Source organism: Afipia sp. GW822-FHT03D08 (assembly GCF_058801645.1).
The window spans coordinates 2468407-2524212 of record NZ_JBXANK010000001.1 but is presented as its reverse complement, the minus strand read 5'-3'; the positions used below and the strand labels follow the sequence as shown (position 1 = coordinate 2524212).

Annotated in this window: 54 protein-coding genes and 1 tRNA gene (1 of these 55 only partly in view); 29 read left to right on the top strand and 26 right to left on the bottom strand. The window is 62.0% G+C overall.

Annotation, left to right across the window (positions count from 1 at the left end; translation table 11 throughout):
• Window positions 1-1190: the 5' portion of a phosphoenolpyruvate--protein phosphotransferase gene (ptsP, locus tag AC1RM7_RS12485; RefSeq protein WP_024921412.1), read on the bottom strand. It extends 1078 nt beyond the left edge of the window; the window shows 1190 of its 2268 coding nt (coding positions 1-1190); its start codon is at window positions 1188-1190; the stop codon falls past the left edge of the window.
• 283 nt (window positions 1191-1473) lie between these two features.
• Window positions 1474-2727, bottom strand: a complete 1254-nt coding sequence (locus AC1RM7_RS12480; protein WP_024921413.1) for an aspartate kinase — start codon at window positions 2725-2727, stop codon at window positions 1474-1476.
• A 128-nt stretch (window positions 2728-2855) separates the two neighbouring features.
• Here AC1RM7_RS12480 and AC1RM7_RS12475 point away from each other — a divergent pair, with 128 nt between their 5' ends.
• The 3 genes from AC1RM7_RS12475 to AC1RM7_RS12465 all read left to right on the top strand — a co-directional run bounded on the left by AC1RM7_RS12475 (window position 2856) and on the right by AC1RM7_RS12465 (window position 5104).
• Window positions 2856-3311, top strand: coding sequence for a PH domain-containing protein (locus tag AC1RM7_RS12475; RefSeq protein WP_024921414.1), 456 nt, complete (start codon window positions 2856-2858; stop codon window positions 3309-3311).
• Window positions 3312-3352: 41 nt separating this feature from the next.
• Complete coding sequence (gene ubiG, locus AC1RM7_RS12470; RefSeq protein ID WP_006022448.1) at window positions 3353-4102, top strand: bifunctional 2-polyprenyl-6-hydroxyphenol methylase/3-demethylubiquinol 3-O-methyltransferase UbiG; 750 nt, start codon at window positions 3353-3355, stop codon at window positions 4100-4102.
• 102 nt (window positions 4103-4204) lie between these two features.
• The gene (locus tag AC1RM7_RS12465; protein WP_492837694.1) at window positions 4205-5104 is read left to right on the top strand and encodes a DMT family transporter; all 900 of its coding nucleotides are present in this window, start codon (window positions 4205-4207) and stop codon (window positions 5102-5104) included.
• Window position 5105: 1 nt separating this feature from the next.
• Here the strand turns inward: AC1RM7_RS12465 and AC1RM7_RS12460 are convergent, their stop codons facing one another.
• Together AC1RM7_RS12460 and AC1RM7_RS12455 are read right to left on the bottom strand one after the other, a co-directional pair.
• Complete coding sequence (locus tag AC1RM7_RS12460) at window positions 5106-5555, bottom strand: EamA family transporter (RefSeq protein ID WP_006022446.1); 450 nt, start codon at window positions 5553-5555, stop codon at window positions 5106-5108.
• A gap of 135 nt (window positions 5556-5690) precedes the next feature.
• Window positions 5691-6665 (bottom strand): AraC-like ligand-binding domain-containing protein, encoded by a 975-nt coding sequence (locus AC1RM7_RS12455; RefSeq protein ID WP_034461104.1) that lies wholly within the window; start codon window positions 6663-6665, stop codon window positions 5691-5693.
• Between the two features lie 603 nt (window positions 6666-7268).
• Between AC1RM7_RS12455 and AC1RM7_RS12450 the strand changes: the two genes are divergently transcribed.
• The gene (locus AC1RM7_RS12450) at window positions 7269-7835 is read left to right on the top strand and encodes a TetR-like C-terminal domain-containing protein (protein WP_024921757.1); all 567 of its coding nucleotides are present in this window, start codon (window positions 7269-7271) and stop codon (window positions 7833-7835) included.
• Window positions 7836-7860: 25 nt separating this feature from the next.
• Here the strand turns inward: AC1RM7_RS12450 and AC1RM7_RS12445 are convergent, their stop codons facing one another.
• Genes AC1RM7_RS12445 through AC1RM7_RS12430 form a run of 4 tightly spaced genes read right to left on the bottom strand, consistent with a single transcriptional unit; the run spans window position 7861 to window position 10332 of the window.
• Window positions 7861-8328: a DUF1178 family protein gene (locus tag AC1RM7_RS12445; RefSeq protein WP_024921758.1), complete on the bottom strand. Its 468-nt coding sequence runs from the start codon at window positions 8326-8328 to the stop codon at window positions 7861-7863.
• The gene (locus tag AC1RM7_RS12440) at window positions 8325-9215 is read right to left on the bottom strand and encodes a carbon-nitrogen hydrolase family protein (protein ID WP_024921759.1); all 891 of its coding nucleotides are present in this window, start codon (window positions 9213-9215) and stop codon (window positions 8325-8327) included. Before AC1RM7_RS12440 ends, AC1RM7_RS12445 begins: the two co-directional genes overlap by 4 nt.
• On the bottom strand, window positions 9212-9487 hold the full coding sequence (grxC, locus tag AC1RM7_RS12435; RefSeq protein ID WP_024921760.1) for a glutaredoxin 3: 276 nt from the start codon (window positions 9485-9487) through the stop codon (window positions 9212-9214). Before grxC ends, AC1RM7_RS12440 begins: the two co-directional genes overlap by 4 nt.
• 32 nt (window positions 9488-9519) lie before the next feature.
• The gene (locus AC1RM7_RS12430; protein ID WP_024921761.1) at window positions 9520-10332 is read right to left on the bottom strand and encodes a ComF family protein; all 813 of its coding nucleotides are present in this window, start codon (window positions 10330-10332) and stop codon (window positions 9520-9522) included.
• A 135-nt stretch (window positions 10333-10467) separates the two neighbouring features.
• On the opposite strand from AC1RM7_RS12430, the gene AC1RM7_RS12425 reads away from it, so the two are divergent.
• Window positions 10468-11328, top strand: coding sequence for a methyltransferase domain-containing protein (locus AC1RM7_RS12425; RefSeq protein ID WP_024921762.1), 861 nt, complete (start codon window positions 10468-10470; stop codon window positions 11326-11328).
• Window positions 11329-12214: 886 nt separating this feature from the next.
• Here the strand turns inward: AC1RM7_RS12425 and AC1RM7_RS12420 are convergent.
• The 3 genes from AC1RM7_RS12420 to AC1RM7_RS12410 all read right to left on the bottom strand — a co-directional run bounded on the left by AC1RM7_RS12420 (window position 12215) and on the right by AC1RM7_RS12410 (window position 14973).
• Window positions 12215-12619 carry a (deoxy)nucleoside triphosphate pyrophosphohydrolase gene (locus AC1RM7_RS12420; protein WP_006022438.1) on the bottom strand — a complete coding sequence of 135 codons (405 nt, stop codon included), beginning with the start codon at window positions 12617-12619 and terminating at the stop codon, window positions 12215-12217.
• Entirely contained in the window at window positions 12616-13857 is a 1242-nt protein-coding gene (argJ, locus tag AC1RM7_RS12415) for a bifunctional glutamate N-acetyltransferase/amino-acid acetyltransferase ArgJ (protein ID WP_024922055.1), read from the bottom strand. The genes AC1RM7_RS12420 and argJ overlap by 4 nt, the downstream gene beginning before the upstream one ends.
• A 186-nt stretch (window positions 13858-14043) precedes the next feature.
• Window positions 14044-14973 (bottom strand): peptidylprolyl isomerase, encoded by a 930-nt coding sequence (locus tag AC1RM7_RS12410; protein WP_024922056.1) that lies wholly within the window; start codon window positions 14971-14973, stop codon window positions 14044-14046.
• Window positions 14974-15371: 398 nt separating this feature from the next.
• On the opposite strand from AC1RM7_RS12410, the gene secA reads away from it, so the two are divergent.
• The gene (gene secA / locus AC1RM7_RS12405; protein ID WP_006022435.1) at window positions 15372-18206 is read left to right on the top strand and encodes a preprotein translocase subunit SecA; all 2835 of its coding nucleotides are present in this window, start codon (window positions 15372-15374) and stop codon (window positions 18204-18206) included.
• A 74-nt stretch (window positions 18207-18280) separates the two neighbouring features.
• Here secA and AC1RM7_RS12400 read toward each other — a convergent pair whose 3' ends face one another.
• The 4 genes from AC1RM7_RS12400 to AC1RM7_RS12385 form a co-directional block, all read right to left on the bottom strand.
• Window positions 18281-19768 (bottom strand): L,D-transpeptidase family protein, encoded by a 1488-nt coding sequence (locus AC1RM7_RS12400; protein WP_024922057.1) that lies wholly within the window; start codon window positions 19766-19768, stop codon window positions 18281-18283.
• Between the two features lie 389 nt (window positions 19769-20157).
• The gene (locus tag AC1RM7_RS12395) at window positions 20158-21120 is read right to left on the bottom strand and encodes an acetyl-CoA carboxylase carboxyltransferase subunit alpha (protein ID WP_024922058.1); all 963 of its coding nucleotides are present in this window, start codon (window positions 21118-21120) and stop codon (window positions 20158-20160) included.
• 168 nt (window positions 21121-21288) lie between these two features.
• On the bottom strand, window positions 21289-22248 hold the full coding sequence (gene xerD / locus AC1RM7_RS12390) for a site-specific tyrosine recombinase XerD (RefSeq protein ID WP_006022432.1): 960 nt from the start codon (window positions 22246-22248) through the stop codon (window positions 21289-21291).
• 17 nt (window positions 22249-22265) lie between these two features.
• A complete protein-coding gene (locus tag AC1RM7_RS12385; RefSeq protein ID WP_006022431.1) occupies window positions 22266-22412 on the bottom strand; it encodes a hypothetical protein in 147 nt (48 codons plus the stop codon).
• Between the two features lie 193 nt (window positions 22413-22605).
• Between AC1RM7_RS12385 and AC1RM7_RS12380 the strand changes: the two genes are divergently transcribed.
• From AC1RM7_RS12380 to AC1RM7_RS12365, 4 genes are all read left to right on the top strand, one after another.
• On the top strand, window positions 22606-23229 hold the full coding sequence (locus AC1RM7_RS12380) for a shikimate kinase (protein WP_006022430.1): 624 nt from the start codon (window positions 22606-22608) through the stop codon (window positions 23227-23229).
• The gene (aroB, locus tag AC1RM7_RS12375; protein ID WP_024922059.1) at window positions 23226-24368 is read left to right on the top strand and encodes a 3-dehydroquinate synthase; all 1143 of its coding nucleotides are present in this window, start codon (window positions 23226-23228) and stop codon (window positions 24366-24368) included. Before AC1RM7_RS12380 ends, aroB begins: the two co-directional genes overlap by 4 nt.
• A 78-nt stretch (window positions 24369-24446) precedes the next feature.
• Window positions 24447-25796: an HlyC/CorC family transporter gene (locus AC1RM7_RS12370; RefSeq protein ID WP_024922060.1), complete on the top strand. Its 1350-nt coding sequence runs from the start codon at window positions 24447-24449 to the stop codon at window positions 25794-25796.
• Between the two features lie 58 nt (window positions 25797-25854).
• Window positions 25855-26124: an endonuclease domain-containing protein gene (locus tag AC1RM7_RS12365; RefSeq protein ID WP_244434432.1), complete on the top strand. Its 270-nt coding sequence runs from the start codon at window positions 25855-25857 to the stop codon at window positions 26122-26124.
• 115 nt (window positions 26125-26239) lie between these two features.
• Here AC1RM7_RS12365 and AC1RM7_RS12360 read toward each other — a convergent pair whose 3' ends face one another.
• The gene (locus tag AC1RM7_RS12360; RefSeq protein WP_024920566.1) at window positions 26240-26545 is read right to left on the bottom strand and encodes a BolA family protein; all 306 of its coding nucleotides are present in this window, start codon (window positions 26543-26545) and stop codon (window positions 26240-26242) included.
• Between the two features lie 128 nt (window positions 26546-26673).
• Between AC1RM7_RS12360 and AC1RM7_RS12355 the strand changes: the two genes are divergently transcribed.
• Entirely contained in the window at window positions 26674-27324 is a 651-nt protein-coding gene (locus AC1RM7_RS12355; protein WP_006022425.1) for a J domain-containing protein, read from the top strand.
• Here the strand turns inward: AC1RM7_RS12355 and AC1RM7_RS12350 are convergent.
• Both AC1RM7_RS12350 and AC1RM7_RS12345 read right to left on the bottom strand, forming a co-directional pair.
• Complete coding sequence (locus AC1RM7_RS12350; RefSeq protein WP_024920565.1) at window positions 27299-27868, bottom strand: DUF1801 domain-containing protein; 570 nt, start codon at window positions 27866-27868, stop codon at window positions 27299-27301. The genes AC1RM7_RS12355 and AC1RM7_RS12350 overlap by 26 nt on opposite strands.
• A 7-nt stretch (window positions 27869-27875) precedes the next feature.
• A complete protein-coding gene (locus AC1RM7_RS12345; protein ID WP_024920564.1) occupies window positions 27876-28526 on the bottom strand; it encodes a DedA family protein in 651 nt (216 codons plus the stop codon).
• Between the two features lie 294 nt (window positions 28527-28820).
• Between AC1RM7_RS12345 and cobS the strand changes: the two genes are divergently transcribed.
• The 3 genes from cobS to AC1RM7_RS12330 all read left to right on the top strand — a co-directional run bounded on the left by cobS (window position 28821) and on the right by AC1RM7_RS12330 (window position 32952).
• Complete coding sequence (gene cobS, locus AC1RM7_RS12340) at window positions 28821-29816, top strand: cobaltochelatase subunit CobS (RefSeq protein WP_006022422.1); 996 nt, start codon at window positions 28821-28823, stop codon at window positions 29814-29816.
• 210 nt (window positions 29817-30026) lie between these two features.
• Entirely contained in the window at window positions 30027-31922 is a 1896-nt protein-coding gene (cobT, locus tag AC1RM7_RS12335) for a cobaltochelatase subunit CobT (RefSeq protein ID WP_006022421.1), read from the top strand.
• A gap of 4 nt (window positions 31923-31926) precedes the next feature.
• Window positions 31927-32952 (top strand): esterase-like activity of phytase family protein, encoded by a 1026-nt coding sequence (locus AC1RM7_RS12330; RefSeq protein WP_024920563.1) that lies wholly within the window; start codon window positions 31927-31929, stop codon window positions 32950-32952.
• Window positions 32953-33144: 192 nt separating this feature from the next.
• Here the strand turns inward: AC1RM7_RS12330 and rpmB are convergent, their stop codons facing one another.
• Window positions 33145-33438, bottom strand: a complete 294-nt coding sequence (gene rpmB / locus AC1RM7_RS12325) for a 50S ribosomal protein L28 (RefSeq protein ID WP_006022419.1) — start codon at window positions 33436-33438, stop codon at window positions 33145-33147.
• A gap of 382 nt (window positions 33439-33820) precedes the next feature.
• Between rpmB and AC1RM7_RS12320 the strand changes: the two genes are divergently transcribed.
• The 5 genes from AC1RM7_RS12320 to AC1RM7_RS12300 all read left to right on the top strand — a co-directional run bounded on the left by AC1RM7_RS12320 (window position 33821) and on the right by AC1RM7_RS12300 (window position 40241).
• On the top strand, window positions 33821-34657 hold the full coding sequence (locus AC1RM7_RS12320) for a DUF3108 domain-containing protein (protein WP_081758586.1): 837 nt from the start codon (window positions 33821-33823) through the stop codon (window positions 34655-34657).
• 347 nt (window positions 34658-35004) lie between these two features.
• On the top strand, window positions 35005-38367 hold the full coding sequence (locus AC1RM7_RS12315; protein WP_024920561.1) for a helicase-related protein: 3363 nt from the start codon (window positions 35005-35007) through the stop codon (window positions 38365-38367).
• Window position 38368: 1 nt separating this feature from the next.
• Window positions 38369-38638, top strand: a complete 270-nt coding sequence (locus tag AC1RM7_RS12310) for an RNA-binding S4 domain-containing protein (RefSeq protein ID WP_024920560.1) — start codon at window positions 38369-38371, stop codon at window positions 38636-38638.
• A gap of 93 nt (window positions 38639-38731) precedes the next feature.
• On the top strand, window positions 38732-39070 hold the full coding sequence (gene fdxA, locus AC1RM7_RS12305) for a ferredoxin FdxA (protein WP_006022415.1): 339 nt from the start codon (window positions 38732-38734) through the stop codon (window positions 39068-39070).
• A 385-nt stretch (window positions 39071-39455) separates the two neighbouring features.
• Window positions 39456-40241, top strand: a complete 786-nt coding sequence (locus AC1RM7_RS12300) for a CarD family transcriptional regulator (RefSeq protein ID WP_425989027.1) — start codon at window positions 39456-39458, stop codon at window positions 40239-40241.
• A gap of 117 nt (window positions 40242-40358) precedes the next feature.
• Here AC1RM7_RS12300 and AC1RM7_RS12295 read toward each other — a convergent pair whose 3' ends face one another.
• Both AC1RM7_RS12295 and AC1RM7_RS12290 read right to left on the bottom strand, forming a co-directional pair.
• Complete coding sequence (locus AC1RM7_RS12295) at window positions 40359-41846, bottom strand: M48 family metalloprotease (protein ID WP_006022413.1); 1488 nt, start codon at window positions 41844-41846, stop codon at window positions 40359-40361.
• A 4-nt stretch (window positions 41847-41850) separates the two neighbouring features.
• Entirely contained in the window at window positions 41851-42660 is an 810-nt protein-coding gene (locus tag AC1RM7_RS12290) for a thermonuclease family protein (RefSeq protein ID WP_244434433.1), read from the bottom strand.
• 284 nt (window positions 42661-42944) lie between these two features.
• On the opposite strand from AC1RM7_RS12290, the gene AC1RM7_RS12285 reads away from it, so the two are divergent.
• The 4 genes from AC1RM7_RS12285 (at window position 42945) to AC1RM7_RS12270 (ending at window position 46673) form a co-directional block, all read left to right on the top strand.
• Window positions 42945-44090: an ABC transporter substrate-binding protein gene (locus AC1RM7_RS12285; protein WP_425990014.1), complete on the top strand. Its 1146-nt coding sequence runs from the start codon at window positions 42945-42947 to the stop codon at window positions 44088-44090.
• Window positions 44091-44148: 58 nt separating this feature from the next.
• Window positions 44149-44937, top strand: a complete 789-nt coding sequence (locus tag AC1RM7_RS12280; RefSeq protein WP_492837709.1) for an enoyl-CoA hydratase — start codon at window positions 44149-44151, stop codon at window positions 44935-44937.
• Between the two features lie 65 nt (window positions 44938-45002).
• Complete coding sequence (locus AC1RM7_RS12275; protein ID WP_492837711.1) at window positions 45003-45752, top strand: VOC family protein; 750 nt, start codon at window positions 45003-45005, stop codon at window positions 45750-45752.
• Window positions 45753-45869: 117 nt separating this feature from the next.
• On the top strand, window positions 45870-46673 hold the full coding sequence (locus AC1RM7_RS12270; protein WP_492837713.1) for an SDR family NAD(P)-dependent oxidoreductase: 804 nt from the start codon (window positions 45870-45872) through the stop codon (window positions 46671-46673).
• 34 nt (window positions 46674-46707) lie between these two features.
• Here AC1RM7_RS12270 and AC1RM7_RS12265 read toward each other — a convergent pair whose 3' ends face one another.
• Window positions 46708-46980: a GlsB/YeaQ/YmgE family stress response membrane protein gene (locus AC1RM7_RS12265; protein WP_006022407.1), complete on the bottom strand. Its 273-nt coding sequence runs from the start codon at window positions 46978-46980 to the stop codon at window positions 46708-46710.
• A gap of 90 nt (window positions 46981-47070) precedes the next feature.
• Window positions 47071-47673, bottom strand: coding sequence for a YidB family protein (locus AC1RM7_RS12260; protein ID WP_024920553.1), 603 nt, complete (start codon window positions 47671-47673; stop codon window positions 47071-47073).
• Window positions 47674-48027: 354 nt separating this feature from the next.
• Here AC1RM7_RS12260 and AC1RM7_RS12255 point away from each other — a divergent pair, with 354 nt between their 5' ends.
• Entirely contained in the window at window positions 48028-48450 is a 423-nt protein-coding gene (locus tag AC1RM7_RS12255; protein ID WP_024920552.1) for a DUF2177 family protein, read from the top strand.
• Between the two features lie 3 nt (window positions 48451-48453).
• On the opposite strand, the gene AC1RM7_RS12250 is transcribed toward AC1RM7_RS12255, so the two are convergent.
• A complete protein-coding gene (locus tag AC1RM7_RS12250; RefSeq protein ID WP_024920551.1) occupies window positions 48454-49479 on the bottom strand; it encodes an SAM-dependent methyltransferase in 1026 nt (341 codons plus the stop codon).
• Window positions 49476-50288: a DUF1295 domain-containing protein gene (locus tag AC1RM7_RS12245; protein ID WP_492837716.1), complete on the bottom strand. Its 813-nt coding sequence runs from the start codon at window positions 50286-50288 to the stop codon at window positions 49476-49478. Before AC1RM7_RS12245 ends, AC1RM7_RS12250 begins: the two co-directional genes overlap by 4 nt.
• A 274-nt stretch (window positions 50289-50562) precedes the next feature.
• Here AC1RM7_RS12245 and AC1RM7_RS12240 point away from each other — a divergent pair, with 274 nt between their 5' ends.
• The 3 genes from AC1RM7_RS12240 (at window position 50563) to AC1RM7_RS12230 (ending at window position 52885) form a co-directional block, all read left to right on the top strand.
• Window positions 50563-51909, top strand: a complete 1347-nt coding sequence (locus AC1RM7_RS12240) for an NAD(P)/FAD-dependent oxidoreductase (protein WP_024920550.1) — start codon at window positions 50563-50565, stop codon at window positions 51907-51909.
• On the top strand, window positions 51906-52691 hold the full coding sequence (locus AC1RM7_RS12235; RefSeq protein ID WP_024920549.1) for a DUF1365 domain-containing protein: 786 nt from the start codon (window positions 51906-51908) through the stop codon (window positions 52689-52691). Before AC1RM7_RS12240 ends, AC1RM7_RS12235 begins: the two co-directional genes overlap by 4 nt.
• A 117-nt stretch (window positions 52692-52808) precedes the next feature.
• Window positions 52809-52885 (top strand) — tRNA-Arg (locus AC1RM7_RS12230).
• Window positions 52886-52992: 107 nt separating this feature from the next.
• Here the strand turns inward: AC1RM7_RS12230 and AC1RM7_RS12225 are convergent.
• Entirely contained in the window at window positions 52993-53973 is a 981-nt protein-coding gene (locus AC1RM7_RS12225; RefSeq protein ID WP_024920548.1) for a Bug family tripartite tricarboxylate transporter substrate binding protein, read from the bottom strand.
• A 245-nt stretch (window positions 53974-54218) separates the two neighbouring features.
• Between AC1RM7_RS12225 and AC1RM7_RS12220 the strand changes: the two genes are divergently transcribed.
• The gene (locus tag AC1RM7_RS12220) at window positions 54219-54914 is read left to right on the top strand and encodes a sulfite exporter TauE/SafE family protein (RefSeq protein WP_024920547.1); all 696 of its coding nucleotides are present in this window, start codon (window positions 54219-54221) and stop codon (window positions 54912-54914) included.
• 124 nt (window positions 54915-55038) lie between these two features.
• Window positions 55039-55800 carry an N-acyl homoserine lactonase family protein gene (locus AC1RM7_RS12215; RefSeq protein ID WP_444826202.1) on the top strand — a complete coding sequence of 254 codons (762 nt, stop codon included), beginning with the start codon at window positions 55039-55041 and terminating at the stop codon, window positions 55798-55800.
• The last annotated feature ends 6 nt before the right edge of the window (window positions 55801-55806 follow it).

Sequence of the window (55806 nt, the reverse complement as noted above, 5' to 3'; positions counted from 1 at the left end):
ATGATCGCGTCGCCGGGATCGGCGATGCCTGCGGCGTTCGCCACTTCACCGACTGCCGGAATGCCGAGCGCGCGCGCGACGATGGACACATGCGAGTTGGCAGTGCCTTCTTCCAGCACAAGACCGCGTAGCCGCTTGCGGTCGTAATCGAGCAATGCAGCCGGGCCCATCGAGCGCGCGATCAGGATGGCGTTGTCGGGCAACTGCTCGCGCGAGGGCGCGTGATCCTGTCCCACCAGTTGCCGCATCAGGCGATGGCCGAGGTCTTCCAGATCATGCAGGCGGTCGCGCAGATAGGGATCGGTCGAGCGCAGCATGCGCGCCCGGGTATCGGACTGCACGCGCTCAACGGCGGCTTCCGCTGTCAGGCCCGTCGCCACCGCCTCATGCAGCTTGTGCTGCCAGCCCTGGTCGTTGGCGAACATGCGGTAGGCTTCAAGCACGTCGCGGTGCTCGCCGCCTTCGGCGACATCGCCGCGTTCCAGCATGCGGTCGAGATCGGAGCGCAGTTTCAGGATCGCCGTGTCGAGCCGCTTGAGTTCCTTCGGCAGATCCTCGGCGATGTAGTTGGTGATGACGACGCGCGGCTCGTGCAGCACGACATGGCCGAGCGCGATGCCATCCGACAGGATCGCGCCGGTCTTGTGCAGCGAATGACGTGCCGCCGGCTCGGCACCAGGCTTGGCGATGGCCGACAGCTCGCCCGAGGCGATCATTTCCGCGACCACCATGGCGGTGGTCTGCAGCGCTTCGACTTCTTCCTCGACGTAGGTGCGGTGAGCGCGGTTCTGCACCACCAGCACGCCGAGCGTGTTGCCCGATCGCAGGATCGGCACACCGAGGAACGAGTGATAGATTTCTTCGCCGGTTTCCGGGCGGTACGAGAATGCCGGATGCGACTGCGCGTTCGACAGGTTCAGCGGCGTCGCCTCGGAGGCAACGAGACCGACAAGGCCTTCGTGGGCGTTCAGCACGGTCTGGTGGACCGCGTCCCGGTTCAGACCTTCGGTGGCATAGAGCTCAAGGGTGTTGTCGACGCGCAGCACGTAGGTCGAGCAGACCTCCGCCACCATGTTGGCGGCGATCAGCACCACGATCTTGTCGAGCCGTTCCTGAGCGCTGACCTGTTCGGCCATCACTTCGCGGAGCCGTCTCAACAAGACGCGGGGGCCTCCCAGCGCGCTCCGCATCCGTTGACATCCTTACCCGCAATTCCAGCACGGCCCGCAACCGGCTGCCATAGCGTTAACTAGCAGTAAAATAACGACTTTTCAGGTCTCGCGTGGACCGCTTGGCCGATTTTGGGACGTAGCAGACGGTCCAGAACCAGAGGCGCGGGCGCGGGTGCCTTATCCTGAGGCTATATCGAATTGAGGCGCGTTTTGCCAAGCAAAACACCTGCCAAAGATGAGAGGCAGTCCAGCAAAATGTCCTCGGCAAAATGCCGCGGCGGCGTGCAAGGCAGGATCGGGCTTAGGCCTGATCCAGCCCGTAGAGCGTATGCAGCGTCCGGACGGCCAGTTCGGTATAGGCCGCGTCGATCAGCAGCGAGAACTTGATCTCGGATGTGGTGATGGCGCGGATGTTGATGTTGCGCTCGGACAGCGCCTTGAAGGCCTGCGCGGCGACGCCGGCGTGGCTGCGCATGCCGATGCCGATCACCGAAACCTTGGCGACGTCGGTGGCCGAGTCCATCGCCTTGTAGCCGATCTTGTCCTTCGCCTTGGTGATGGTGTCCTTGGCGCGGCTGTATTCGGAGGCCGGAACGGTGAAGGTGAGGTCGGTGTATTTGCCGTCCTCGGACACGTTCTGCACGATCATGTCGACATTGATGCTCGCATCCGCAAGCGGCCCGAAAATCGCGGCTGCGATGCCTGGCTTGTCCTCGATCTGGCGCACGGAAATCTGGGCTTCGTCCTTTGAGAACGCGATCCCGGTGACGACCTGGCTTTCCATGATTTCCTCCTCGCTGCAAATCAGCGTTCCCGGCGGCGTGCCGTGGGGATCGATATCTTCCGGCTTGTCGAAGCTCGAGCGCACGAACACCGGCACGTTGTGAACCATGCCCAGCTCCACGGAGCGGACCTGCAGCACCTTGGCGCCAAGCGACGCCATTTCCAGCATTTCCTCGAACGCGACCTTCTCCAGCCGCCGCGCTTTCGGCACCACGCGTGGATCGGTGGTGTAGACGCCGTCGACATCGGTGTAGATGTCGCAGCGGTCGGCGTGGATCGCAGCCGCAATCGCAACGGCGGATGTATCGGAGCCGCCGCGGCCGAGCGTGGTCACGCGGCCCGTCGCTTCGTGGATGCCCTGGAAGCCGGCGATCACGGCGACTTCCTTGCGTTCTTTGAAACGCTTGATCAGCTCGCTGCCGTCGATGCCGGTGATGCGGGCGGACGCATGCGCGTCGCTGGTATGGATCGGAATCTGCCAGCCCTGCCACGAGCGGGCCTGGATGCCCAGCGACTGCAGCGCAATGGCCAGCAGACCGGACGTGACCTGTTCGCCTGACGCCACGATGGCGTCGTATTCACGCGCGTCGTGCAGCGGCGAGGTCTCTGTGGCCCAGGCCACCAGTTCGTTGGTTTTGCCGGACATGGCAGACACGACAACGGCGACGTCATGACCGGCATCGACCTCGCGCTTCACGTGCTGTGCGACGTTGCGGATGCGGTCGATGTTGGCGACGGAGGTGCCGCCGAATTTCATCACAAGGCGGCCCATGGTGAATGGTGCGGTCCCGGTTAGGCTGGTTGTCAGTAAGGGGCCAGTTCCGCGCAAAACGGCAGCACGGCCCCGAAAAGGCGGCTATACATACCCATCAGGTCGCGAGCAAGCAACACGGGACGGGAATGAGCCGCTATATCGACGATATCCTGCAGCCAGGCGAGAAGATTCTGTATTCCACCACGATTCACGGGATCGTCTATCTTCCGGGACTGGTTTGCCTGGCCGCCTCCGCGGCCTGTCTGGTCGGTTCGGGCGGCGGGGTCATCTTCCCGCTCCTGGCGTTGAGCGCCCTTCTGGCGCTTGTGGGCGGCTTCCTGCTGTTTCGGGCCTGGTTCCAGCGTTGGACGACGGAAACGGACGTGACGTCGCTGCGGGTGGTCCACAAGGAAGGCTTCATCAAGCGCCAGACCTTTGAGATGAGCCTCGATAAAATCGAAAGCGTCGATGTCAGCCAGAGCATCCTGGGCCGGATTTTTGGATGGGGAGATGTCAGGGTTAACGGTGTCGGAGAGGGCACGAAGACGATAAAGATGATCGGTGCGCCGATCGAATTCCGCAATCATATTACGGCACGCTAAATTTTCGGCAGGCATTGTCGATAACCCGGTAAACGCCCGTTATGAGTACAAATTCTCCATCTGCGTCCACGGTCGATCCCGGCGAAGTCGCGCGGTTCTCCGAACTGTCCGAACAGTGGTGGGATCCGAAGGGCAAGATGGCGCCGCTGCACAAGATCAATCCGTTGCGGCTGGCCTATATCCGCGACGCGGCGTGCCGCAAGTTCGACCGCAACCCGAAAAGTCTGAACTGTCTGTCGGGATTGCGCATCCTTGATATCGGCTGCGGCGCAGGCCTGCTGTGCGAGCCGCTGACCCGTCTCGGCGCGCAGGTGATCGGTGTCGATCCGTCGGCCACCAACATCGCGGTTGCCAAACTTCATGCCGAACGGGGTCACCTCAGCATCGACTACCGCTGCACGACCATCGAAGAGATGGACCCGCGTGAACGGTTCGACATCGTGCTGGCGATGGAGGTTGTCGAACACGTCGCCAATGTCGGGATGTTTCTCGATCGCTGCGCGGCGCTGCTCAAGCCGACCAGCATGATGGTGGTTTCGACCATCAACCGCACCTGGAAGAGTTTTGCCCTTGCCATCGTCGGCGCGGAATACATTCTGCGCTGGCTGCCGCGCGGCACCCATCAATGGGACAAGTTCGTCACGCCGGCCGAACTGACGCATCATCTCGAGCGCAACAAGCTCGCCATCAGCGATCAGGCGGGCGTGGTCTACAATCCGCTGGCCGACCGGTGGAGCCTCTCGTCCGACATGGACGTGAACTACATGGTGATCGCGGAGGCGGCGGTTTAGGATCGTGCAGCGCCTGCATGAGATCTTGCCGGTTGACCGGGGGCCGCTGACAATGGCCCTCTGGGATGCAGCGCTCCCGCCGTTCTGGCCCTGTCCCTCATCATGACCCAGTTCGTTTGGCTCTGGATACCCTTCACCCTGCTCGCGGCGGCAGGTCAGGTCGTGCGCAACGCCATGCAGCGCGGGCTGACGGCTCAGCTTGGCACGCTGGGTGCGACCCATATCCGATTCCTGTTCGGATTTCCGTTTTCGCTTGTCTTTCTTGGGCTGATCCTCGCCGTGAATGGCGACCGGCTGTCGTGGCCCGAGACGGTGTTCTGGGCGTGGCTCCTGGTCGGCGGCATGGCGCAGATTCTTGCCACTGCCCTGATGCTGATGGCGATGAACGAGCGCTCGTTCGTGGTGACGACGGCATATCTGAAGACCGAGGCCATCCAGGCGGCGATCTTCGGATTTGTGTTCCTCGCGGACCATCTCACGGTGTTGAAGGTGGCGGCCATTCTGATCGCCACCATCGGTGTGGTGATTACCGCGCTGCGGCCTGGCGGCATGAAGGGCTTCGGCACCCTGAAGCCGACCGCGCTGGGATTGCTGGCGGCGTCGTTCTTTGCACTATCGGCGGTGGGCTATCGCGGCGCCATTCTCAATGTGACCGGCGTCAGCTTCGTTACCGCCGCAAGCGTGACGCTGGTTGCGACCCTGCTGATGCAAACCATCGTCCTGTCAGGCTGGCTGATCGTGCGCGCACCGGGCACCATGACGGCGATCTTCCGGCTCTGGAAGCCGTCGATGTTTGCCGGCTTCATGGGATCGTTCGCGTCGCTGTTCTGGTTTCTTGCCTTCGCGCTCACTGCCGCTGCGAATGTGCGGACGCTGGCGCTGGTCGAGGTGCTGTTCGCGCAAGTGGCGGCTTATTATTCGATGAAGCAGCCCATCTCGGCGCGGGAAATATCCGGTATCGCGCTGATCCTGATCGGCGTGGCGATGCTGGTGGCGGTTTAAGTTACTTCTTCACCGCAAGAAGCACCGCGCCCGCCGCGATCAGCACGATCCCGAGCCATCCCGTTGCGGACGGCCGCTCGCCAAGAAACAGAAAAGCGAACAGCGCGACCAGCACCACGCTCAGCTTGTCGATCGGCGCCACGAGCGTCGCTGGCCCAAGCTTGAGCGCGCGAAAGTAACAGAGCCACGACGCGCCGGTTGCGAGCCCGGACAGCACGAGGAATGTCCAGGTTCTCGTTGAGATGGGACCGGGTGCGCTGAACTGTCCGGTGGCGAAGAGAATGACCGCGAAGCTCGCCAGCACGATGATCGTGCGGATGAACGTCGCCAGATCCGGGTTGATGTCCTCGACGCCGACCTTGGCGAAAATCGCGGTGAGCGCGGCAAACACCGCCGACAGCAGCGCCCACATCTGCCATGAACCGGACCAGGACATCGAATCGGGGCTCATATCAGGTTCTCGGGTGGCTCCCAGGTTTGATCCAGGACGCAGACTCATGAGCGCCGAGCCATTGCGCCTCGTCGGGTTACCCTAGCGGACCGCCGATGGAGGTCGCCACTTTTTTCTCTCGATGCGCGCCCAGGGTCAGAGCCGCCCATCTTGCCGAGATTGCGCCGCCGATTTCTGATACTCGCGCGGTGAAGCCCCATACGCTGCTTTAAAGCAGCGGCCAAAGTGCGTCATGTCCGAAAACCCCCATCCCTGCGCGATTTCGGCTATGGTTCGGTGCATCTGGTTGGGATCTTCGAGAGCAACCCGGCAATGTGAGAGCCGCCTGGACAGAATGAGACGGTGAAGCGAGAGATCCTGTTCGGCAAGAATTGCGTTCGCATATCGGACGCTTATTCCGACAATATCGGCGACCTTCTGTCCGTCGAGGTCGGGATCGGTGAGCCTCGCTTCGACCACTGCACGAATCTGTCCCAGCAACAACGCTTTTGGATTTGAGACGCGAGCAGTCGCGCTCCCTGTTGTTCTCGCAATGGATAATCCGATTAAGTCGAGGACATGATTTCCGACCATCTCTTCCATTAAAGAAGTTATCCTCCCAGCGAGCAATGGCAGCTTTGCGGCAACAGAAAGTGCCAGATCATCGTCCGCCCGCTCTGTCGACACACGGCGCCCGATCAAATCCTGGCAACCACCTATTCGTGCGCGTAGCTCGCGACGCGGAGCCTTGATAACAAGGGTTTTCGAATCTCGCGAAAACCGCGCATCATAAGGCAAGCGCGGCTCAAGAAGTGTCAGCGAACCGGCGTCCAGGTTAACCTCGCGCGCGTTCTGGACGATAAAGATTTTACCCGACAACTGGTAACACAGGAACACTGTGTCCGGGCTGGTGCGCCCGACATGGGCCAAGGTGTGAGCGACCTGCATCGGCGAGTTGTTGAATTCAACAAGGTCCAGATTGCCGAAGTTCGAGGCTTTGATCTCGGCCTGAAATGTCGCCCGGTTTTCCGGCACAGAGTCATGACCGATGATCTCCCTGCAGGCGACGCTGTGCCAAAAATCAAATCGGTCGCGGGGGTGAACCGCGGAGGTGGAGAATATCGCTTTCAACTGGTTGCCGTTCCTTAACCCGTCGCGTAGCCGACGAATTGATCCATGGTAGCCGAATACAAGCACACACCATTTGCTAGGAACAAACGCAACTCGAAATTCTGTTGTTGGACGTTCACTCGCAGGGAACCTAGGACTTTTTCGCCGCCATTAGCAAAAATACGGGCTGCAGATGCAACGACCGACGATTCACGACCGTCAGGCGACTCAACTGTCAGAACAACTGCCAGTAGAGGCGGGAAACTTTTCCCGCCTACGAGCCATTGTCCTCGCAAATGAGTCGAGGACCAGGCAGACGCTGGGGTTTCCGTCCTTGAGTCTGGCGAAGCCGAAGCGCGTATCTTTCTCCACTCCACTTTATGCGAGATGCACGTCGGTCGATGGATTGTGGGCCACAAACTGCCGGGTCTTGAGCGTTTGGGACCTCGGTGCCCAAATTGAGGCGATTCTTCCGGGCGATCTCACCCAGTTCCACCTCTTATTCACGCCCCCTCCAAGGTTGGTCTCCAAACAATGCAGGAGAGTCAGCACACGCGGCAACCTGATCGAAGTCTTGTATCTGCGAAGACAACCGACCTTCCTCCTGAACGCGAGTCTGGATTTATGAGCGAACGTAGCTTTAGCGTTGATCAAATGTTGTCGGCATCCTGGGATCAACTGCTCGCTAGAGATCTCGCCTCAGAGGTAAAGGATTTTTGCGGCGACAAGCGTTATCCGTTTCCGGAATTGCGGAGATTCTTCGCCATAAAGGGGTATCGTGACCTTCTCGTTAGGTTGAAGACAGCATGCAAGGACCAAACGTCATTTGACGCCTTGAAGTCGGTTGCCCGAGAAATGCGACAGTATGCGTTGGACCGTCCCGCCTTGTGGGCTGCCACATCCAGAACGGCCACAATTGATTGTGCCGAGTGGCGGGCAGGCGACAAAGAACTTTACGACTTCATTAAATCTATTCTCGCTGAATGTGGAGTGCATGGGCAACACGCAGAAAGCGCTTGGTATATGCTTCGCAGCTTAGTGCGCGGCTTTACCATGCATCAGATCCTGGGCTCATTCTCGCAAGTCCATTCGTATGACGAGAGCTTCGAGAGGATGGTCGAGATCTACGTGGCCGGGGTGTGCTCGGTCGGGGCTTCTGCCAGGCAGCCGTGCGCGACCACGCCGGAGTAGACCTGCCGCTTCATGAGCACGTGCCTTAATTCCTGTCGCCCGGCAGCACAGGAAGAGGAGCCACTTCGATGCCTTCGTCGATCAGCGCGCGCGCCTCTTCGGTGGTTGCCTCGCCGTAGATCGCGCGATGCTCGGTGTCGCCGTAGTGCATCCTGCGGGCTTCCTCGGGGAACTTGTTGCCGACATTGTCGGCATTCCTGAGGACGGTGTCGCGCAACTCTCTCAGTTTGGCCACAAGCTCGCGTTCCTGCGGCGCCATCACCAGCGATGTCGATGTGGTGTCGTCGGCCGCTGGGGCTACCGGCTCCGGCGCCGATTTGGATTTCCCCTTGCGCGCGATGCGCGGGGCCATGATTGCCTTATCGACCTTGATGGATTCACAGACGGGGCAGGCGACAAGCCCGCGCTTGCGCTGGCTGTCGTAAGCTGCGGAACTCTGAAACCAGCTGTCGAATGCGTGGCCGCGCTCACAGCGCAGCGCATAGCGGATCATGCCGATCCTCGTACGAGATGCAGATGTTCCGGCCCGGCCTTCGGGTCGGCGAGGCCGAAGCGGCGGCCATGCTGCAGAGACGGGATGCTCTTGCGGACCGCCTGCACTTTCGCCGGATCGATCTTCGCCAGCACCACGCCGGGTTCGGTGCCGCCTTCCGCGAGGATTTCACCCCATGGATCGACGATCAGCGAATGGCCGTAGGTTTCGCGGCCGCTTTCGTGTTTGCCGGCCTGCGCGGCCGCGAAGATGAAGCAGCCGTTCTCGATGGCACGGGCACGCAGAAGCGTGCTCCAGTGCGCTTCGCCGGTCCTGACCGTAAAAGCGGACGGCACCGCAATGAACGATGCACCGGCCTCCGCGAGCGCACGGTAGAGCGCGGGGAAGCGAACATCGTAGCAGATCGTCAGCCCGATCCGGCCCCACGGCAGATCGGAGATGACGGCGGTTTCGCCCGGCTGATAGTTGGCGGACTCGCGGTAGCTCTCGCCGCCGTCGAGTTCGATATCGAACATGTGAATCTTGTCGTAGCTGGCAAGGATGGTGCCGTCCGGCGCGATCAGGAACGAACGATTGGCTGCGCGTTCCGGTGTAGCGCGTACCGCAATCGATCCGATGTGCAGGTAGATTTTCAGTTCGCGCGCGAGGTCGCGATAGGCCTTAAGCGAACGGTCGTCTTCGTCGTTCGCCAGCAGTTCGAACAGCGCCTTGCGGTTCTGCTGGATGATGTTGGTGACTTCAGGTGTCTGGACGTAGTCCGCACCCTTGGCCTTGGCTTCACGGATCAGCTCGATTCCCTGGGCAAGGCTTGTCTCCGGCAGCATCGCGGTGCGCATCTGCACCATGGCTGCGGTGAACGGAGCGCCGCTTTCGATGATGGCTGTCATGAAGATACCTTCTGACCGGCGAGCAGGCCGTCGAGCCTGCCTTCGCGGTCGAGCGCATAGAGTTCGTCGCAGCCGCCGACATGCTGCTTGTCGATGAAGATTTGCGGAAACGTCGCGCCGCCGTTCGAGCGTTGGACCATCTCGGCGCGCCAGTTCGGATCGACCGCCACATCGAACTCGGTGAAGGTCGCACTCTTGCGGTTCAGCAGCGACTTGGCAGCGCTGCAATAGCCGCATCCGGGGCGGGTGTAGATCTCGACGACTGCGGGCATGGCTTGCCTTTGTGAAACGGGAAGTACCCAAATTATATGGGGCTCTGGAGCGTGTCCACAACCCGTGAGAACACCAGCACATCCACCGATGCAGCCCTGGCCCGCAGCAGCGCACGGGCGCAGGCATCGACCGTCGCGCCGGAGGTCAAAACATCATCAATCAGCACAATCCGGCGGCCCTGCACGGCAGATTTGTTCTCTAAAGGCACCTTGAACGCGCCTTGCACGTTGAGTGCGCGGTCAGCCTTGGAAAGACCGACCTGTTGCAGCGTCGGCCGCACCCGGCGCAGGGCGTTCCCGAGCACCGGCAGATGTGCGGATTTGCCGATCACCGCCGCCAGCGCGCCGGACTGGTTGTAGCGGCGGCTCCATCCGCGCCGCCAATGCAGCGGCACGGGGACAAGTGCATCGGCCTCGCCGAGAAGCTCCTGACCGGCGCGCGCCATCCATCGCCCCATGGCCGGCGCCAGATCGGTGCGGTCCTGATACTTCAGGGCATGGACCATGGTCCGCGCCACCTCGTCGTACCGGACCGCGGCGCGCGCGCGCTGATAGGCCGGTGGATTGGCGATGGCCTGCATCGACAACAGGCCGGGTCCCGGATCGTAGACGAAGGGTATCCCGAGCCGTGCGCAGAACGGCGGCGCGATGAACGACAGTTTGGCCCAGCAGGCCGCACAAACACCTTCGCCGGAGACGGGCTCGCGGCACGACACACAAAGCGTCGGCAGGGCAATGTCGAGAGCAAGCCGCGGCAGTGAGGTGAGGGCGGTTCGAAGCATGCCAAGCAGCGGCTGACGCAACCGGCCTGAAGGATGTGACGATGCCTGATCGAGCCCCGACATGATTTCCCCGCCGCCAGAGGCTAGTTGCTGTCCTTGCCGGAAACAAGCGCGGCCAGTGGTCCGATTCTAACACGCGCTTGCCCTATCGGCACGCAGGCAATTGCCAGACCAGTCTCCGAGGGCGTACCAACGGCCATGACCTCGCCTTCGACCGAAATGCCGCCGCGCCTGTTCGATCGCGCCCTGCTGCGCGACCGGCAGACTCGCGCGGTGAAGTACGGGGCCGCGTCCTTCCTGCTCGACCGCGTGGCCGAGGACATGGCGGAGCGGCAGCAGGCGGTGCTTCGCGAATTTTCCGACGGCATCGATCTCGGCACATCCGGCGACCAGGTGCGTGACGCGCTGAGAGGCAATGTCCGGCAGTTGCGTGCGGTGGTGCTGCCGGTCTCTGATACCGAGCCGCTGGCGCTTGCGCCAAGCTCCGTCGATCTCGTGGTCTCGGCGCTGGCGCTGCAGTTCGTCAATGACTTGCCGGGTGTGCTGGCGCAGATCCGGCGCGCCCTGAAGCCTGACGGGCTGTTTCTCGCCGCGACGATCGGCGGCGAGACGCTGACCGAACTGCGGCAATCCTTCGCTGCGGCTGAAGCCGAGGTGGAAGGCGGCGTGTCGCCGCGGGTCGCGCCGTTCGCCGATCTGCGTGATCTGGGCGCGCTGTTGCAACGCGCCGGCTTCGCACTGCCGGTAACCGATGTGGACCGCATCGTCGTGCGCTACGACAACGCGTTTGCGCTGATGCAGGATTTGCGGCGCATGGGCGCGACCAACATTCTGAACGAGCGCCGCCGCACGCCGTCGCGCCGCGCCACGTTTCTGAAGATGGCGCAGGTTTATGCCGAGCGGTTTTCCGATCCCGACGGACGCATCCGCGCGACGTTCGATGTGGTCTGGCTGTCGGGATGGGCGCCGCACGACAGCCAGCAGAAGCCGCTCAGGCCCGGTTCGGCTAAAATGTCGCTGGCGGACGCGGTGAACAAGGCGCGCAAGGATACGACGTGATTTTTCTCGATGTCGTCCCCGCGCAGGCGGGGACCCATACTCCCTGGGTCTTCAGTGCTGTTGCGATCGCGGGGCAACTCTTTCTTGGTCTTCACTGAGGATGGTGGTTACGGGTCCCCGCCTGCGCGGGGACGACTGGAGTGTGACGTGACAGTTTACGTCACTTCGGCTTTTCCGATTCAATTTTCAAACAGCATGCGCGTGTCGGGCTTGCCCCATTCGCGCCAACGAAAGGCGTGCGGATTCGTTCTCGCGCATCGCGCGAGGTGAGCTTTTCGTTTTGCCCCTCACCGCGCGCGCGAGGCCTGCCTCGTTCGCGCCCTCAATACGAGGGGCATGGAGCGCCGCGAGGCGCACCTTTGTATCGTCTCGCTTCCGGCATCGCGTGCGAGGCGATGTGAGGTCCGGAAGCGCATCGCCTTGCGGCGCTCCATTGCGGCGATTTTGGGCGAGGGGACCGTACTTCCGGGTGCGGACGGGGGAGGTTACTCGACCCCTGATCCGGACGGCTTTCGCCGCCTTCGTCCGCTCCGCGTCCAGCCGGCGAACGGCAGAGCCACATAGTTGGCCCGGACGGTGACCCCAGCCTCCCGGACGCAACGGGTGCGAACCGTGCGCGCAGGCGCCGCATCCTGCTCCGCTTCAAAGCGCCCTCGAGAAGCGCCCCTCACGAACAGGACATCGCGAACTTAAGCGCGCTTCAGAACACGGGGACGCGTATCCCCATCACGAAATGTTTCGAGGTCGGATTTCCCCACTCGTCGCTCCGGGGCGCGCGTTGCGCGAGCCCGGAATCCATAGCCACTCAGGAGATCGTCGCAATCATGGATTCCGGGCCTGCGCCTTCGGCGCATCCCGGAATGACGGAGGGAAGAGATCGCCGCGCCTACAGCAGCAAATCCGTCAGATGCGCAATCAGCGGAATGTCCGCGGGCGGCATCGGGTAATCGCGCAGCTTGTTGGCGCGCACCCATGCGAGCTGCTGGCCTTCGTGCGGCGTCACGGTGCCTTCCCACTTCCGGCAGATGTAAAGCGGCATCAGCAGATGGAAGGTCTCATAGCTGTGGCTGGCGAAGGTGAGCGGCGCGAGGCACGGCTCCTCCACCTTGATGCCGAGTTCCTCCGCCAGTTCGCGGATCAGTGCCGGCTCCGGCCGCTCGCCGGGCTCCAGTTTGCCGCCGGGGAATTCCCATAGCCCCGCAAGCGTCTTGCCTTCGGGACGCTGCGCGATCAGGACGCGGTTGTCCGTGTCGATCAGCGCGCAGGCGACAACGAGGACGAGTTTGATCACGAGCGGTAGTCGCCATTGATGGCAACATATTCCTTGGTGAGATCGCAGGTCAGCACGCGGTCGCGGCCCTTGCCGAGACCAAGCCCGACCTTGATCTGGATCTTCGGCTGCTTCATCAGCGCGGAGACTTCCTTCTCATCATAGGACGGATCGCGCGCGCCCTTGGTGGCGACACGGATTCCATTGAACGCAATCGACAGTTTGTCGCGGTTGGCGGGCTCGCCGGCCTTGCCGACGGCCATGACCACGCGGCCCCAGTTGGCGTCCTCGCCCGCGATCGCGGTCTTCACCAGCGGCGAGTTGGCGATCGACATCGCGATTTTCCGCGCGGACGTCTTTGATGTTGCGCCTTCGACCACAACCTCGACCAGCTTGCGCGCGCCTTCGCCGTCGCGCGCGACCTGTTCGGCGAGATCAGCCAGAATGCCGTTGAAGGCCTTGGTGAACGCTTTCAGGCGCGGATCGGAGGCACGGGTGATTTTCGGTGCGCCTTGTGCTGCCGCGGCGCCGGTGGCGAAGGCCAGCAGCGTGTCCGATGTCGAGGTGTCGCCATCGATGGTCACCGCGTTGAACGTATCCTCGACGCCGGTCTTGAGCAGTGATTGCAGCGCTCCTGCCGAAATCGGCGCGTCGGTGAAGATGAACGACAGCATCGTCGCCATGTCCGGCGCGATCATGCCCGCGCCCTTGGCCATGCCGTTGATCGTGACCCTGGCCTTGCCGAGTTTCACAGTGGCGGTCGCAACCTTGGGGAAAGTGTCGGTGGTCATGATCGCGGTGGCCGCGTTCATCCATCCATCGGGTTCGGCGGCCTTTGCGAGATCGTCGAGCACACCGTTGAACTTGGTGGCGTCGAGCGGCTCGCCGATCACTCCCGTGGAGGCGAGAAAGATTTTGGCCGGCGTCGAGCCGGTTGCTTTCGCGGCGATCGATGCGGTGAGCGTGGTTGCCTGCTTTCCCGTTTTGCCGGTGAAGGCGTTGGCATTGCCGGAATTGACCACCAGCGCGCGGGCCTCGCCGCCCTTGAGCCTGGCGCGGCACCAGTCCACCGCGGCGCTCGGGCACTTCGATTTCGTGAACACGCCGGCCACCGTGGTGCCCTTGTCGAACAGCGCCAGCAGCACGTCGGTGCGGTTCTTGTAGCGGATGCCGGCGGCCGCCGTCGCAAGGCGCACGCCGTCGATCTGCGGCATGTCAGGAACATCGGTGGGGGCGAGCGGGGAGACGGCGGTGGACATGAGGGCTCAATTCCTTGGTGAGGATGAGCGCTCTGTATCACCTCTCCCCGCCTGCGGGGAGAGGTCGGCTTTCGCGCGCAGCGAGAAAGTCGGGTGAGGGGCAAATCGGTAACATTCGGCCCCTCATCCGGCTCGCAAGCGCTCGCCACCTTCTCCCCGCTTGCGGGGAGAAGGAAACAAGTCGATTTACTTCTTCTTCGCCGGTGCCGCCGGAGCAGCCTTGGCATCCGGCGTGGCAGCCGGAGCGGCAGCATCGGCCGGCTTGTCGGTGCGCTCGACCTTGGCTTCGGTGCGCAGCTTGGTGACGTAGTCGGCCTGCGCCTTGCGGATCACGAAGTTCTGGATCTGGCCCTTCACCTGCTCGAAGTCCGGCGGCTTGCGGTCGCGGGCTTCCTCGACCTTGATGATGTGCCAGCCGAACTGTGACTTCACGGGATCGGAAATCTTGCCGGGCTCGAGCGCGAAGGCGACGGCGGAGAATTCCGGCACCATCTGCTCCTTGGTGAAGAAGCCGAGATCGCCGCCGTCGGCTGCGCCCGGGTCCTTGGATTTTTCCTTGGCGAGCTTGGCGAAGTCGGCGCCCTTATCCAGCTCGGCCTTGATCGCCTTCGCTTCTTCTTCGGTCGGGACCAGAATGTGCCGGGCGCGGACTTCCTTCTCGCCGGACACCTGCTTGGTGGCGTCCTCATAGACCTTCTTCATGGCCTCGTCGGTGACGGCCGCCTTGCCTTCGGTCGCGAGCAGGCTGTCCATCAAAAGACGGTCGCGCGCGAAGGCGATTTTCTGCTTGAACTCTGCCGAGTCGCCGATCTTCTTGGCTTCGGCGGCCTTGGCGACGATTTTCATATCGATCAGGAAGGCGATCAGATTGTCGCGGCGGGTCGCGGGGTCCATCTGCTGGAGGCTCGGTCCCAGCTCTTCCTCGGCGACGGTCAGATCGCTCTGGCGGATCTCAGCCCCGTTAACCTTTGCGATCACGGCGTTGGCGTCCTGCGCGCGGAGCGGCTGGCCGGTGCTCAGAACGGCCGTGAGACAAATTGCAGCGGCCGATGTGAGCAGTCCTAGTCGCGCGCCCAGTCCGGTGTGGGAGGCTGTGCGGTTCGGAGAAACGGTCATGGAAAATCCTTATGGGTCAAAGGCTGGTTACCGAGCCGGCGTTCGCTTCGTGATGACGCGAATCTCAAAGACCGGAGGACCGGGCGGTTCGGGAGGCCGGACACTCGCCCAACCTCTGCCCGGACGCAACGTGAAAAACCCGCCAAAATCATGAAATCCTTGACAGGTTCGCGCGTTGACAAGGCTTTGGACGGCCCATATCTCTCCCGGCAGGCTCTCCTGGCTGCTGCGGGGCTTTGCCGCGCTCAAGCGGGTGAACCTTTAGAATTCGCTCCCGCACCCATCCTCGGGGATTCGCGCAAGGGTTTGCTCCATCAGCAATTCTGCGGACGTTTCATACCGGTTTCAGGGCTGCGGTGACTTCAGCCGCAACGCTAACTGCAAGACAGGAATTTTTCATGCTCGGCGCGCTCGCCCGCAAGTTTTTCGGCTCCGCCAACGACCGGCGGATCAAGGGATACCAAGCCCGCGTCGATGCGATTAACGCGCTGGAACCCGAGATCGCGGCCCTGTCCGACGAGGCGCTGAAGGCGCGGACCGCGGAGTTCCGCAAGCAGATCGCGGAAGGCAAGACCCTCGACGACCTGCTGGTTCCTGCGTTCGCCACCGTTCGCGAGGCCGCCAAGCGGACCCTCGGTCAGCGCCATTTCGATGTGCAGCTGATCGGCGGCATGGTGCTTCATGAAGGCGACATCGCCGAAATGAAAACCGGCGAAGGCAAAACGCTGGTGGCGACGCTGGCGGTCTATCTCAATGCGCTCGCCGGCAAGGGCGTTCACGTCGTCACCGTCAACGACTATCTCGCCAAGCGCGACTCCGCCTGGATGGGGCAGATCTACGGCTTCCTCGGGATGACCACCGGCGTGATCGTCCATGGTCTCGACGATGCCGAGCGTCAGGCGGCCTATGCCTGCGACATCACCTACGGCACCAACAACGAGTACGGCTTCGACTATCTGCGCGACAACATGAAGTATCGGCTCGAGGACATGGTCCAGCGTGGTCACGCTTACGCCATTGTCGACGAAGTCGACTCGATCCTGATCGACGAAGCCCGCACACCGCTCATCATTTCCGGACCGCTCGACGATCGCTCCGAATTCTACAACACCATCGACACCTACATTCCGAAACTGGAAAAGGTGACGGACTTCGAGGTCGACGAGAAGCAGCGCACCGTCACGCTGACCGAAGCCGGCATGGAGAAGATCGAGAACCTGTTGCAGGCCGCCGGCCAGCTCAAGGGCGACTCGCTCTACGACGTCGAGAACGTCTCTGTCGTTCACCACATCAATCAGGCGCTGCGTGCGCACTCGCTGTTCCAGCGCGACAAGGACTACATCGTCCGCGACGGTGAAGTGGTCATCATCGACGAGTTCACCGGCCGTATGATGCCGGGCCGCCGTTATTCGGAAGGCCTGCATCAGGCGCTGGAAGCCAAGGAACATCAGCCGGTCCAGCCTGAAAACCAGACGCTGGCCTCGATCACGTTCCAGAACTACTTCCGCATGTACGACAAGCTCGCCGGCATGACCGGTACGGCGGCGACGGAAGCGGACGAACTATTCGACATTTACAAGCTCGAGGTCATCGAGGTCCCGACCAACGTGCCGATCGCGCGCCTCGACGAGGACGACGAGGTCTATCGCACCGCCGAGGAAAAGCATCGTGCGATCCTCGCGGAGATCGAGCAGGCCAACAAGCGCATGCAGCCGGTGCTGGTCGGCACGGCGTCGATCGAGAAGTCGGAAGTGCTGGGTGAGTATCTCGCCAAGAACGGCTACAAGCAGATCGACTTCGGTAATCCGAAGGCGCTGGAGAAGCTCTACGCGGCCGCGCGCGCGGGCAAGCCGGCCAAGCTGTTCGCGGTTCTGAACGCGCGCTTCCACGAACAGGAAGCGTACATCGTGGCTGAAGCCGGCGTGCCGGGCGCGATCACCATCGCGACCAACATGGCCGGCCGCGGCACCGACATCAAACTCGGCGGTTCGCTGGAAATGCGCAGCCAGATCGAGACCGCCGACATCACGGATGAGGCCGAGAAAAAGGCCAAGATCGAACAGATCAAGGCCGACATCGAACGCTTCCGCGAGATGGTGTTGAAATCCGAGGAAGTGATCGAGATCGAACCGGCGAAGGGCAGCAAGCCAGCCAAGACCATCACCAAGCCGGGCGGCCTCTACATTATCGGCTCGGAGCGTCACGAATCCCGCCGCATCGACAACCAGCTTCGTGGCCGCGCCGGCCGTCAGGGCGATCCCGGCCGCACCAAGTTCTATCTGTCGCTCGAAGACGATCTGATGCGCATCTTCGGATCGGACCGGCTCGACAGCATGCTGACCCGTCTCGGCCTCAAGGAAGGCGAGGCGATCATCCATCCGTGGATCAACAAGGCGCTGGAGAAGGCGCAGCAGAAGGTCGAGGCGCGCAACTTCGACATCCGCAAGAACCTGCTCAAGTTCGACGACGTGCAGAACGACCAGCGCAAGGCGATCTTCGATCAGCGCATCGATCTGATGCGCGACCAGAACGTCGCCGAGACCGTCGCCGACATGCGCCATGCGCTCGTCGACGATCTGGTCGCCAAGCACGTGCCCGAGCATGCCTATGCCGAACAGTGGGACGTCGCCGGCCTGAAGGACGAATTGAAGCGCGTCCTCGATCTCGATCTGCCGGTCGATGAATGGGCCAAGGAAGAAGGCATCGCCAACGAGGAGATGCTGTCGCGCATCGAGCAGCGCGTCGACGAACACATGGCGGCGAAGTCGGCCCAGTTCGGTCCCGATGTCATGCGCTATGTCGAAAAGTCGATCCTGCTTCAGACGCTGGATCATCTGTGGCGCGAGCATCTGGTGATGCTGGATCACCTGCGGCAGGTGATCGGTCTGCGCGGCTACGGCCAGCGCGATCCGTTGCAGGAGTACAAGTCCGAGGCGTTCAATCTGTTCGAGGGCCTGATCTCGCACCTGCGCGAGGCGGTGACCGCCCAACTGGTGCGCGTCGAGATCGTGCCGCCGGACGAGCAGCCGGAACTGCCGCAGATGGAAGCGCACAAGCTCAATCCGAATACCGGCGAGGACGAGATGGCCTTTGCACAGGCCGCTCTTGCGCCGGTCCCGGCCGCCCAGCGTGATCCGCAGAATCCTGCGACCTGGGGCAAGGTCGGCCGCAACGAGGATTGCCCGTGCGGTTCCGGCAAGAAGTTCAAGCATTGCCACGGCAAGTTCGCCTGAGCAGTCCAACCCGCTGAATAAAAAACGCCGGTCGAAAGACCGGCGTTTTTTTTATGTGCGGTAATAACGCTTGCTTAGCGGACCGTCGACCAGCGGCTGTCGAAGGAGTTCGCCTGCACTGCGGGCTGAGCTCCGGCCAGCGACGGCTGCGATGCCGGAGCGGCGGGCGCGGCTGCCGCGGCTGTTGTCGCAGGCGCTGGAGCGGCAGGCTTGGCGGGCGCCTGAGCCTGCTGCGAACGATCAAGCGGAATAACGCGCGGCGGGGTGCTCTTGGCGGCTTCCCTGGTCGGGCCGGGCGACTTTGCCTTCGGTGCAGTGGTCACCGCGGTGGGCTTTGCCGGCGCAGCGGCAGGCTGGGGATCGGATCCGCGCAGGCCGACGGAACGGGACAGCTTGCTGAGGAAGCCCTCGGACGAGCTCGCGCTGGCATTGGAAGACGCAGCAGGCGTCGTGCTGGTCACCGCCACCACCGGCTCGCTGTTGGACGATGAGGTGAAGCTGAACGACGGCGCGGTTTCCGGCGCCTTTGGAAGGGTCGCGTGAGCGGGAATGGTGCCCGGAGCAGGCAGATACGCCGCGACCGCATAGTCGGTGACGTCCTTGTCGATCGCGGCTTCGCCTTCGGGCAGCTTGGAGGCGAACACCGGATGCATGCCGCCGTCGATACCGGCGCGCGAACGCGCCGTCGCCGTGCCGCGCGAGATCAGTTGCGCGGTCTTCAATTCATCCTGACGCTGCTTGTCCTGGACCGCTTCGGCGATCTCGGGCGAAACCTGATAGGCGGGGCATTGCGCCGAGGCGTTGAAGGTCAGCGGGCGGGTCGAACCTGCGGGCTTCTCCGCGTCGAAGACGTACTTCTTCTCGCAGAAATCGACCTTCGGCTCCTGCTTCGTGACCTCGAAGTGATCGTTGCCTTCCTTGATCATCTTCCAGAAAGGCATGTTCGGATTGTTGCGGTGGCGGGCCATGTTCTGCGGCGTCATGCGGAACGGATAGGCCTGCACCTGAAATGCGTTCTGGCCGCCGAAGAAGGATTCACGGCCGAGGGCATAGATTTCCGAAATCTGCTCGTCGGTCATCGCGTAGCAGCCGCGCGACGAGCAATCGCCGTGGACCATCAACTGCGATCCGGTGCGGCCCCATGCCTTATCGTAGGCATTGGGATAGCCCATGTTGAACGACAGGAAATACGCCGACGTCGGATTCATCTGCGCGGGGGTAATCGAGTAGAAGCCCTCCGGCGCCTGACGGTCGCCTTCCTTGACCTTCGGCCCGAGGTCTCCCGACCAGCGGCAGATCGGGTAGGTCTTCAGCAGCGCGAACTTGCCGTTGCGGTCCTGCTTCCAGACTTCGAGTTCGGCTTCCTGCTTGAACAGGCGGACAAGGATCGGCGACGCCTTGTCCATGTTCTTCGTTTCGATGTCGGCGAGCAGCTTGTCGGGGATCGGGCGATTGGCCTTTGAACTCGGCGAGAGCTGTTCGCCGTTGCATCCAGCAAGCAAAACGCCGGCCGCAAGCGCAGCCGACGTGACAAGCGCGCGAATGTGCGTGCGGTCAATCATGCAAGGCTCCGCGGCAGACCGGCAATCCCCATACTCCGGCTAGACCCAAGACTCGACCCCGGTAACAGATCGTCTTCCGGCAAAGTGGCGCGCAGGAGGCGGCCGGAAAACACTGTCTGTTAAAACAGGCCGCACGTGTTTTCGTCGTAAAAGCGAGGTTGGCTTTTCGGCTAAAAACGTGCGTCAGCAATTGAGCAATTATTATCCTTAAATACCCCTCTGTCGCAAGCCGAGCGGCCTGTCCCGCAGGGACGGGAAGCGTTTTATGGTCAACGCTAAGTAAATCAAAATACAGGGGAAAAACGGCCAGGGCAGAAGCGGGCCTGTCTCGAAAAAGCCACGATGTGACTTCGCCGCATGGATTGCGCAGATTTGGCTTGGGCGACGCCCTAGCCGAGCTTGCGTCCGATATCGAGGAACTTCTGCCGGCGCTGGTTGCGGACCGCCTTGGAATCGAGGCTGCGCATGTCGTTGAAGGCCTGCGCGATGGCGTCGCCGGTCCGGGAAATCATCGCTTGTGGATCGCGGTGCGCGCCACCCGGCGGTTCCTTCAGGATGGTGTCGATCACACCGAAGCGGGCGAGATCCTGCGCAGTGATCTTCATGTTGATCGCGGCTTCCTGCGCTTTCGTCGAATCGCGCCACAGGATCGAGGCCGCGCCTTCCGGTGAGATCACGCTGTACACCGCGTGTTCGAGCATCAGCACGCGGTTCGCGGTGGCAATCGCGATCGCGCCGCCTGAGCCGCCCTCGCCGATGATGACGGCGACATTGGGCACGCCGAGATTGAGACAGGCTTCGGTGGATCGCGCGATCGCTTCCGCCTGTCCGCGTTCCTCCGCGCCGATGCCGGGATAGGCGCCCGCAGTGTCCACCAGTGACAGCACGGGAATACCGAAGCGATCCGCCATTTCCATCAGCCGGACGGCCTTGCGATAGCCCTCGGGCTTGGCCATGCCGAAATTATGCTTGAGCCGGGTTTCGGTGGTCGCGCCCTTCTCCTGGCCGATCACGCAAATGCTTTCGCCTCTGAAACGGCCGAAGCCGCCGATCAGCGCTTCGTCGTCGCCGAACTTGCGGTCGCCCGCGAGCGGCGTGAACTCGGTGATGAGCTGCCTGACGTAATCCAGGCAATGCGGCCGCAGCGGATGACGCGCAACCTGGGTTTTCTGCCATGGCGTCAGGTCGGAATACAGTTCGGTCAGCGCCTGCGCCGCCTTCTCTTCAATGCGCGACACCTCTTCGCTGATGTCGCTGCCGCTGGCGGCAAGCGCACGCAACTCGTCCACCTTGGCATCGAGTTCGGCGACGGGTTTTTCAAAGTCCAGATAACTGCGCATCAGGTCCGGCATGTGACAAATATAAGGGGCGGGCACGATTGGGCGAAGGGCGCGCGAATCGGTCTTTTGGTCGCTCTTGATCGAGGATTGAGGTCTTTCGTGGGGTCTTTCAAGTCAAGAAGCGCTCCCAAGTCAAGCGCCGTGGTCAGGAGGGCCGATATTGTTGGGCTTTTCGTCGCCTCATGTGTCGGCCAATGGATGCAGATCGCGCACCAGGCTCTTCAGTCGCTCCTCGACGATATGGGTGTAAATCTGGGTCGTGGAAATGTCGGTATGGCCGAGCAGCGTCTGGACGATCCGCAGATCGGCTCCATTGTGCAGAAGATGGGAAGCGAATGCGTGACGCAAGACGTGGGGACTGATCAGCCGCGGCGCAATGCCCGCGGCCATCGCTAATTCTTTGAGGTCGCGGGCGAAATGCTGCCGCGTCAGATGGCCGCTTTCGCCGGATGAGGGAAACAGCCACTTCGATGCCGCCGATGCCTTCTTCTGCGTGCGCCGCGTCTCGTCAAGGGCGGCGAGATAGTCGGCCATGGCCTGCTTCGACGTTTCGTTGAGCGGGACCAGACGTTCCTTGTTGCCCTTGCCGCGCACCACGATCATACGTGCGTCGCGCCGCGCGGCGGAGAGCGGCAGCGCCACCAGTTCCGAGACGCGAAGCCCCGTCGCGTAAAGAATCTCGAGCAGACAGGAGAGCCGGAGCGCGCGCAGTCGTTGCAGCGGCGATTGTTCGGGCGCAACCGACAGCGCCTTGGCCTGCGTCAGCAGACGATCGACATCGGCGATGGACAGCACCTTCGGCAATGCGCGCCCGCGTTTCGGGCCTGACAGGATTGCAGCCGGGTCATCGCCGCGCACACGTTCGCTGAGAAGAAAGCGAAACAGGTGACGCGTCGACGAGAGCTTGCGCGCCACGCTCGACGATTTGAATCCGCGGGTGTCGAGGTCGGCCAGATAGTCGCGCAGTGTCTGGGTGTCGGCATTCATGAAGGTGGATTTGCGCCGCGCGAGAAATTCGGAGAGGTCTTCGAGATCGCCGCGATAGGCGTCGAGCGTGTTGGCGCCGGCGCCCTGCTCAGCCGCGAGCATATCGAGGAACAGGCCGGTGAGCCGTACGTCGGAGGATTTGTCGGACGGCATGACGTTCCTCCAGCCGCCTACTTCTTGAGAAATCTGTCGGGCGGAACGCTGACCGTCATTTCGCGCGGCTTGGGATTGACGAAATTGGCGAGCGCAAAGATGCCGCCGTAGATCAGCCCGCCGAGCACCGCCACGACAGTCAGGAAGCGAAACAGGCTGGGCATCGCGAATAGCCTCGAAATTAACCTTTGAGATGCGGCGCCAAAGGCGTGTTAACCGCCGGAACACTGCGGTTCGGACCGACTAAACTACCAACATGTTCGCGCCGTTTCGGCAAGAGTCTCTGGCAACGGGATCGGCAGGAGTAGTATAGGTGACACATGAGCTTAGCCGCATTTGCGGCCAACCGGGCCAGAGATGACCGAAACCGCAGCCAGCCATCAGGACGGCATGACCCATGAGGCCGACATCGTCGCGGCTCTGGGCGGCCGCTCGATCGTGCTTGTCGGCATGATGGGGTCGGGCAAGTCAACCATCGGGCGCCGGCTGGGTGCGCGGCTGCATGTGCCGTTTCTCGATGCTGATCATGAAATCGAAATCGCGCATGCGGGCATGACGGTCAGCGAAATCTTCGCGCAGCATGGCGAACCCTATTTCCGCGATGGTGAAGCCCGGGTGATCGCGCGGCTGCTGGAGACCGGCCCCTGCGTGATCGCCACCGGCGGCGGCGCGTTCATGCGCGAGGAGACGCGCAGGCGAATTCACGACAAGGCTGTCTCCATCTGGCTTCAGGCGGACGGCGATATCATTCTCAGGCGGGTCAAGCGCCGCGCCGACCGGCCGCTGCTGCAGACTGCCGATCCGGCTGCGACCATCGCGCGTCTGATCGGTGAGCGCAGTCCGTTCTATCAGCTTGCCGATCTGGCGATCGCGTCGCGCGATGTGCCGCACGAGAAAATCGTCGATGAATGCATCGACGCGCTGGCCGCACACCTGTTGTCGGGCGGCACGGCGTCCTCTTCCTCAAGCGAAACACAATGACCGCTCCCATCAAGACCAATAACCCGGTGACCGTCGGCGTCGCCCTCGGCGACCGCGCCTATGACATTGTGATCGGCCGCGATGTGCTGCCGTCGCTCGGCCATCGCATCGCCGCGCTGCGGCCCGGCGCACGTGCGGCCATTGTGACCGATCGCACCGTCGCCAGACACTGGCTCGGCAAGACCGAGGCGGCGCTCGCCGATGCCGGCATTGCATCGTCGCGGATCGTGGTGGGCGAGGGCGAGGCGTCCAAAAGCTACGCGGTGTTGCAGGAGGTTTCCGAAGGACTGATCGCGGCGAAGATCGAGCGCAACGATCTGGTGATTGCGCTCGGCGGCGGTGTGATCGGCGATCTTGCGGGCTTCGCGGCCTCGATCGTCCGGCGCGGGGTCGATTTCGTGCAGGTGCCGACATCGCTGCTTGCGCAGGTCGATTCATCGGTGGGCGGCAAGACCGGGATCAACTCGCCGCACGGCAAGAATCTCGTCGGCGCATTTCATCAGCCGGTGCTGGTGATTGCGGATACGGCGGTGCTCGATACGCTGTCGCCGCGCCAGTTCCGCGCGGGCTATGCGGAAGTCGCCAAATACGGCGTGCTTGGCGATGCGGCGTTGTTCGACTGGCTGGAGGCTCATCACGGCGAGATATTTTCCGGCGGAGCTGCGCGTGAACAGGCCATCGCCGCCAGTTGCCGCGCCAAGGCCGAGATCGTGGCGCGCGATGAGCGCGAAACCGGCGACCGCGCATTGCTTAATCTTGGGCACACCTTCGGCCATGCGCTGGAAGCGGCGACCGGTTTTTCCGACCGCCTGTTCCATGGCGAAGGGGTTGCTGTCGGCATGGTGCTGGCCGCCGAATTCTCGGCGCGTCTGAACATGATCTCTGCGTCCGATGCCGCGCGCGTGCAGCGTCACCTCGCGTCGGTCGGTCTGCCGACCAAGGTGCAGGACATCGCCGGCTTCCAGCAGGAAGGTCTTGCGGATGCCGACACGCTGATGACGCTGATGGCGCAGGACAAGAAAGTGAAGCGCGGGCGATTGACGTTCATCCTGCTGGAGGAGGTCGGCAAGGCAGTGATCGTCAACGACGTCGATCCGTCGACGGTTCGTGCGTTTCTTCAGGAAAAATTGTCGGGGTGAGGTGATGCTGTCTCAACGCGGAATGCCAGGACTTGTCGTCGGCGCACCGCATAAAGACGAGGCAGTCGCGGGACAAACATGAATTCAGCCGCCGTCAATCTGCTCATCGCCATCCTTCTGCTCGCCGCCAACGCATTCTATGTGGCGGCGGAATTCGCGCTGGTGAAAAGCCGCGGGTTTCGCGTCAAGGCGATGGCCGAGCAGAACCGCTTCGGCGCTCGGCTGCTGATGAAAATGATGGGCAATATCGAAGCCTATCTCGCGTGCTGCCAGCTCGGCATCACCATGGCCTCGCTCGGTCTCGGCTGGGTCGGCGAGCCGACCGTTGCGGCGCTGCTCAAGCCGGTGCTCGAGCCGCTGGGAATGCCGGAGTCCGCGCTGCATTTCACCGCCTTCATCACAGGCTTTCTGGTGTTCTCGTCGCTGCATATCGTGATCGGCGAGCAGGTGCCGAAAACGCTTGCGATCAGGCAGCCCGTGCCGGTCTCGCAATGGATCGCGTATCCGCTCTATGTCTCCTTTCTCGTTCTTTATCCGCTGAACTGGCTGCTCAACGGCGCGTCGCGGGCGATCCTGCGGATGCTGGGCGTCAAGGAATCCTCAACGAGCGAAATTCTCACCGACTCCGAAATCGAAGGGCTTGTGGAAGAGTCGGCCGAGCACGGAAAGATCGAGAGCGGCGAAGCCGAATACATCCAGAACGTGTTCCGGTTCGGCGATCTTGCTGTGTCCGACGTGATGGTCCACCGCACCAAGATGGTCAGCGTCAACGCGGACGGCCCGCCTGACGCGGTCATCAAGGGAATTCTCGAGTCCGAATATACCCGTATCCCGCTCTGGCGCGAGAAACCCGAGAACATCATCGGCGTTTTGCACGCCAAGGATCTGCTGCGCGCCATCCGCGCCAACGACGGCGATCTTTCCAAGATCGACGTCGGTGCGCTCGCCTTGCCGCCATGGTTCGTGCCCGAGATGCGGCCGCTGTCCGAGCAGCTCAAGGCCTTCCGCCGCCGCAAGACTCACTTTGCGCTTGTGGTCGACGAGTATGGCGAGGTCGAAGGCCTGGTGACTCTGGAAGACATTCTGGAAGAGATCGTCGGCGACATCTCCGACGAGCACGATGTGGTGGTCGCCGGTGTCCGGGCCCAGCCGGATGGATCGGTGGTGGTCGAGGGCTCGGTGCCGATCCGCGATCTCAACCGCGCGATGGACTGGCATCTGCCGGACGAGGAAGCGACGACCATCGCCGGTCTCGTTATCCATGAGGCGCGCTCGATCCCGGACCGGGGTCAGAGCTTCACCTTCCACGGATTCCGTTTCAGGGTGCTGCGGCGTGAGCGCAACCGCATCACGGCGCTGCGGATCGTGCCGCTGCCGCGCGACAGCGGCGCGCCCGAGAAAAAGCCGAAGGCGGGAACGGCGTTCTAGCGCCACCGACGACGATGTGAGGCGATGAGATAGATGAGAGGAGCGCTCCCTGCAGCGGGTGGCTGACGAGACGCGAACGAAAAAGATCGAGGCAGAAGGTTATCGTGTATTGCGGTTCTGGAATCACGATGTGATCCGGAATCTGGACGGAGTGCTTCTTGAGATTCAGGATGCGTTGACCCCCACCCCCGACCCCTCCCCGCAAGGGGGAGGGGGAGTAATTGATGGATCGTGCCGCTGCCGCGCGAAAGCGGCGCGCCCGAGAAGAAGCCGAAGGCGGGAACGGCGTTTTGAGCGCCACCGACGACGATGTGAGGCGATAAGATAAATGACGTGAGCGCTCCCTGCTCCCCTCCCCCTTGCGGGGAGGGGTCGGGGGTGGGGGTCGCAGATCTTTGCGCAGCAGTTAAATTTGCGGCGGCTGATCGCCAACAATCAGTGCATCAGTGTTTGCACGCCTTGGCAGGGGCGGGCCGCCGGGCGTCCTCACCGGGGGCGTAGGTGTGCATCGCCAGTGCGTGAACGGAGCCGGCGAGTTCCGGCGCCAGCAGCGTGTTTATCATGCGATGGCGCTCGATCCGGCTCTTCCCTTCGAACGCCTTCGACACGATATATATCCTGAAATGCGTCTCGCCGCCCGGCCTGTGGCCCGCGTGGCCCTCATGCAGATGGGATTCGTCGGCGACATCGAGGCTTTCGGGCGCGAAAGCTTCGCTCAACTTCTTTGTGATGTGATCTTTTGCGGTCATGATCTGCGCAATATCGTGCGTTATTCGCCAAGGTCAATGACCGTTTCAATTGCGGTTCACCGTCGCGGTGATGTATAATCCGCGACCGTCAAAATTCACGCTTCCAGCAAGGCGTTATCGTAGCAGCCATGGCCATCGACTCATCCAAATTCTTCGACAGCATTCGCATCAAGCCCAACAAGCAGAGCGCGAAGCAGCAGGCTGCTGCGCGCGAGGAAGCTGTGATGTGCGAAGCGCCGGGCTGCAAGAACAGGGGTGCGCATCGTGCACCGAAGGGCCGCGGAAACGAGAAAGAATACTGGCATTTCTGCCTGAACCACGTCCGCGAATACAATCAGGGCTACAATTTCTTCCAGGGCATGAGCGACGAGGCGGTCGCCACCTACCAGAAGGATGCGCAGACGGGACACCGTCCGACCTGGAAGATGGGGCAGAACGGAGCGAAGGGCAAAGGCAAGTCCGGCGCGGTCAACCTGGACGATGCTGTCGATCCTTTCAGCGTCTTCAGCGAGATGAATGGCCGGAGCCGCTGGCGTTCGAATGCGAAGGCGGAGGAGCCGAAAGTCGAGACGCGAAAGATCTTCAACGCCGAGAAGAAGGCGTTGCTGGTCATGGGTCTCGGTCCCGACGCGACGCTTGAGACGGTGAAAGCCAAATACAAGCTGCTGGTGAAGCAACATCATCCCGATGCCAACGGCGGCGATCGCTCGACCGAAGACCGCCTGATCGAGATCATCAAGGCCTACAACTATCTCAAGACGGTCGTGCGCGCGTCCTGAGCGCGGGCTGTTCCGGCTTGCCGGGGTCGCGCTTTCTCTTTGAAACGGCCTTCTTTACCCCGATTGCTTTTTTCTTCGACGCAGCCTTGTTCTTCGAAGGCGTCTTGTTTTTCGAAGAGACTTTGCGCGCGTGATAGGTCAGCGCCAGCCCGACGCAGTGGCGCAGCGCGTTTTCCGGAATCCGCGCTGCCACCTTGAACAGGATACTGCGGTTGCCGCCGTACTCCATCTGCGTCGGATAAAGCTCCCGGAAGGTCTCAACGAGATCGGTCTGGCAATGGAAATACATCGCGACGCGGCCGTCGGATTTTTCGCGGTCGATACGGATCGTGCTGCCGCTGCCGGTTTCAGTCGTGAGATAGCTGGGCTGGCCCCATTTCAGCGTTTCCTCCAGCGGACCGACACCGTCGATGGTTTCCGCGGTCTCGAAAATGATGGCACGCAGCTTCATCAGTTTAGCGCGGACGTCCTCGGGGTAGGCCGCGAAAACCTTCGCGACATTACTGTCGTTGAAGGTCCCGCTCCGTCCGGTATTGCGCTTCATGGAATGCTCACTGCTGGCTGGAGCGCTTCTCGGCCGGAGCAGCCGTTTTGCGCCGGCTGTGCCAGTAGTGAACCGCGACCACGATCGTTCCGATCGCGATGATGCCGCCGACCAGCGGGAATCCATAGTGTTCGACTTTGGCGCCCCATCGCTCGGCAACGGAACCGGCGAGAAGGCCCGGCAATACATGCGCCGGCGCCCATAACAGGCAGGCCGCGATGCTTGCGGGATAAAAGCGGCGCGGTGGCATGCCGAGTGCGCCCGCCACGACCGGGACGAGCGCGCGCACCGGCGGCACGAAACGCGCGAAGAACACCGCAAATGTCCCGTAACGGTGAAAGAACTCCTCGCTTTGCGCCATGACCGCCGGGTATTTCGACATCGGCCATGATGTCAGGATCTCGCGCTGGCTGACGTAGCCGATCGAGTAGGCGAGAGCTTCTCCGATCACCGCGCCGGCGATGGCGGAAGCCAGGACCGGTGTGAGGCCAAGGCTGCCGGCGGGGATCAGGGCGCTGAGGGCCAGAATGACGGTCGATCCCGGAACGAGCGTGCCCAGGATAGGAATGGCTTCGAGAAACGCCGCCAGGAAAATCGCGGCATAGGCAAGCTCGGCGTGAAGCGAGACGAAGCCGATCAACTGATTGAGGTAATTCACGGGAGGTCCACTGCCGGCGTCAGACGGTACAATACACCGCAGGAACCGGCGGCGAAGCGGCGAGATCGGCTCTCAAAAACGACAAAACCGGCTCCAGACACCCGGCGCGTATCGTCACAATCGCAGGGCAGACCTACCAAACGCGCAAAAATAGCTTATCTCAATGAAAATACACTGGAACTTTCATTGTATGGTGGGCTTCTGCCGTTTGCATCTGTCTGCTAGGTTGAATCACGCACCCCACCCGCAGCAAGCACGTCTGGTTTCGGGAGCATCCGGGACCACGGAGGATTGATGAGCGCCGCCACGACTCTATCGCAGGAACCCACGAACCTCCCCGACATGAAAGTGTCGGTTCGTCAGGTCTTCGGTATCGACAGCGATCTCGAGGTTCCTGCCTATTCCAACAGCGATCCCCATGTGCCCGACGTCGACTCGGATTACCGTTTCGATCGCGCCACCACGCTCGCGATCCTCGCCGGTTTCTCCAAGAACCGCCGCGTCATGGTCACCGGCTTCCACGGCACCGGCAAGTCGACGCACATCGAGCAGGTCGCGGCCCGCCTCAACTGGCCTTGCGTGCGCGTCAACCTCGACAGCCACATCAGCCGTATCGATCTCGTCGGCAAGGACTCCATCGTCGTCAAGGATGGCAAGCAGGTCACCGAATTCCGTGACGGCATCCTGCCGTGGGCGCTTCAGCACAACGTCGCGCTGGTGTTCGACGAGTACGACGCCGGCCGCCCGGACGTGATGTTCGTGATCCAGCGCGTGCTGGAAGTCTCCGGCCGCCTGACGCTGCTCGACCAGAACAAGGTCATCAAGCCGCATCCGGCGTTCCGCCTGTTCTCGACCGCCAACACCATCGGTCTCGGCGACACCTCGGGCCTCTATCACGGCACCCAGCAGATCAACCAGGGTCAGATGGATCGCTGGTCGATCGTGACCACGCTGAACTATCTGCCGCACGACGAGGAAGTCGAGATCGTGCTCGCCAAGGCGAAGCACTATCGCACCGATGCCGGCCGCGACACCGTCAACAAGATGGTCCGTCTTGCGGACCTCACGCGCAACGCGTTCGCCAACGGCGACCTGTCGACGGTGATGTCGCCGCGCACCGTCATCACCTGGGCCGAGAACGCCGAGATCTTCGGCGACATCGGCTTCGCATTCCGCGTCACCTTCCTGAACAAGTGCGACGAGCTTGAACGTCCGCTGGTGGCGGAGTTCTATCAGCGCTGCTTTAATGCGGAACTGCCGGAATCCGCGGTCAATGTGGCGTTGAGCTGACGTCTTCTGCGCGAGTCATCGCGTGCGCTGGTTGAATCCCTCCCCCTTGCGGGGAGGGTCGGCCGAGCGAAGCGGAGGCCGGGGTGGGGGTCGACGCAGTACAGAACTTGTAGCTCCCCCACCCGACGCATCGTTCGCTTCGCTCTCGATGCGCCACCCTCCCCGCAAGGGGGAGGGAGTCAGAAAGCGAAGCGCGAGGTCCACGCCGCAATGAGCACGTCCAATATCAAGTTCAGGACCGGGTCGAAGGAATCTCCGACAGAGCCGTTCAAGCGCGCGGTGACGTCCGCATTGCGGGCCATCGCCAAGCAGCCTGAACTTGAAGTGACGTTTGCCGCCGAACGTCCGGGCCTTTCGCCCGGCAAGGCGCGGTTGCCCGAACCGGCGCGCAAGCTGACCCGCAAGGACGCGGCGATCGTGCGCGGCCATGCCGATTCAATTGCACTGCGCATCGCCTGTCACGATCCGAAGGTTCACCGCAAGCTGGTGCCGGGCAATCCGCAGGCGCGCGGCGTGTTCGATGCCGTCGAGCAGGCCCGCGTCGAGGCCATCGGCGCCAAGCGGATGAGCGGCGTCGCCAAGAACCTCACCGCGATGCTCGACGATCATTTCCATCGCGGCAAATACGACGAGATCACCGACCGCGCCGATGCGCCGCTGGCCGATGCGCTGGCGATGATGGTGCGCGAACGGCTGACCGGCCAGGCGCCGCCGGCGGCCGCACGCAAGATGGTCGATCTCTGGCGGCCGATCCTCGAAGACAAGATCGGTGCGCGTCTCGACCGATTGAAGGAGTTCACCGAAGATCAAACACGCTTCGGCGACGTGGTTCACGATCTGCTGGACGCGCTTGAGCTTGGCGACGAGAGCAATGCCGATCAGGACGAGGACGACAATCAGGACGAGAACCGCGACGGCGAAAAGGATCAATCCGGCGCGGACGGCTCACCCGACACCGAGTCGGCGGAGGAGATGAGCGCCGACCAGTCGCAATCCTCCACCGAGGAGATGTCGGAAAACGCCATGGAGAGCGCGCAGGCGTCCGCCAGCGATGCGTTCGACGACAACGAGATGGGCGAGGACGAATCGCCGGGCGAGGCCCATCGCCCGCCCAGCCGCGGCGGCAACGAGCCGCGCGGGCCGGAGTATCATGCGTTCGCGCCGAAATTCGACGAGGTCGTGTCGGCGGAAGATCTCTGCGAGCACGACGAACTGGAGCGCCTGCGCAGCTATCTCGACAAGCAGCTCGCGCATCTGCAGCACATTGTTGCGCGTCTTGCCAATCGCCTGCAGCGTAAATTGATGGCGCAGCAGAACCGCGCCTGGGATTTCGACCTCGAGGAAGGCATTCTCGATCCGGCGCGGCTGTCGCGCGTGGTCACTGATCCGTTCCATCCGTTGTCGTTCATGCACGAGAAGGAAGCGACCTTCCGCGACACGGTGGTGACGCTGCTGCTCGATAATTCCGGCTCGATGCGCGGACGCCCGATCACGGTGGCTGCGACCTGCGCCGATATTCTGGCGCGGACGCTGGAGCGCTGCGGCGTCAAGGTCGAGATTCTCGGTTTCACCACACGGGCGTGGAAGGGCGGTCAGTCGCGCGAGGCGTGGCTGGCGGCGGGCAAGCCTGCCAATCCGGGCCGCCTCAACGATCTGCGTCACATCATCTACAAGTCGGCGGACGCGCCCTGGCGGCGCGCGCGCAAGAACCTTGGCCTGATGATGCGCGAGGGCCTGCTCAAGGAAAACATCGACGGCGAAGCACTCGACTGGGCGCACAAGCGCCTGCTCGGGCGCTCGGAGCAGCGCAAGATCCTGATGATGATTTCGGACGGTGCGCCGGTGGACGACTCGACGCTGTCGGTCAATCCGGGCAACTATCTCGAGCGGCATCTGCGCCACATCATCGAAGAGATCGAGACCCGCTCGCCGGTCGAACTGATTGCGATCGGTATCGGCCACGACGTGACGCGCTACTATCGCCGCGCGGTCACCATCGTGGATGCGGAAGAACTCGGCGGCGCCATCACCGAGAAGCTGGCCGAGCTTTTCACCGAGACTCATACTGAGGCTCCGACGCCGCGCCGCCGCAGACTGCATTCCTGAGATCATGGCCATCGACATCAGCCGCCGGTCGTTTCTGCGGAACGCCATGGCGGCGCTTCCGGCCGGCATGTTGGGCGCAGGCGCAGAGTTCGCGCACGCGCAAACCTCATCCGTCGAGGTCAACGCCCGCAGGATCGAGTCGTTCGATCCACGCGATGCCTCTCACATCCGCTATGGTTCGCTGGAATTCCGCAGCGGCCTGGTGCTGACGTCATCGTTTCGCGGCTTCGGCGGCTTGTCGGGATTGCGGCTGGATAAAAAGGGCGAACAGTTCATCGCCCTGAGCGACAAGGGGAACTGGTTCACCGGCCGGATCGCCTATCGCGGCAAGGTCATGACAGGACTTGCCGATGTGAAGTCCGCGCCGATGCTGGACAGCGACGGCAAGAAGATTACAGCGCGCGGCTGGTTCGACAGCGAGTCGCTCGCTCTCGATGGTTCGACCGTCTATGTGGGTCTCGAGCGGGTCAATCAGATCCTGCGGTTCGATTTCAGCAAGGGCGGGATCAGGTCGCGCGGCGAGATCGTGCCGGTGCCGCCCGAAATCGGCAAGTTGCCCTTCAACAAGGGGCTGGAAACGCTGGTATTCGTTCCCAAAGGGCAGCCGCTCGCCGGCACGCTGATCGCGATTTCGGAGCGCGGGCTTGATGCGTCGGGAAACATCCAGGGCTTTCTGCTCGGCGGCCCGTCGCCGGGACAGTTCTCCGTCAGGCTGACGAAAAATTTCGATATCAGCGATGCCACCCTGCTGCCGTCCGGCGATCTTTTGCTGCTCGAACGGAAATTTTCGATGCTCGAAGGTGTCGGCATCCGGATTCGCAGGGTGCCGCTCGCGTCCGTCGTTCCCGGTGCGGTGATCGATGGGCCGACAATTTTTGAGGTCGATCTCGGCTACGAGATCGACAACATGGAAGGCATCGACACCCATGTCACGGCGGACGGCGATACGGTCGTGACCATGGTGTCCGACGATAATTTCTCGATGATCCAGCGCACGCTGTTGCTGCAGTTCACGCTCGTTGAGGAGTGATTGTCATCGTCCACCGCTCGCGTTTTCTTCGTCATTGCGAGCGAAGCCAAGCAATCCACTCTTTGAAACGGAAAGAAATGGATTGCTTCGTCGCGACGCTCCTCGCAATGACGGTGTCTGCTTCGCACGAAAACAAAAAAAGGCCGGGTCGAAACCCGGCCTTTTTGAAATCTTAAATTGCGGATCGAAGGATCAGCTCGCTGCGGCGAGCTTCTTCTTTTCGATCTGGCGCTTCAACTCGACCGCCTTCGGCGACAGGTCGCCGGAGTTGGCCTTGAGCAGGAACGCGTCGAGACCGCCGTTGTGGTCGACCGACTTCAGCGCATTGGTCGAGACGCGCAGGCGCACGTTGCGGCCCAGCGTCTCCGAGATCAGGGTGACGTTGCACAGGTTCGGCAGGAACCGGCGCTTGGTCTTGTGGTTCGAGTGGCTGACCTTGTGGCCAACCTGAGGGCCCTTGGCCGTCAATTCGCAGCGCCGTGACATCGTATAATCCTTTGGCGAAACCTAGTGTCGCCCCGGACCGCCCAAAGGGGTCACGTGGGGGTTTAAACCGTCCATTTCAGGAACGGCGGAGCTATAAGGGGCTGGCGGCCCAGCGTCAAGGTTGAGAGGCGATTTCAGCGGCTTTTCTGTGCGCCAGGGCGCAAGCCGCGGCGGCTGGAAATGACGATTTTCCCCGTCAAACCAGTGATTTCCTAACATATAATCGACGTAATCCGTGACCAGACAGATATCTGAGGCTATCGATACGACTTTCGCGGCCTATTCGGGAACAAGTCCCGCAGACGCTGCGCCCGGTGGCTCCGGTCAATCGCTGGTCAGCAGGATTTCGTCGGCAATGCCCCGGTTCCCAAAGCTTTCTTGGATGCTCTCCCGGACCGCCCAAACCCAGCTTTGTCTGGGTATTGTGGCCGTAGCGGGCCTGTTGGCGATGTGTGCCTGCCCGGCCAGCGCCCAGGGCCGTCTGGACGCCAAGTATGAAGCAACGCTCGCGGGCCTTCCGATCGGCAAGGGCGCCTGGGTCGTCGATGTGTCCGAGGATCAGTATTCGGCAGCCGTCAGCGGCGCCACCACCGGATTGATGAAATCCATCGGCGGCGGCAATGGCACCGGCACCTCGCAGGGACGCATCACCGCGGGCCAGTTCGCGCCGCTGAGCTATATTTCGACGGTCAATTACGGAAAGAAGGTGGAAGTCATCCGCATCACGCTGGGCGGCGGCAATATCAAGGATTCATCCATCGAGCCGAAGCCCGACGAGAATCCGGATCGGATTCCGGTCACCGAGGCGCATCGCCGCAACGTTCTTGATCCGATGACGGGTGCGCTGCTGAAAGTTGCGGGCACCGGTGATCCGGTCGGTCCCGAGGCCTGCCGCAAGACGCTGTCGGTATTCGACGGCAGGATGCGCTACGATTTGCGCCTTGAATACAAGCGCATGGAAAATGTGAAGGCTGAAAAGGGCTATCACGGCCCGGTTGTGGTCTGTGCGGTCTACTTCACGCCGATCGCGGGCTACGTCCCGGATCGCGCCTCGATCAAGTACGTGGCCGCCCAGCGCAACATGGAAATATGGTTTGCGCCCATCGCCGGAACGCGGGTGCTGGCGCCTTTCAGAATTACAATTCCGACCCCGCTCGGCACCGGCATGATCGAGGCGACGGAGTTCATCTCGGTGCAGAAGACGGCCAAGACGAACTGACAAACCCGGCTGGCATTGACCGCCGCGAGGATGATTCAGGAACGAATCTCACCGTGAATCGTGTTGACTCTCCGGCCAATCCGATTCGACTCCGGATTTAACGATTTCATTCAAATCTGGCCGCGCGCGGAGCATCTTCAAACTTCATCTAGTATCGCCATCTATTGGTTTGTGCGACATGTTGAGGCGATCTGGGCAGACTCACTGCGAGTCAGCGATTCGGGCTTCTTTCGTTCCTTAACCGTTCCAAACCTTAAGTCGCGGCGCGAAAAGCGTCGCATTGTGAGACACTTCCTTCAAACTTGCTGCGGCGTCCGCGTCGTGTGCGTCATGCGGACCTCTCGATTATGCCTCTGTCGTCTTCCGTTCCGCTGTTTTCGAATGAGCGCGCCCCCGGAGCCGGTGTTACGGCGGTGCTGGGCCCGACCAACACCGGCAAGACCCATCTCGCCATCGAGCGGATGCTGGCCCACTCGTCGGGCATCATCGGTCTGCCGCTGCGTCTCCTGGCGCGCGAGGTCTACAACAAGATCGCCGCGCGGGCCGGAGCGGGCGCGGTCGCGCTCATCACCGGCGAAGAAAAGATCAAGCCGCCTCATGCGCGCTATTGGGTCTCCACCGTCGAGGCGATGCCCCGCGATCTCGATGTGTCGTTTCTGGCCGTCGACGAAATCCAGATCGCGGCTGATCTCGAGCGCGGTCACGTCTTCACCGACAGGATTCTGAACCGGCGCGGGCGGGACGAAACCCTGCTGCTTGGCGCGGCCACGATGCGGCCGATCATCGAGCGGCTGCTTCCTGGCGCGAACATCGTCACCCGGCCGCGATTGTCGCAACTCGAATTCGCCGGCGACCGCAAGATCACCCGGCAGCCGCGGCGAACAGCGATCGTCGCGTTCTCGGCGGATGAAGTCTACGCCATCGCCGAGCTGATCCGGCGTCAGCACGGCGGCGCTGCCGTTGTGCTGGGCTCATTGTCGCCGCGCACCCGTAATGCGCAGGTGGACATGTTCCAGTCCGGCGATGTCGATTATCTCGTTGCCACCGATGCCGTCGGCATGGGCCTCAATCTCGATGTCGATCATGTGGCGTTCGCGTCGGACCGCAAATACGACGGCTATCAGTTCCGCCGCCTGACACCCGCCGAGTTCGCGCAGATCGCGGGCCGCGCCGGCCGTGCGACGCGCGACGGGACGTTCGGAACCACCGGGCGCTGCGCGCCGTTCGAGCCCGAACTGGTCAATGCGCTTCAGAACCACACGTTCGACAGCGTAAAGATGTTGCAGTGGAGGAACACGCGGCTGGATTTCTCCTCGCTGGGCGCGCTCCAGGTCTCGCTGGCGCTGACGCCGAACCATGAAGCCCTGACCCGCGCGCCGATCGCCGAGGACATCCGCGTGCTCGACCATGCGGCCCGTGATGAAGACGTTCGGGATATGGCCAAGGGCGCGGCCGCCGTGGAACGGCTCTGGGAAGCCTGCCAGATTCCCGACTACCGCAAGCTGTCGCCGGCCGCCCATGCCGAACTTGTCACCACGCTGTATGGGTTCTTGATGCGGAAGGGCCGTATTCCGGACAACTGGTTTGAGGCCCAGATCGCGCAAACTGACCGCACGGACGGCGATATCGACACATTATCGGCCCGGATTGCCCAGATACGGACCTGGACATTCGCGGCAAATCGTCCCGATTGGCTGGTGGACCCCGAGCGCTGGCAGGCAATTGCCCGCGCCGTCGAGGATAAATTGTCAGATGCCCTGCATGAACGGCTAACTGAGCGTTTCGTTGATCGCCGGACCAGTGTATTGATGCGGCGCTTGCGGGAAAACACGATGCTGAATACTGAGATTGGGAAGACGGGCGAAGTGATCGTAGAGGGCCATATGATTGGCCGTCTCGACGGATTCATGTTCGCGCCGGAGTCCGCTGAAGCGGGCTCCGATGCGAAGGCCTTGCAGGCCGCGGCGCTCAAGGCGCTGGCCGGTGAAATCGATGCGCGCGCCGAAAAGCTTTCAAAGGCACCGGACGAACAGTTCGTGCTGGCGTCCGATGGAACGCTGCGCTGGACCGGCGACGCCGTCGCCAAGCTTGTCGCGGCCGACGATGCGTTGCATCCGCGTATCCGCATCATTGCGGACGAACGGCTGACTGGCCCGTCACGCGAGGCCGTGCAGACGCGGCTCGATCTGTGGTTGAAGACGCATATCGAAAAAATTCTCGGGCCGATGTTCGAACTGTCGAAGGCGGAGGATGTCACCGGCATCGCGCGCGGCATCGCCTTCCAGTTGATCGAGGCGCTCGGCGTGCTGGAGCGGCCGAAGATCGCTGCCGAGATGAAGGATCTCGATCAGCCGTCGCGCGCAAGCCTGCGCAAGTATGGCGTGCGGTTCGGCGCCTATCACATTTTTCTCCCCGCATTGTTGAAGCCGGCCGCGCGCGGTCTGGCATCGCTGTTGTGGGGACTGAAGCGCGACAACGTGGACTGGTCGGCACTGACCGGTGCGCAGCATCTGGCGGCAAGCGGCCGTACCTCGTTCCCGGCGGACAAGGCGCTCGATCAGGAGGCCTACCGCACGCTCGGCTACAAGCTATGCGGCGACCGCGCGGTGCGTGTCGATATTCTGGAACGTCTCGCGGATCTTATTCGCCCTGCGCTGTCGTGGCGTCCTGGTTCGCCCGGTGACAAGCCGGCCGGCGCGTTCGACGGCCGCTCGTTCACGGCGACACAGGCCATGACATCGCTGACGGGCTCCGCAGGCGAAGATTTTGCTTCGATCCTGAAGGCGCTCGGCTATCGCATGGAGAAGCGTCCGCCGCTGCCGGAGGTTGTCGCGCCGCCAGTCGCTGCGGAAACCGTGGCCGATGCGACTGCTGAAACAGCGGACACCGCTTCGGTCTCTGACGCGGTCGTTGCCGAGCCAGAAGTTGCCGCGGCAACCGATTCGATCGCAGATGTTACGAACGACGCGACGACTGAGGCGGTGCCCTCTGCCGAATCCGTCTCCACGGATACATCCGCGTCGCGCTTGCCTGAGGTGAACTTCGCGCCGCCATCGGAAACCTCAGAACCTGTGGCGGAAGCCGCCGCTGAGACATCTTCCGAGCCGGCCGTTGTCGCCGAAGCCACTGAAACAGCGGCTGTTGAAGCGCCTGCTGGCGAGGCTGGTCCCGATCAGGCTGCGACTGAGGCGGCGGTTTCTGCAGAACCGGTCCTGGTCGAAGTCTGGCGGCCGGGCGGACGTTCGGATGAGCGCCGTCCGCGTCATGATCGCAGCCGCTACAAGGGGCCGGATAAATCCGCCGCTCCCGCAGCCGAAGGTGAAGCGGCTTCCGGCGATGACAAGCGCGAGCGTCATGGCCGCCATCGCCGCGACCGTAACAACGAGCATCGCCGGCCACGCCCCGACGCTCCGGCGGTTGCAGCGGAAGGCGCAGATGCCGCGCAGGCGCGCCCGCCGCGTGACGACAAGGGCGGCCGTCCGCGCGAAGGCTTCAAGGGCAAGGACCGCAATCAGGAGCGCGGCAAGGGCAAGTTCGACAAGCGCGGCCGCGACGGGCGCAAGGATGACCGCGACCGCAGCGGCGGCTCGCATCGCACCTACGCGACCAGCGCCACGCCCCGCGAGCGCGATCGTCCCGCCGATCCGAACTCGCCGTTTGCAAAGCTGGCGGCGCTCAAGGAGCAGCTTGCGGGCAACCGCAAGGAATAATTTGGATCGTCAGCGCCTCGACAAGTGGCTGTGGCACGCGCGGATCGTCAAGACCCGGGTCGATGCCGCGGCTCTGGTCGCAAAAGGGCGCGTTCGCATCAACGGTATGCGCCAGACGTCACCGGGACATGCGGTGAAGGCAGACGACGTCCTCACCATCGCGCTCGACAGCCGGGTTCGTGTGCTCAAGATCACCGGATTCGTGGACCGGCGAGGGGATGCGGCTGCGGGACGCGCAATCTACGCTGATTTACAAACGCCTCCCGAGTAACTAGTTGCCTCTCATTACGGGCAGAACTTCCCTTGCGGCGATGCACATCCTGCGCTACGCCAAACTGAAAATTTAGACCTTCCGGAGCTTTGGATGACGTACGTCGTCACTGAAAACTGCATCAAGTGCAAGTACATGGACTGCGTGGAAGTTTGCCCCGTGGATTGCTTCTACGAGGGCGAGAACATGCTGGTGATCCATCCGGACGAATGCATCGACTGCGGTGTGTGCGAACCTGAATGCCCGGCGGACGCGATCAAGCCCGACACCGAGCCCAGCCTGGAGAAGTGGCTGGAGGTGAACGCGGAATACGCCAAGTCCTGGCCCAACATCACCCAGAAGAAAGACGCGCCCGACGACGCCAAGGAATTTGACGGCGTCGAGGGCAAGTTCGACAAATATTTTTCTGCCAATCCGGGCTCAGGCGACTGATCTGGCCTGCTGACGCCGCCCCCCGGCACGGCTAACTTTTAACCCTACCCAGCGATGAGGGCCTGCCGGACGCCGTCCGGAAGGCGTCGCAGGGCATAAATCATTGATTTTTGCGGGAAATGTGCTATTTTGGGCACATTCAAGAGCCGAACCCCATTTTTGTGTCCCGGTTAGGACTGACGGGTTCCCCGAGAAACCATTGAACAGGGGCGTGGCGTTTCCACGCAAAGGCGCTGTGTCAGACAAATTGCGTCACAAAAAGAACTCCAAAATAAAAGACAAGGGTTCCAAGGATAAGGGCACCAAGAAGGCGTCTGCGATTCGCAGCGCGCCGAAAAAGGATGCTCGCGCATCCGCCCCAACCTCAAAAAACAAAAGAAGCACAATGCCCAACAAAAAAACTGCAAAGCCGTCTGCGAAGGCCCCGGCAAAGTCCGCTGCGAAGCCTGCGAAGACGGTGTCGAAGGCCCCTGTCGCCAAGGCTCCTGTCAAGACCGTTGCCGGCAAGCCCGCCGCGAAGCCGGCTGCGGCCGCACCGCGCGTGGAAGAGCCGAAGAAGCCGCTGACCCAGCGTCAGGGATTCAAGACCAACGAGTTCGTCGTGTATCCGGCGCATGGCGTCGGCCAGATTCTTGCGATCGAAGAGCAGGAAATCGCGGGTGCGCGGCTCGAGCTTTTCGTCATCAACTTCATCAAGGACAAGATGACCCTGCGGGTGCCGACGGCGAAGGTCGCCAATGTGGGCATGCGCAAGCTGTCGGATCCCTCGCTGGTGAAGCGCGCGCTGGAAACCCTGAAGGGCCGTGCGCGCATCAAGCGCACCATGTGGTCGCGCCGCGCGCAGGAATACGAAGCAAAGATCAATTCGGGCGACATCGTCGCGATTGCCGAAGTGGTCCGCGACCTGTTCCGTTCGGAGTCGCAGCCGGAGCAGTCCTACAGCGAACGTCAGCTTTATGAAGCGGCGCTCGATCGCCTGTCGCGCGAAATCGCCGTCGTTCAGCACGTCACGGAAACCGAGGCGGTCAAGGAGATCGAGTCGAATCTCGCCAAGAGCCCGCGCCGCGGCGCAGCCAAGGCTGATGCCGATGCGGGCGCCGACGCAGTTTCCGACGACGCCGATGAGGGCGACGAGGGAGATGACTCGGTATCGGCCGACGAAGCGGCCTGATCTCGTCGACAACAATTGAAATGAAAAGCCCGGCCTTGGAGCCGGGCTTTTTTATGGAGAATTATTTGTCAGGGCGTGACGTTGTCCCAACGCCGGTTCTCACTTCCGGGATCATGCCTAATCCACGACGATCTTCACGCGATCGCGCGGCTTCACCGTTGAGCGGCTGTCGAAACCGTTCAGAACGCGAAACCGGTCAACCGGACGATCGACGCCCTGCATCCGGGACGCCAGCGATTCAATCGTATCACCGGGCTGTACGGTCACGATCTTGATCCGCAGTGGCCGCGCAGCCTGGATCTCGGCAAGCGTCAGACGCCGGAATGAATTCACCGTTTCGCGGAAGCTGCGATCGGCCTCAGGTGTTTTCTTCTTCGCCGCGAAAATGAAGCGGTAGACATCACTGCCGAAACGCAGGGCGTAAATCCTGAACTGCCATTGATCGCCGCTGGCCGTCGCGGTCGCGGACGGAAAGCCGTTGATGCTCGTGTCCTCGGTCGAGGATTTGTCGACATTCTCCATCCAGCCGGAATTGAGATAGTCGCCAAGCGACTGCTCCGCGGGGACGCGCACCACATCGAAGCGCATCGCCTGGGTGCCGCCTTCGCGCACGCCAACGACGGCCTGCGCGGTGTTCTCCAGCACGAAGCCGTCCGGCACCTGGAACGTGAAGCCAAGCTTGGGATGCAGGAAGCGGCGTCCGCGCACAAACCCTTCGCTGGGATCTTCGCCATAGACAAGATTGTCGATGGCGGAGAGATAGGTGTCGCGGTCGCGTTCGCCGGCTTCGGGCGATGAATACTGCCGTGCGTTGGCCTGCGCATTCTGGACACGCTCGGGCGTTGCCGGGTGTGACGACAGGAAGTCCAGCGAGCGCGGATCGGCCGGCGCACGGCTGGCCTTGAGCGCTGCGTTGCGTTCCATCGCGGTGAGGAAGCGCGCCGCGCCGAACGGATCGAACTTGGCGCGCGCCGAGATGCCGACACCGATTCCGTCGGCTTCGAATTCCTGTGCGCGCGAAAAGCTCGCCATCGTCAGCTTGGTCTTGGCCAGCGCCAGCGCGTTCATATCGGGGTCATTGCCCATGTCGGCGACGACGCGGGTGACCACGGCGGCCTGCTTGGCCTGGTCTTCGCGGATCGCCGCATGCTTGGCGAGCACATGCGCCATCTCATGGGCGAGCACGGAAGACAATTCGGATGTATCGCTGGCGAGTGCGATCAGGCCGCGCGTGACATAGAGCTGCCCGGTGGGAAGCGCGAAGGCGTTGACCGCGCCGGAATTCAGGATCGTCACCTTGTAGGTGAGATCAGGCCGCTCGGAGGCCGCGACAAGGCGATCGACGGTCTTGGTGATCAGGGCTTCCAGCCGCGGATCGTCGTACGATCCGCCGTAGGATGAGATGATGCGGCTGTGTTCGCGCTCGGTGGCCGGCGTCTGGGCCGCGGGCTTGTTCGGTTTGACTGGAGCGAAACCGGGGCTTGAAGCGGTCTGGAACCTGCCGAGGTCTCCGCAGGCGCCCAGCGCCAATGACGCGCACAGCGAAGCGGCCGCAAAAACGCGGCTGAGGTTCCTGGTTTCGCGTCGGTTGGCAGGTGTCGCCACGCCGCTATTTGCCCTCGTCCCTCGGCATCGTGCCGTTCGCGGCCACGTCCGCCGCAGCAATTAACTCGATCTGCCCCGCGTAGGTGACCTCGATCCTTGGCCCGCCACGCTTCTCGATCCAGCCTCGAACCCGAACTCTCTTGTTTTTCAGAGACTTAAGGTCGATCCCGGCGCTTTCCAACGACGGCATCATGCGCCTTGAAATAGTCGCGGCAAAGTCCCGTGTCCATCGCCGCCCGAAATTGACGTAAAATACCGCTCCGGCCAAACGGGCCGATGAAACCGTTCCTTCCACCACGGTAAAACGTCCAACGCCCGCCAAAATATCGTCGGTGCTTTCCGCGTTTTTTATGGCAGCGGAACTGGCCCAAATGCCGCGCCTCGCGGCGCGGGCGGCAGCCTCGGCGGTCAGCAGCGCGGTGGAACATGATCTGTCTGTGACAGGCGACGCGAGCGCTTCACCGCGCGTCAGGAGTTCGGACTGGATCGGCGTCTCCAGGTCTTTCAGAAAGACGAAGGCATGCTGACGTCCATAACGGTCCGGCCCGTCGTCGGAGCTGCGCAGTGTCACATCACGGCCATCGATCAGAGAAGCCAGAGTTTCCTTTCCGCGCGCGCGTATGTCCCCGGCGGGCTCGATACCGGCGAGACGTATCTCGCGTCCGTCGCCGAGACGAAACGTACGTATGTCGAGCACGCCGCTGACGCGGCCTTCGCCCTGAAGCGCGAACTCGCATGCGGCATGAAGGCTGCCGCCACTGCCCGCGGTCAGCAGGACCGCGCAGCAGAAGGTGATCGGGATGCGGCGGTTCATCACCACGCTGTCAGGCCTTGCGGGCACGCCGAAGCGCGTTCGGCACCAAACCAGTTTCGACCTGCGGAATGTGTTGCGGCTTGCACGTGTGAGTCAAGCCGCACGCGCGTTGACCGATGGCATTTGCAGGGCGGGTTGCTTGCCGCGATGTCAGGGTTGCGCCATGATGAAAGCAACCAAAGATGCCGCCGGGGAAGGCGCGCCATCGACAACGGGAGACAACATTGAAGAAAATCCTCGCAAGCCTCGTGTCATCTGCGCTCGTGATCGGCTCAACCGCCGCGATGGCGCAAGGCAAGCCGCCTCTGAAACTCGGCGCGATCCTCGACATGTCCGGCCTCTATGCCGACATCACCGGCACCGGAAGCGAGACGGCGGCGAAAATGGCCGCCGAGGATTTCGGCGGCGAAGTGCTGGGCCGCAAGATCGAGATCATCGCAGCGGATCATCTCAACAAGGCCGATCTGTCATCGAGCATTGCCCGCGACATGTTCGACAATCAGGGCGTCGAGGCGATCGTCGATGTTGCGGCGTCTGCGACCGCGCTGGCGGCCAACGAGATCGCCAAGGCGCGGGGCAAGATCATCATGTTCAACGGCCCGGGATCGGTCCGTCTGACCAACGAGGCCTGCGGCCCCTACACCGTGCATTATGTCTTCGACACCTTCGGGCAGGCGAATTCCACCGGCCTCGCGGCTGTGAAGACCGGACTCGACACCTGGTTCTTCCTTCAGGCTGATTACGCGTTCGGACAGGATCTCGAGAAGGATACCTCCGCTGTCGTCACCAAGATGGGCGGCAAGGTGCTCGGCACCGTCAAGCATCCGCTCAACACGTCGGACTTCTCATCTTTCCTGCTGCAGGCACAGGGATCGAAAGCCAAGGTCGTGGGTCTCGCCAATGCGGGCGGCGACACCATCAACGCCATCAAGCAGGCCGCAGAATTCGGCCTGATGAAGGGCGGACAAAAGCTGTCGCCGCTGCTGGCTTTCATCACCGACATCGACAGCATCGGGCTTGAGACCGCGCAGGGCCTCGTGCTGGCGGAAGCGTTCTACTGGGACCTGAATGACGACACCCGCGCGTTCAGCAAGCGTTTCATGGAGAAGGTCAAGCGCGTTCCGACCTCGGCGCAGGCCGGGGTCTATTCATCCGTCACGCATTACCTCAAGGCGGTGAAGGAGGCGGGCACGACCGATTCAGCAGCCGTGATGAAGGTCATGAAGTCGACGCCGATCAACGACATGTTCGCCAAGAACGGAAAGATCCGGGAAGACGGGCGAATGGTGCACGACATGTATCTGTTCGAGGTGAAGAAGCCGTCGGAATCGAAGGCGCGGTGGGACGATTACAAGCTGCTGGCGACCATCCCCGGCGATCAGGCCTTCCAGTCGCTCGACGCGTCGCGCTGCCCCCTGATCAAGAAGTAGATCGATCGGCGGCGCCGGTTTGTCCGGCGCTGCTGATGATCCAACACAGGAAATCGCCATGCCCGGTACGATTCTGCAAAGCCTCGATCGCGGTCTCTTGACCATCACCATGAACCGGCCCGAACGGCGCAACGCGATCAACGCCGAAATGTCGGCAGATCTGATCGAGGCGGTGCGGCGGGCGGCGGACGACACCGAAGTCCGGGCTGTGCTTCTGCGCGGCGCCAACGGCACCTTCTGCGTGGGCGGCGACGTCAAGTCGATGGCCGAGAACAGGTCGGAACTCACCTATGAGGTGAAGCGCGCCAATCTGCGCAAGGGCATGGAAATCTCGCGGCTGCTGCATGAACTGCCGAAGCCGGTGGTGGCGCAGATCGATGGCGCGGCGGCGGGAGCGGGTCTCTCCATTGCGCTGTCCTGCGATCTGCGCGTCGCCGGGGCATCTGCAAAGATCACGACGGCCTTTGCCAAGGTCGGCTTTTCCGGCGATTACGGCGGCACGTATTTCCTGACGCAGATGCTCGGCAGCGCCAAGGCGCGTGAGTTGTATCTGATGTCGCCTGTTCTCACAGCGCAGGAAGCGCTTGCGCTCGGAATGGTCACGAAGGTTGTCCCGGATGCAGAGGTCTCCGATGCCGCGACTACGCTTGCGATGTCGCTGGCGCAGGGGCCGACCGTGACGCTCGGCTACATCAAGCGCAACATCAACAATGCCGAGCACCTGTCGCTCGAAGCCTGCTTCGACGCTGAAGCGGCGCATCACACCCGTTGCGGCGAAACGGCGGATCATCTGGAAGCCGCCAAGGCATTCATGGAAAAACGCTCCGCGGTGTTCAAGGGACGCTAGGGCGTGATCCCGACAAGTAGGGACCCGACAAGATCACGCTTGGACATCAGAACGGGAATGCGTGAATGACGGATGCGACAAGGCTGCGGCAGATCTGCCTCGTTGCGCCGCATCTTGAGCCGGTGGTCGGCGACATCGCCGCGATCATGGGTCTGACCGTCTGTTACCGCGATCCCAATGTTGCGCGCTACGGCCTGGAAAACGCACTTCTTCCGGTCGGCACCACCCTGCTTGAAGTCGTTGCGCCGTTTCAGGGTGGCACTGCTGCCGGCCGGTTCATCGACAAGACCGGCGGGCGGGGCGGCTACATGGCGATCCTGTCCTGTGCCGATCCGCGCGAGCGGCAGAAGAATGCCGAAGCCATCGGCGTGCGGACATCTCACGTGATCGATCGCGCGCCCTATCTCGGGGTTCAGCTTCATCCGCGCGACTGCCGCGCGGCCTTCATCGAGTTCAATCACACCGCGAACAGCGACAACATTCGCGGTCCCTATCCGCCGGCGGGGCCTGACTGGCACACGGCGATCCGCGATGACGTGACCCTGGCGCTGACCGAGGTCACTCTCACCAGCCCCGATCCGCGCGGGCTTGCGGATCACTGGGGCCGCATCATTGGCATTCCGGCCAGCGGCAGCGGGATCGAGCTTGTCAATTGCAGCATCAAGGTCGTTGAAGGCGAGAACGAGATCATGAGCGGGCTGACGTTTCGTGTCCGCGATCCCGCCGCCGTGCTGCATGCGGCACAGGTGCGGGGGCATGCGTTAACGGGAGAGTCGTTCCGCCTCGGCGGCGTTGATTTCCACATCACCGCCTGAGGCTGGCGTTTGCGCACCTGCCATTCCTGCCGCGCCTTGGCCTGAAAATCGCTGTCACGGCCTGAAATTGGCCGTTAGATTGCGCGCGCAAAAATGTTTTTCCAAGAAGGATACGAGATGGCCAAGGATGGATTGTCGGTAATCGTCACGGGTTCTGCTTCGGGCCTCGGCGCGGCGTCCGCGCTGCTGCTGGCGAAGCAGGGCGCGCGCATCGTCATCAACTACGCGTCGAGCCAGAAAGAGGCCGAGCAGACTGCGGATGAATGCCGGAGCGCGGGTGCAGCCGAGGTGGTGGTGGTGCAGGGCGACGTTTCGCGCGACGAGGATTGCAGGAAGATCGCGGCAGCCGCAGCCCCGTGGGGAAGGCTCGATGGCCTGATCAACAATGCCGGCACGACCAAGCATGTCGATCATGGCGATCTCGAGGGACTCTCGGCGGAAGACTTCCAGCGCATCTACGCTGTCAATACCATCGGTCCGTTTCAGATGATCCGCGCATCGCGCGCTTTGCTGGAGGCCGGCGCGAAACATTCTGCCCGCACGGCATCTGTCGTAAACATTTCATCGATCGCGGGTGTCGCGGGGATCGGATCGTCGGTCGCCTATGTCGGAAGCAAGGGCGCGCTGAACAGCATCACGCTGTCTCTGTCACGCGCGCTCGCGCCGCTGATCCGCGTCAATGCCGTTTGTCCCGGTTACATCGATACGCCCTGGTTCACCAAGGGGCGAGGTCCCGAACTCGCCGGAAAGATTCGCCAGATGGTGACGGAGCAGTCGCCGCTCCAGATCGCCACAACGGCGGAGGATGTGGCCGAGCTCGTTTGCTTCCTTGCCGGTCCAGCGTCACGCAGCATGACCGGAGAGATCGTGCGGATCGATGCGGGCGCACATCTTGGATCGGCCGTTCTGCCCAAACGGTGACCGGGCCCTCCTGAGCGGAAGATGAAACTTCCGCTCAGACCTTGTTGCCGGGATCGGAGACGATCCCGCGCGCAACCAGCCGGTTCCAGATGAACAGCACCACCAGCGCGCCGATGGTGGCGGTGATGAATCCGGCGCCCTGGCCCGGAGCGTAGTGGCCGATCGCCTGACCGACGAAGGTCGCCAGAAACGCGCCGGCGATGCCGAGGACAATCGTCAGAATGAAGCCTGTCGGATTATTCGGGCCGGGTGACAAGAGCCGCGCAAGAAAACCTGCGACCAGTCCGACGATCAGAACGTAGAGCATTGCTGGAATCCTTCGTGCTTAAAATTCAAGGAGCCGTTTGCCGGTCAGCGTGGAGCGAGCAAGATCGCTCCACGTCCTTCGTGACGCCGATCATATCCAGCGCGCTGCTTCTTTTTCTGTCGGCAGCCGGCCGTCGGGCGTCAGCTGATTGATGACGTCGGGCAACTGCCTTGCGAGACCCGCAAGCAGTTCGTCGCGTGACAAACCGGTCTGTGAGGTCAGCGTGCTGATCTGATCCGCACCGAGCGCGGAGGCGAGGTCGCCGGGTGAGATCTGCTTGTTGGGGCCGGGGCTGACCCACGAGTTTGCCGTCTCGGCGTGGCCCTTGTCCTGAAACTGCTTGAGCAGATCGTTCAGCCCGCCGCTCAGGACGCTTCCGGCTGCGCCGCCTGCCAGCAGTCCGCCGAGTGCGCCTCCAAGTGGACCTTTCATCAGGTCGCCAAGCGCGCCGCCGAGACCGCCGGTGCTGGCGGTCGTGGTGCCGGGCAATGGGGTTGGTGTCGATGGCGCAGGCGCGCCGGGGGCTGTGCCCTGCTGGCCACCGCTGATGTGTTTGACGGCCTTGTAGGCAAGAAGCGCAAGGATCGCCATGGTCATCGGCGACATCCCGCCGCTGCTTTCACTCGATGCGCTCGGTTCGCTTGGCCCGCGAGGTCCGTTTTGCATGCCGTTGAGAATGTCGAGCAAACCCATCGTTTGTCTCCTGTCGAACGCCCGCCCAGTGCGAAAGACTAGTGTTTCGTCATGACGGTTACAAGGCAGCGAAGCCTGCGCGCGGGTTTGGTATGGAATTGCGAAAGTTTTAGGCGCTCTTGCTGTTCATCCGGGGTTCAGCCATTGCGCGGACCAAAATCTTGACGTGTCATGTCCGGGCGAGTTCATACCGGACGGCCGGGTTTCGCCGCGCGACGATGCATCACGCCGAATTATGCGGATGACGGTAGTGAGTTCCGGGCAAAGCCATACCGATCAGGCATCATGTGTGACCGAAACCAGACGGCTCGATATGCCGTATCTGAACGATGCTGCAAACGCGAAGGTGAATGCATGGTCTATGTTGTGGGATATCTCTGCGCTCTGCTTGTTTTCGGTGCCGCTGACGCCGTCTGGCTCAGCACGGTGGGACCGGCTCTCTATAAACCGGTGCTTGGCGATATTCTTTTGGCCGACGTTCGTCTCGGGCCTGCTGTCGCGTTCTACGCGATGTATCCAGTAGGCATCCTGGTATTTGCGGTGCTTCCGGGACTGCGCTCAGGGTCAGTCGGCACCGCTCTGGTGCTGGGTCTGCTGTTTGGGGCAATCGCTTATGCAACTTACGATCTGACGAATTATGCCACCCTCCGCAACTGGTCGCTCCAGATCGTTATCGTGGATGTCGTATACGGAGCAATCGCAACCAGCGCAGCGGCAGCGGTGTCTTGCCTGCTCACGCGTCTCGGCAGTTCGTGGCTCGGTTACAGCGGGGGCTAGGCGCTATCCGGCAGGCCGAAGCCGATAATGGCTGACGCCCCATTCCTCGCCGCGGGCATGACCGAACAATCCGGCGGTTGCGAGAAAAAACAACCGCCAGCGTCGTTGCCAGATGCGTGCCTCGGTGCCGTAAACGCGCAGAAGAATATCAAATATCGCGTCAGCGTTCCGGTCATAATTCGCAAGCCAGTCGTTGGCGGTTTTCTCGTATTGCGTCCCGCTCCAGCGCCACTCGGCATCGACTGAAAAGATGTCTGGGAATTGCCGGATCAGCGAATGACCTGGCATGATGCCGCCGGTAAAGAAGTGTTGCGCGATCCAGTCGCCGCGATTGGCGGCGTCGAAACGATATGACGCCGAGCGGTGGCTGAACACGTGCAAGAAAAGATGTCCGTCGGGCTTCAGGGCTTTTCTTAGCCGTTCCAGAAGCGGCCGCCAGTTAGCCATGTGCTCGAACATCTCGATGGAGACGATGCGGTCGAACTGTCCGGACGGAATAAATTCGTTCATGTCGGATGTTATGACTTCGAGATTGGGCAGGCCCTCTTTTCGCGCCTGATCGCAAATATGCTGACGCTGTGAGTGCGAGTTCGATACGGATACGATGCGTGACGCGGGATAGTGCCGGGCCATCCAGAGCGAAAGCGATCCCCAGCCGCAGCCCAGTTCAAGAATGCGCTGGCCGTCACGCAGCAGGGCATGCTCTGCCGTGACGCGCAGCGCGTTTTCCTCGGCGTCGATGAGCGAGCTCGTATCGCTTTCATAGAGGCAGCAGGAATACTTTCGCTGCGGCCCCAGGATCAACGCGAAAAACTCCGCCGGAATTTCATAATGCTGGGCGTTCGCGTCGTCGGTATGCACCGCCACAGGGTAGACAGACATGCCGCGCGCAAAATCGGCGTCATCGGTTGGGGCTGCCGAAAGGGATCGCCTTGTTCGCCCGACAAGCTGGCTGATAACCGCTCGGCTCAATGCGTCGGGCCACGGCACGGACTCGCCAATGCGGATGGTCGCTTGTGTCAGGCTCACAGCATCCTCGCGTCATGCCTGGGATATGGAAAGAAGGCAGAGGTCTTCGACTGATAGTCGTGAAATTTCGATCCGTGCCGCCTGAGCATGTGTTCTTCCAGTGGAGGAATGCCGGATACGTGGACCAGCAGCCAGTACATGCAGATGGGGCCGGCAAGAGCGGCAAATCCCCACGGGAAATCTCCGCCGAAGTCGATCGCAAAGAGCGGATAGGCGAGCCAGCCTAGCCATTCAAAGAAGTAATTGGGATGACGTGACCATCCCCACAGGCCGGTATCGCAAACCGAGCCTTTGTTCTCCGGATGCGCCCGAAAGCGGCGCAATTGTTCGTCGGCGAGCGCTTCGCCGCCAATGGCAACAGCAAAGATCAGGATCGCCGCAATATCCTGCGCGCGTAACCCGGGAGCGGGGTTCGAAGCAGCCAGCAGCATCGAGAACGCCAGGGGAATGCTCACCAGCGCCTGTTTCTGCAGGAGCCAGAACATCTGGCGCCGTGCATCCTGCCCCCAATCCTTTGCGAGCATTGCATATCGGGGATCATCCACAATTTTCGTGGTACGGTGTGCGATATGCAGCCCCAGCCGGAGTGACCAAAGGACGATCAATGATCCAACGATGAGCCTGCGCTCGCTGCCGGTCTGTGACAGCAGGGCGCTGCCACAACCGAGCCCCCCGAGGCCGAGCGTCCAGATCATATCGATCCAGCCCGAATTCCCGGATTGTCGCCAGACCAGCCAGGCGCCAGCCATGATGAGGGATAATATGACCGCCAGCGTGCCGAGGGCCGCGACGGCGTTAAGGCCGGTCATTACACGTAACCTCTACTATTCTATGGGCTTTTTGGCATTGACGGGCTGAAGGTTTTTGGCCTGGAGTTGCCCCTAATGCGGCCGAACGAGTCGGCCCTGCGCTTCTGCGCGGTGCCGTCCCGTTTGCTGAAACCCGCGCTTGCCTCGCGCGTATCACTCTAACAATGCTGTGCACAGCAAACGATACGAACCCCGCCGTGTTTGGTTTCATTCCAAGCGCGAATTTCTCCGGGGTACCTGATCGTTTGCGATAACGGGACGGAAAAATTGCAGGATGAGACGCGATAGTAGCAGGAAAAACATAGCCATTGTCGGGACGGGTGTCGCAGGTATCTCCGCTGCCTGGTTGCTCAGCGACAGCCATGATGTGACCGTTTACGAGCAGGACGGCCGTATCGGCGGCCACTCCAATACCGTCACCGTAAGGCGAGGGGCAGACGATGTTGCGGTCGATACCGGCTTCATTGTCTACAACGAAGTGACCTATCCCAATCTGACGGCTTTATTCGATCATCTGAACGTCCCGACCCAGGTTTCGGAGATGTCGTTTGCCGTGTCGCTTGCCGACGGCAATCTGGAATATTCCGGCGGGAAGCTCGCGGGCCTGTTCGCCCAGCCGCGCAACGTCCTGCGTCCGCGCTTCTGGTCGATGCTGAGCGATCTTCAGCGATTTTACCGTGAGGCACCGCGCGATCTTGTCTTGCTCGATGGAATCCATACAACGCTCGGGGACTATCTTGACGCCGGTCGCTATGGCGCCGCCTTCCGAAATGACCATTTGCTGCCCATGGCGGGCGCGATCTGGTCGGCTCCGGCCCACAGCATTCTGGGATATCCCGCAGCATCGTTTATCCGGTTTCATGACAATCATGGATTGCTGAAGATCCGGAACAGGCCTCAATGGCGGACTGTGGTGGGTGGCAGCCGTGTCTATGTCGAAGCCCTGACGCGGCGTTATGCCGATCGCATTCGCCCGTCCACTGGTGTGCGGTCGATCCGGCGATGCGGCGACCGCGTTGAAATTCGGGATAGTGACGGAAACACCGACAGCTTCGATGCTGTCGTGATTGCGGCACACGCGGATCAGGCGCTGTCAATTCTCTCCGACGCCGATGAACAGGAGCGCGGATTGCTCGGCGCTTTCCGCTACAGCGTCAACCGCGCTGTCCTGCATTCCGATCCGGCGCTGATGCCAAAGCGGCGGGCTGCATGGTCGAGCTGGAACTACATTGGCCGGGCAGATCAGGAGGGGCTCGAGAGCCCGATGGTGACCTACTGGATGAATGCGCTACAGAATATTCCAACCAGCCAGCATTGGTTCGTAACGCTTAACCCTCTGCGCGAGCCTCGTGAAATCTGGCATAGCGAACGTTATGAACATCCTCTGTTCGATTCACATGCGATCAGGGCGCAGCAGCAGCTCTGGTCGTTGCAGGGCAATCGCAATACATGGTTCTGCGGAAGCTATTTCGGTGCGGGCTTTCATGAGGACGCGCTGCAGTCGGGACTCGCCGTGGCCGAAGCATTGGGACACGTGCGGCGGCCCTGGCGCGTGGAGAATGAATCAGGGCGCATTTTCCTCGGTGCAGGCGCCCGCAACTCCGTCGAGATGGCGGTATGACGATCAATTCGAGGCTCTATGTCGGAGATGTATTTCACCATCGCCTGAGGCCGCGCGTTCATAAACTGCGTTACGGCGCGTTCTGGATGCTGATCGACCTCGATGAGATAGGTGCGATCGCTGGCAGGCTGAAATCCTTCTCCTATAACCGGTTTAATCTGACGAGCTTTTATGACGCCGATCACGGGAACGGCAGCGGTACGGCACTTCGCGTTCAGATCGAGGAGTTGCTGAATGCATCAGGAATGACGGCTGAAATAGGCAGGATTGAACTTCTCTGCATGCCGCGAATCCTCGGTTACGGCTTCAATCCTCTCAGTGTGTACTTCTGTTATCGCCCCGATGCATCGCTGGCCGTCATCATTTATGAAGTCCACAATACGTTCGGTGAGCGGCACAGTTACATCATTCCATGTAAGCAAACGGGCGGCGCGGCTGTCGAACAGCGATGCGCCAAGGCCTTTTTTGTCTCGCCGTTTCTCGACATGGATATGAGTTATGCCTTCCGGGTGGACCTGCCGGCAGAAAAGGTCAAAGTCACCGTTCGAGGCGAAGATCGGCAGGGGCCAATTATCGTTGCGTCGCTTGCCGGATCGAAGCTGCCGTTGAGCGACAGGTCTCTTTTGCACCTGATGATACGTCATCCCATGCTGACGGTTACGGTGATCGCAGCGATCCATTGGCATGCGCTGCGGATGATTTTGAAGGGCTTTCGCCTGCGCCGGCATACCCCTGCGCCACGTCGTCTTGCGACGGTCGTCTCAGGCGCGGATCTATCCTGAGTTTCCCCGAAGGACTGGCATCGCGTTCAGCCGGGGTAGCGGTCGCGCGCGCCCTCTGATATGGAATTGCGAAAGTTCTAAGCTCTTGCAGTTCATCTTCGGCGAGAGACAGAGACCGGTCCCGTAGCTCAGCCGGATAGAGCGACGGTTTCCTAAACCGTAGGTCGGAAGTTCGAGTCTTCCCGGGATCGCCATTCACCTCGGACAGTCCGGGGACCGTTCATCCGATATTACCGCGCATTGCCGGTCCAGCACATGCTGAACCGGCAATTGTATGTGCGTGTGAAACACCTTGTGCCGGTCAGTCCAGCTTGACGCCTGCCTCGGTGACCACCTTCTGCCAGCGCACGGTTTCCGCAGCCACCATCGCGCCGAACGCTGGGCCCGTGACGTCGGGAACGTCGGAGCCGTTGCGCTCCCACGCCTCCTTGATCGCCGCCGTCTGCATCGCCTTCTGCAGTTCCTTGGTCATGCGTTCGACGACCGCCGGTGGTGTTTTCTTCGGTGCGAAGACGCCATACCAGGTCGAAACTTCGTAACCCGGCACGCCTGCTTCCGCAGCAGTGGGGACATCAGGGAAGGCCGCGACCCGCTTCGGGGCTGCGACGGCGAGCGCGCGTAGCTGCCCGCTGCGGATCTGCGGCGCCGACGAGCCGAGCCCGTCGAACACCAGCGGCACATGGCCGGCGACCAGATCCTGCATCGCGGGTCCGGCACCGCGATAGGGCACATGCTGAATGCGCGTCTTGGTCACGATCTTGAACAATTCGCCAGCGAGATGATGCGTGGTGCCGGTGCCGGCGGAGCCGTAGTTCAGCTTGTCCGGATTGGCGTGAAGATAGGCGATGAACTCCGGCAGTGTCTTGGCGGCAACCTTGTCAGGATTGACGACGATCACCTGCGGCGGCCGCGCGATCAGCGCCACCGGGACAAAATCCTTTTCAAGATTGTAGTCGAGATTGGGGTAGATCGCCGGGGCGATGGCGTGATGCGCCGCGCCGACAAAGAAGGTGTAGCCGTCGGGCGCGGCCTTGGACGCCTGCGAGGCTCCCACGGTTCCACCGGCGCCTGCCCGGTTTTCGATCAACACACGTGTTCCCAGTTGCGTATCGAGCTGGGCGGCGAGCGGGCGGGCGAAGGCATCGGTGCCGCCACCGGCTGCGAACGGCACGACGAAGGTGATCGGCTTCTCCGGCCATGTTTGAGCCCGGGCCTGACCGGCCACGGCGAAAGAGCCCGCCACAAGTGCAAATAAAGCGTACCAGCCGAATTTCAGGTTCACGTCAGATCCTCCCGGGATTATTGGATTGCGTCGTCTCTTGGCGACGCTTTGGGTGTCGTTACGCAGCAAAATACCGCTCATGTTCCTGCAATGCGTCTCGCCGGACAACGGGACGTTTCGCCGCTGCCCTTGCCTCCGGGGCGCGCGACTCCGCGCAGATTGGCCTGATGTATGAGGATTTATTGACAACATCATACAGTGCGTGCCAGCGTGCACTGCCGGTTCAGAGATGAGACGTCACACCAATGTTCGGAATTCTGGGCCTCGGCTTTCTTCTTGGCATGCAGCATGCGTTAGAGGCCGATCACATCGCGGCGGTGTCCAGCATCGCGGCCCGGCGATCGAGCGTCACTGACATCGTCAAGCATGGGCTGACCTGGGGGCTCGGTCACACCATCACCCTGTTCATGTTCGCCGGCGCGGCAATTCTGCTCGGCCATGCGATCCCCGAACACCTGGCGCGCCCGCTGGAAACCGCCGTCGGCGTCATGCTGGTTGGGCTCGGCGCGCATGTGCTGTGGCGGCTGTGGCGCGACCGGGTGCATTTCCATCGGCACCGGCACGGCGACGGCACTGCGCACCTTCATCTGCACAGCCATGCGGCGGAGTCCGTTCCGCACCAGCGCAGCGGTCACGATCATCAGCATGGATTCCGGTGGCGCTCGCTGCTGGTCGGGCTGATGCACGGCATGGCTGGCTCGGCCGCGCTGCTGGTTCTTGTGGTCACGCAACTCGCCAATCCGGTCTACGGCCTGCTTTACGTCCTGCTGTTCGGAATTGGCTCAATGCTCGGGATGGGAGCACTGTCGACGGTGATCGCAGTGCCGCTCGCCGTCTCGGCGCGATGGCTGACTTGGGCCAACCGCGGGCTTCAGGCTGTTGTTGGTGTCGTCACCATCGGGATCGGCGCGATGACGATCTATTCCACGGCGCTGGCGTAGATCGCCCATCCTGCCGCGCGGCTTGTGGCGACCGCTGCCGATGTGCAGACTGTCGCCAAAATAACAGCCGACGAGGAACGCCTTGGCCCATCATCACGAAATTTACGCGATCCGTTACGCGACGATGACGGGACGCCAGCCGCATCAGAACTATCTGACCCCGGATATTCACAACGAAGGCACCGATCTCGATTACTTCGTCTGGCTGATCCGCGGCAGGAGCGGCGACATTCTGGTCGATACCGGCTTCAATGACGACGCGGCACGCGAGCGGTCGCGCAATCTCACCATCAATCCGGCGAATGCGCTGGAGTTGTTTGGCGTTGCGCCCGGCAGCATCCGCGACGTCGTGATCACGCATCTGCATTACGATCACGCCGGTAATCTCGATCGCTTTCCCAATGCGCGGTTTCACCTGCAGGATCGTGAGATGAGTTTCGCCACTGGCCGGTGCATGTGCCATGGCCTGCTGCGGCATCCGTTTTCCGCTGAGGATGTCACGCTGATGGTGCGCCATGTGTTCAGTGATCGCGTCGTGTTTCATGACGGGGACGAGGAGATCGCGCCTGGCGTGACGCTGCATCATGTCGGCGGACATTCCGATGGTCTCCAGGTGGTGCGCGTCGAGACCGAGCGGGGGCCGGTGGTGATCGCCTCCGACGCCGCGCACTATTACGGCAACATGCATCGGCGCAATCCATTCCCGATCGTCTACAACGTCGGCGACATGATGGAGGGCTGGAAGACCGTCGAGCGTCTTGCCGGTCATCCGGATCGCGTCATTCCCGGTCACGATCCGATGGTGCGCGAGCTTTACCCGCAGGTGGGCGGCAAGGCCGATGCGGTCGCACTGCACAAGAATCCGAAACGATCGTTCGTCGCCTAGATATCC

What these genes read in the sequence shown, in the direction of transcription:
- AC1RM7_RS12360 (WP_024920566.1), bottom strand. Translation starts at nt 26,545, where the DNA reads ATGACCGCAAAAGATCACATCACAAAGAAGTTGAGCGAAGCTTTCGCG.
- aroB (WP_024922059.1), top strand. Translation starts at nt 23,226, where the DNA reads ATGACCGCTCCCATCAAGACCAATAACCCGGTGACCGTCGGCGTCGCC.
- AC1RM7_RS12280 (WP_492837709.1), top strand. Translation starts at nt 44,149, where the DNA reads ATGCCCGGTACGATTCTGCAAAGCCTCGATCGCGGTCTCTTGACCATC.
- AC1RM7_RS12370 (WP_024922060.1), top strand. Translation starts at nt 24,447, where the DNA reads ATGAATTCAGCCGCCGTCAATCTGCTCATCGCCATCCTTCTGCTCGCC.
- grxC (WP_024921760.1), bottom strand. Translation starts at nt 9,487, where the DNA reads ATGCCCGCAGTCGTCGAGATCTACACCCGCCCCGGATGCGGCTATTGC.
- xerD (WP_006022432.1), bottom strand. Translation starts at nt 22,248, where the DNA reads ATGCCGTCCGACAAATCCTCCGACGTACGGCTCACCGGCCTGTTCCTC.
- AC1RM7_RS12475 (WP_024921414.1), top strand. Translation starts at nt 2,856, where the DNA reads ATGAGCCGCTATATCGACGATATCCTGCAGCCAGGCGAGAAGATTCTG.
- AC1RM7_RS12400 (WP_024922057.1), bottom strand. Translation starts at nt 19,768, where the DNA reads ATGATTGACCGCACGCACATTCGCGCGCTTGTCACGTCGGCTGCGCTT.
- AC1RM7_RS12445 (WP_024921758.1), bottom strand. Translation starts at nt 8,328, where the DNA reads ATGATCCGCTATGCGCTGCGCTGTGAGCGCGGCCACGCATTCGACAGC.
- AC1RM7_RS12320 (WP_081758586.1), top strand. Translation starts at nt 33,821, where the DNA reads ATGCTCTCCCGGACCGCCCAAACCCAGCTTTGTCTGGGTATTGTGGCC.
- AC1RM7_RS12395 (WP_024922058.1), bottom strand. Translation starts at nt 21,120, where the DNA reads ATGCCGGACCTGATGCGCAGTTATCTGGACTTTGAAAAACCCGTCGCC.
- AC1RM7_RS12430 (WP_024921761.1), bottom strand. Translation starts at nt 10,332, where the DNA reads ATGTCGGGGCTCGATCAGGCATCGTCACATCCTTCAGGCCGGTTGCGT.
- argJ (WP_024922055.1), bottom strand. Translation starts at nt 13,857, where the DNA reads ATGTCCACCGCCGTCTCCCCGCTCGCCCCCACCGATGTTCCTGACATG.
- AC1RM7_RS12315 (WP_024920561.1), top strand. Translation starts at nt 35,005, where the DNA reads ATGCCTCTGTCGTCTTCCGTTCCGCTGTTTTCGAATGAGCGCGCCCCC.
- AC1RM7_RS12300 (WP_425989027.1), top strand. Translation starts at nt 39,456, where the DNA reads ATGCCCAACAAAAAAACTGCAAAGCCGTCTGCGAAGGCCCCGGCAAAG.
- AC1RM7_RS12425 (WP_024921762.1), top strand. Translation starts at nt 10,468, where the DNA reads ATGACCTCGCCTTCGACCGAAATGCCGCCGCGCCTGTTCGATCGCGCC.
- AC1RM7_RS12285 (WP_425990014.1), top strand. Translation starts at nt 42,945, where the DNA reads ATGGCGCAAGGCAAGCCGCCTCTGAAACTCGGCGCGATCCTCGACATG.
- AC1RM7_RS12380 (WP_006022430.1), top strand. Translation starts at nt 22,606, where the DNA reads ATGACCGAAACCGCAGCCAGCCATCAGGACGGCATGACCCATGAGGCC.
- AC1RM7_RS12215 (WP_444826202.1), top strand. Translation starts at nt 55,039, where the DNA reads ATGACGGGACGCCAGCCGCATCAGAACTATCTGACCCCGGATATTCAC.
- AC1RM7_RS12260 (WP_024920553.1), bottom strand. Translation starts at nt 47,673, where the DNA reads ATGGGTTTGCTCGACATTCTCAACGGCATGCAAAACGGACCTCGCGGG.
- ubiG (WP_006022448.1), top strand. Translation starts at nt 3,353, where the DNA reads ATGAGTACAAATTCTCCATCTGCGTCCACGGTCGATCCCGGCGAAGTC.
- AC1RM7_RS12350 (WP_024920565.1), bottom strand. Translation starts at nt 27,868, where the DNA reads ATGAAGCGCAATACCGGACGGAGCGGGACCTTCAACGACAGTAATGTC.
- AC1RM7_RS12480 (WP_024921413.1), bottom strand. Translation starts at nt 2,727, where the DNA reads ATGGGCCGCCTTGTGATGAAATTCGGCGGCACCTCCGTCGCCAACATC.
- AC1RM7_RS12330 (WP_024920563.1), top strand. Translation starts at nt 31,927, where the DNA reads ATGGCCATCGACATCAGCCGCCGGTCGTTTCTGCGGAACGCCATGGCG.
- AC1RM7_RS12270 (WP_492837713.1), top strand. Translation starts at nt 45,870, where the DNA reads ATGGCCAAGGATGGATTGTCGGTAATCGTCACGGGTTCTGCTTCGGGC.
- AC1RM7_RS12410 (WP_024922056.1), bottom strand. Translation starts at nt 14,973, where the DNA reads ATGACCGTTTCTCCGAACCGCACAGCCTCCCACACCGGACTGGGCGCG.
- AC1RM7_RS12275 (WP_492837711.1), top strand. Translation starts at nt 45,003, where the DNA reads ATGACGGATGCGACAAGGCTGCGGCAGATCTGCCTCGTTGCGCCGCAT.
- AC1RM7_RS12265 (WP_006022407.1), bottom strand. Translation starts at nt 46,980, where the DNA reads ATGCTCTACGTTCTGATCGTCGGACTGGTCGCAGGTTTTCTTGCGCGG.
- AC1RM7_RS12440 (WP_024921759.1), bottom strand. Translation starts at nt 9,215, where the DNA reads ATGACAGCCATCATCGAAAGCGGCGCTCCGTTCACCGCAGCCATGGTG.
- fdxA (WP_006022415.1), top strand. Translation starts at nt 38,732, where the DNA reads ATGACGTACGTCGTCACTGAAAACTGCATCAAGTGCAAGTACATGGAC.
- AC1RM7_RS12235 (WP_024920549.1), top strand. Translation starts at nt 51,906, where the DNA reads ATGACGATCAATTCGAGGCTCTATGTCGGAGATGTATTTCACCATCGC.
- AC1RM7_RS12460 (WP_006022446.1), bottom strand. Translation starts at nt 5,555, where the DNA reads ATGAGCCCCGATTCGATGTCCTGGTCCGGTTCATGGCAGATGTGGGCG.
- AC1RM7_RS12355 (WP_006022425.1), top strand. Translation starts at nt 26,674, where the DNA reads ATGGCCATCGACTCATCCAAATTCTTCGACAGCATTCGCATCAAGCCC.
- cobT (WP_006022421.1), top strand. Translation starts at nt 30,027, where the DNA reads ATGAGCACGTCCAATATCAAGTTCAGGACCGGGTCGAAGGAATCTCCG.
- AC1RM7_RS12290 (WP_244434433.1), bottom strand. Translation starts at nt 42,660, where the DNA reads ATGAACCGCCGCATCCCGATCACCTTCTGCTGCGCGGTCCTGCTGACC.
- AC1RM7_RS12385 (WP_006022431.1), bottom strand. Translation starts at nt 22,412, where the DNA reads ATGCCCAGCCTGTTTCGCTTCCTGACTGTCGTGGCGGTGCTCGGCGGG.
- AC1RM7_RS12450 (WP_024921757.1), top strand. Translation starts at nt 7,269, where the DNA reads ATGAGCGAACGTAGCTTTAGCGTTGATCAAATGTTGTCGGCATCCTGG.
- AC1RM7_RS12240 (WP_024920550.1), top strand. Translation starts at nt 50,563, where the DNA reads ATGAGACGCGATAGTAGCAGGAAAAACATAGCCATTGTCGGGACGGGT.
- AC1RM7_RS12220 (WP_024920547.1), top strand. Translation starts at nt 54,219, where the DNA reads ATGTTCGGAATTCTGGGCCTCGGCTTTCTTCTTGGCATGCAGCATGCG.
- rpmB (WP_006022419.1), bottom strand. Translation starts at nt 33,438, where the DNA reads ATGTCACGGCGCTGCGAATTGACGGCCAAGGGCCCTCAGGTTGGCCAC.
- AC1RM7_RS12465 (WP_492837694.1), top strand. Translation starts at nt 4,205, where the DNA reads ATGACCCAGTTCGTTTGGCTCTGGATACCCTTCACCCTGCTCGCGGCG.
- AC1RM7_RS12245 (WP_492837716.1), bottom strand. Translation starts at nt 50,288, where the DNA reads ATGACCGGCCTTAACGCCGTCGCGGCCCTCGGCACGCTGGCGGTCATA.
- secA (WP_006022435.1), top strand. Translation starts at nt 15,372, where the DNA reads ATGCTCGGCGCGCTCGCCCGCAAGTTTTTCGGCTCCGCCAACGACCGG.
- AC1RM7_RS12255 (WP_024920552.1), top strand. Translation starts at nt 48,028, where the DNA reads ATGGTCTATGTTGTGGGATATCTCTGCGCTCTGCTTGTTTTCGGTGCC.
- cobS (WP_006022422.1), top strand. Translation starts at nt 28,821, where the DNA reads ATGAGCGCCGCCACGACTCTATCGCAGGAACCCACGAACCTCCCCGAC.